Annotated in this window: 37 protein-coding genes and 1 pseudogene; 25 read left to right on the forward strand and 13 right to left on the reverse strand. The window is 61.0% G+C overall.

All coding sequences use genetic code 11. The annotated features are described in order from the left end of the window. The 3 genes from VL547_RS00780 to VL547_RS00790 all read left to right on the forward strand — a co-directional run. On the forward strand, positions 1-201 hold a 201-nt coding region (locus tag VL547_RS00780; RefSeq protein ID WP_325574125.1), incomplete at its 5' end, for a hypothetical protein. Positions 202-291: 90 nt separating this feature from the next. Continuing rightward, positions 292-768, forward strand: coding sequence for a hypothetical protein (locus VL547_RS00785; protein ID WP_325574128.1), 477 nt, complete (start codon positions 292-294; stop codon positions 766-768). 22 nt (positions 769-790) lie between these two features. Beyond that, a complete protein-coding gene (locus VL547_RS00790; RefSeq protein WP_325574130.1) occupies positions 791-3,184 on the forward strand; it encodes an ABC transporter permease in 2,394 nt (797 codons plus the stop codon). A gap of 9 nt (positions 3,185-3,193) precedes the next feature. On the opposite strand, the gene VL547_RS00795 is transcribed toward VL547_RS00790, so the two are convergent. The 4 genes from VL547_RS00795 to VL547_RS00810 form a co-directional block, all read right to left on the reverse strand. After that, a complete protein-coding gene (locus tag VL547_RS00795) occupies positions 3,194-3,898 on the reverse strand; it encodes a DUF92 domain-containing protein (RefSeq protein WP_325574132.1) in 705 nt (234 codons plus the stop codon). 28 nt (positions 3,899-3,926) lie between these two features. Next, on the reverse strand, positions 3,927-6,332 hold the full coding sequence (locus VL547_RS00800) for an ABC transporter permease (protein WP_325574134.1): 2,406 nt from the start codon (positions 6,330-6,332) through the stop codon (positions 3,927-3,929). A 1-nt stretch (position 6,333) separates the two neighbouring features. After that, the gene (locus VL547_RS00805; RefSeq protein ID WP_325574136.1) at positions 6,334-8,739 is read right to left on the reverse strand and encodes an FtsX-like permease family protein; all 2,406 of its coding nucleotides are present in this window, start codon (positions 8,737-8,739) and stop codon (positions 6,334-6,336) included. Between the two features lie 131 nt (positions 8,740-8,870). Continuing rightward, positions 8,871-9,578: a LytTR family DNA-binding domain-containing protein gene (locus VL547_RS00810; protein WP_325574138.1), complete on the reverse strand. Its 708-nt coding sequence runs from the start codon at positions 9,576-9,578 to the stop codon at positions 8,871-8,873. 106 nt (positions 9,579-9,684) lie between these two features. Between VL547_RS00810 and VL547_RS00815 the strand changes: the two genes are divergently transcribed. Continuing rightward, complete coding sequence (locus VL547_RS00815; protein ID WP_325574140.1) at positions 9,685-11,442, forward strand: phospholipase D-like domain-containing protein; 1,758 nt, start codon at positions 9,685-9,687, stop codon at positions 11,440-11,442. Positions 11,443-11,600: 158 nt separating this feature from the next. Continuing rightward, on the forward strand, positions 11,601-12,800 hold the full coding sequence (locus tag VL547_RS00820; protein ID WP_325574142.1) for a PepSY-associated TM helix domain-containing protein: 1,200 nt from the start codon (positions 11,601-11,603) through the stop codon (positions 12,798-12,800). A gap of 320 nt (positions 12,801-13,120) precedes the next feature. Here the strand turns inward: VL547_RS00820 and VL547_RS00825 are convergent, their stop codons facing one another. Together VL547_RS00825 and VL547_RS00830 are read right to left on the reverse strand one after the other, a co-directional pair. Further along, complete coding sequence (locus VL547_RS00825) at positions 13,121-17,029, reverse strand: glycosyl hydrolase 115 family protein (RefSeq protein WP_325574144.1); 3,909 nt, start codon at positions 17,027-17,029, stop codon at positions 13,121-13,123. A 58-nt stretch (positions 17,030-17,087) separates the two neighbouring features. Continuing rightward, positions 17,088-17,816 carry an SDR family oxidoreductase gene (locus VL547_RS00830; RefSeq protein ID WP_325574146.1) on the reverse strand — a complete coding sequence of 243 codons (729 nt, stop codon included), beginning with the start codon at positions 17,814-17,816 and terminating at the stop codon, positions 17,088-17,090. Between the two features lie 294 nt (positions 17,817-18,110). Between VL547_RS00830 and VL547_RS00835 the strand changes: the two genes are divergently transcribed. Both VL547_RS00835 and VL547_RS00840 read left to right on the forward strand, forming a co-directional pair. Next, positions 18,111-21,242, forward strand: coding sequence for a SusC/RagA family TonB-linked outer membrane protein (locus VL547_RS00835; RefSeq protein WP_325574148.1), 3,132 nt, complete (start codon positions 18,111-18,113; stop codon positions 21,240-21,242). 11 nt (positions 21,243-21,253) lie between these two features. After that, on the forward strand, positions 21,254-23,221 hold the full coding sequence (locus VL547_RS00840; RefSeq protein ID WP_325574150.1) for a RagB/SusD family nutrient uptake outer membrane protein: 1,968 nt from the start codon (positions 21,254-21,256) through the stop codon (positions 23,219-23,221). A 61-nt stretch (positions 23,222-23,282) separates the two neighbouring features. On the opposite strand, the gene VL547_RS00845 is transcribed toward VL547_RS00840, so the two are convergent. Together VL547_RS00845 and VL547_RS00850 are read right to left on the reverse strand one after the other, a co-directional pair. After that, positions 23,283-24,320, reverse strand: coding sequence for a LacI family DNA-binding transcriptional regulator (locus tag VL547_RS00845; protein ID WP_325574152.1), 1,038 nt, complete (start codon positions 24,318-24,320; stop codon positions 23,283-23,285). Positions 24,321-24,428: 108 nt separating this feature from the next. Continuing rightward, positions 24,429-25,463 carry a LacI family DNA-binding transcriptional regulator gene (locus tag VL547_RS00850; protein WP_325574154.1) on the reverse strand — a complete coding sequence of 345 codons (1,035 nt, stop codon included), beginning with the start codon at positions 25,461-25,463 and terminating at the stop codon, positions 24,429-24,431. 70 nt (positions 25,464-25,533) lie between these two features. On the opposite strand from VL547_RS00850, the gene VL547_RS00855 reads away from it, so the two are divergent. After that, entirely contained in the window at positions 25,534-27,717 is a 2,184-nt protein-coding gene (locus VL547_RS00855) for a glycoside hydrolase family 3 N-terminal domain-containing protein (RefSeq protein WP_325574157.1), read from the forward strand. Between the two features lie 19 nt (positions 27,718-27,736). Next, entirely contained in the window at positions 27,737-28,939 is a 1,203-nt protein-coding gene (gene uxuA / locus VL547_RS00860; protein ID WP_325574158.1) for a mannonate dehydratase, read from the forward strand. Here the strand turns inward: uxuA and VL547_RS00865 are convergent. Continuing rightward, on the reverse strand, positions 28,920-29,372 hold the full coding sequence (locus VL547_RS00865; RefSeq protein ID WP_325574160.1) for a hypothetical protein: 453 nt from the start codon (positions 29,370-29,372) through the stop codon (positions 28,920-28,922). The genes uxuA and VL547_RS00865 overlap by 20 nt on opposite strands. Before the next feature lie 80 nt (positions 29,373-29,452). Here VL547_RS00865 and VL547_RS00870 point away from each other — a divergent pair, with 80 nt between their 5' ends. From VL547_RS00870 to VL547_RS00905, 8 genes are all read left to right on the forward strand, one after another. Then, complete coding sequence (locus VL547_RS00870; RefSeq protein WP_325574162.1) at positions 29,453-30,259, forward strand: glutaminyl-peptide cyclotransferase; 807 nt, start codon at positions 29,453-29,455, stop codon at positions 30,257-30,259. A 174-nt stretch (positions 30,260-30,433) separates the two neighbouring features. Continuing rightward, on the forward strand, positions 30,434-31,177 hold the full coding sequence (locus VL547_RS00875) for an NUDIX hydrolase (protein WP_325574164.1): 744 nt from the start codon (positions 30,434-30,436) through the stop codon (positions 31,175-31,177). A gap of 104 nt (positions 31,178-31,281) precedes the next feature. Beyond that, a complete protein-coding gene (locus VL547_RS00880; RefSeq protein WP_325574166.1) occupies positions 31,282-31,968 on the forward strand; it encodes a FadR/GntR family transcriptional regulator in 687 nt (228 codons plus the stop codon). 303 nt (positions 31,969-32,271) lie between these two features. Continuing rightward, complete coding sequence (locus tag VL547_RS00885; RefSeq protein ID WP_325574168.1) at positions 32,272-35,619, forward strand: SusC/RagA family TonB-linked outer membrane protein; 3,348 nt, start codon at positions 32,272-32,274, stop codon at positions 35,617-35,619. Positions 35,620-35,630: 11 nt separating this feature from the next. Next, a complete protein-coding gene (locus VL547_RS00890; RefSeq protein ID WP_325574170.1) occupies positions 35,631-37,169 on the forward strand; it encodes a RagB/SusD family nutrient uptake outer membrane protein in 1,539 nt (512 codons plus the stop codon). Positions 37,170-37,184: 15 nt separating this feature from the next. After that, the gene (locus VL547_RS00895; RefSeq protein ID WP_325574172.1) at positions 37,185-38,111 is read left to right on the forward strand and encodes a dihydrodipicolinate synthase family protein; all 927 of its coding nucleotides are present in this window, start codon (positions 37,185-37,187) and stop codon (positions 38,109-38,111) included. Next, a complete protein-coding gene (locus VL547_RS00900) occupies positions 38,108-40,552 on the forward strand; it encodes a sodium:solute symporter family transporter (RefSeq protein ID WP_325574174.1) in 2,445 nt (814 codons plus the stop codon). The genes VL547_RS00895 and VL547_RS00900 overlap by 4 nt, the downstream gene beginning before the upstream one ends. Next, positions 40,549-41,682, forward strand: a complete 1,134-nt coding sequence (locus VL547_RS00905; RefSeq protein ID WP_325574176.1) for a sialidase family protein — start codon at positions 40,549-40,551, stop codon at positions 41,680-41,682. Before VL547_RS00900 ends, VL547_RS00905 begins: the two co-directional genes overlap by 4 nt. A gap of 1 nt (position 41,683) precedes the next feature. On the opposite strand, the gene VL547_RS00910 is transcribed toward VL547_RS00905, so the two are convergent. Further along, positions 41,684-42,124, reverse strand: a complete 441-nt coding sequence (locus VL547_RS00910) for an ester cyclase (protein ID WP_325574180.1) — start codon at positions 42,122-42,124, stop codon at positions 41,684-41,686. A gap of 254 nt (positions 42,125-42,378) precedes the next feature. Here VL547_RS00910 and VL547_RS00915 point away from each other — a divergent pair, with 254 nt between their 5' ends. After that, positions 42,379-43,545 carry a macrolide family glycosyltransferase gene (locus VL547_RS00915; RefSeq protein ID WP_325574182.1) on the forward strand — a complete coding sequence of 389 codons (1,167 nt, stop codon included), beginning with the start codon at positions 42,379-42,381 and terminating at the stop codon, positions 43,543-43,545. Positions 43,546-43,551: 6 nt separating this feature from the next. Here the strand turns inward: VL547_RS00915 and VL547_RS00920 are convergent, their stop codons facing one another. Together VL547_RS00920 and VL547_RS00925 are read right to left on the reverse strand one after the other, a co-directional pair. Then, the gene (locus VL547_RS00920; RefSeq protein WP_325574184.1) at positions 43,552-45,066 is read right to left on the reverse strand and encodes a S10 family peptidase; all 1,515 of its coding nucleotides are present in this window, start codon (positions 45,064-45,066) and stop codon (positions 43,552-43,554) included. A gap of 242 nt (positions 45,067-45,308) precedes the next feature. Then, positions 45,309-46,583, reverse strand: coding sequence for a helix-turn-helix domain-containing protein (locus tag VL547_RS00925; RefSeq protein ID WP_325574186.1), 1,275 nt, complete (start codon positions 46,581-46,583; stop codon positions 45,309-45,311). A gap of 138 nt (positions 46,584-46,721) precedes the next feature. Between VL547_RS00925 and VL547_RS00930 the strand changes: the two genes are divergently transcribed. The 6 genes from VL547_RS00930 to VL547_RS00955 all read left to right on the forward strand — a co-directional run bounded on the left by VL547_RS00930 (position 46,722) and on the right by VL547_RS00955 (position 53,881). Further along, complete coding sequence (locus VL547_RS00930) at positions 46,722-47,291, forward strand: TetR/AcrR family transcriptional regulator (RefSeq protein ID WP_325574188.1); 570 nt, start codon at positions 46,722-46,724, stop codon at positions 47,289-47,291. A 10-nt stretch (positions 47,292-47,301) separates the two neighbouring features. After that, positions 47,302-48,825 carry an MFS transporter gene (locus VL547_RS00935; protein WP_325574190.1) on the forward strand — a complete coding sequence of 508 codons (1,524 nt, stop codon included), beginning with the start codon at positions 47,302-47,304 and terminating at the stop codon, positions 48,823-48,825. Positions 48,826-48,917: 92 nt separating this feature from the next. After that, positions 48,918-49,133: a hypothetical protein gene (locus tag VL547_RS00940; RefSeq protein ID WP_325574192.1), complete on the forward strand. Its 216-nt coding sequence runs from the start codon at positions 48,918-48,920 to the stop codon at positions 49,131-49,133. A gap of 93 nt (positions 49,134-49,226) precedes the next feature. Then, positions 49,227-50,477 carry a hypothetical protein gene (locus VL547_RS00945; RefSeq protein WP_325574194.1) on the forward strand — a complete coding sequence of 417 codons (1,251 nt, stop codon included), beginning with the start codon at positions 49,227-49,229 and terminating at the stop codon, positions 50,475-50,477. 156 nt (positions 50,478-50,633) lie between these two features. Then, positions 50,634-52,100 carry a hypothetical protein gene (locus tag VL547_RS00950; protein WP_325574196.1) on the forward strand — a complete coding sequence of 489 codons (1,467 nt, stop codon included), beginning with the start codon at positions 50,634-50,636 and terminating at the stop codon, positions 52,098-52,100. Further along, positions 52,058-53,881 (forward strand): O-antigen ligase family protein, encoded by a 1,824-nt coding sequence (locus tag VL547_RS00955; protein WP_325574198.1) that lies wholly within the window; start codon positions 52,058-52,060, stop codon positions 53,879-53,881. The genes VL547_RS00950 and VL547_RS00955 overlap by 43 nt, the downstream gene beginning before the upstream one ends. Here VL547_RS00955 and VL547_RS00960 read toward each other — a convergent pair. Beyond that, positions 53,854-54,294 carry a DinB family protein gene (locus tag VL547_RS00960; protein ID WP_325574200.1) on the reverse strand — a complete coding sequence of 147 codons (441 nt, stop codon included), beginning with the start codon at positions 54,292-54,294 and terminating at the stop codon, positions 53,854-53,856. The two genes, VL547_RS00955 and VL547_RS00960, sit on opposite strands and share 28 nt — an antisense overlap. 13 nt (positions 54,295-54,307) lie before the next feature. On the opposite strand from VL547_RS00960, the pseudogene VL547_RS00965 reads away from it, so the two are divergent. Then, positions 54,308-54,618: pseudogene (locus VL547_RS00965) on the forward strand (hypothetical protein); the annotation flags it as partial.

Here is a 54,618-nt window from a genome sequence, read left to right on the forward strand (position 1 = left end):
GCATCCACCATCGGCCAGCACACCCATGGCCTCATCTTTATGATACTCATGAGCATAACCGCCGGTAACTTTGCCGTCGGTCTCTTCGCCTCGCTCATCTTCCCCTTTACCCTCAAGCTCAACCAGACAAAGGAAGAAGTGAAACCGGGGGAATTCAACCCCACTTCGGGCAAGGAAAGCCCCAATCGCACCGGGTCATAAAAATGCGCTTATGCGGCCGATGACGAAATAGTACCGGTTGTTGACGATAATGTGCACAGCCAACGGCGCCCCGTCTTCTACCTTTGGTAGATGAAACCGCTAACCTTATCTATCTCACTATTATTTTTTGTCGCCGCCGCGGGCGCCCAAAAGGTCAATACCGATTCGCTCAACCTCGTCTCCAAGATCAGCGCCGATCAGTTGAAATTGGGTAAACTGCAAAACCAGGTGGAACCTTACACCCGCGACAAAACCGACGCCGCCGCCCAGGCCCAGAAGTCCGCCAGCGACAACGCCGAGATCGCCGCCAAGCTAAGCTCCGATCCCCAGGACAAATCCCTCGCCCGCCGCGCCGACAGGGCCGCCGGTAACGCCCGCTCCGACGCCCACAAGGCCCGCCGCGCCGCCGACCGCCTCAGCGACCTGATGAAGGACATCTCCGACCTCAAGGACAAGATCCTCCGCGAGCAGCAAAAGCTCCAGCAATACGCCCCGTCCGCGACGCAACCCGCGCCGCCGCCAGCGGCGCCGCCCGCCCGGCCCGACACGTCGCACCCCGTGCAATAACGGATTTGCCGTATATTCAGGGATGCTCCGCAACATCCTCCTGGTAACCTGGCGCCACCTTTGGCGCCGTAAAACCTACACCCTCCTCAACGTCCTCGGCCTGGCCCTCGGCATGGCCGCCTTCCTGCTCATCGGCGCCTACGTGCGCTTCGAGCGCAGCTACGACCGGATACACGCGGACAACATCTACCGCGTGGAAAGCCGCTTCTACCGGGGCGATGACCTGACGGACGACTGGCCGACGAGCACCAACGGTTACGCCCACGCGATCTACGACAACCTCCCGGGGATCGAATCCTACGCGCGGATCAACTGGAACAATTCCGAGCGCATCGTCCGCAGCGGCGTCCGCGCCTACCGCGAAGAGCACGTCTGTTTTGCGGACAGTAACTTCTTCCGCTTCTTTTCGTATCCGCTGACCGAGGGCGATCCGGCCACCGTGTTGCGCGACCCCAACACCATCGTCCTTTCCGCATCCGCCGCGCGGAAGATTTTCGGCGCCGCCGACCCCCTGGGCCAATTCCTGGACGTGAGCACCGGCGCCGGCACGCTGCACTGCGCGGTCACCGGCGTTTTCAAGGACCTGCCCGCCAATTCAACCATGCAGTTCAGCGGCCTCATCTCCTGGTCCACCACGCCGGCCTGGGCAAAGGACTTCTGGTACATGCACGAGAGCTATACCTTTCTGAAGCTCCGACCCGGCGCCGACATACGCGCGATCGAATCAGGCTTTCCCGCGCTGGCCGAGCGCTATAAAACCGGCCCCGCGCTCCGCGACCTGCGCTGGGGCATCCACCTCGTCCCGCTCCGCGACATCCACCTCAACCCGGCCAAAGCCTATGAAATCGAAGCGAAGGGCAACCGGATGGCCGTAGACCTGCTGGGGTTTATCGCCTACCTCGTGCTGGTCCTCGCCTGCATCAACTACATCAACCTCGCGACCACCCAGGCCCTCGACCGCGCCCGCGAAGTGGGCATCCGCAAGGTCAACGGGGCCCGCGCTTCGTACCTGGCCGGCCAGTTCCTGCTCGAGTCCCTGCTGCTTTTTGGCGTGGCCCTGGCGCTCGCGGTGGTAGCCGTCCGCCTGTCATCGGGCGGACTGTCGTCGCTCTTCGGCGTGGGCGGCTGGCTTTTCGACGGTCCCCTCGTGGCGCAGGCCGCGCTGGCGATCACCCTCGGCGCCCTGTTGTCGGGTCTTTACCCCGCTTTGGTGCTTGTCCGGATACGGCCCGCCGTCGTATTGAAGGGCCGTTTTACCTTTTCTCCCCGGGGCGCCCGGATGAGGAAGGGCATGGTGGCCTTCCAATTTGTCGCGTCGCTCCTGCTCATCGCGGGCACCATCGCCATATACCGGCAAATACGTTTCATGAATAGTCAGGACAAGGGCGTCAGGATCGAACAGACCCTGGCGGTCAAGGCGCCCGCCGACGCCGCCGACCGCGACCGGAAAATGCAGGCCATCAAGGATGCCTGGCTGGCCCTCCCTGGTGTCGCTTCGGTCACCGCTTCCGGCGCGGTCCCGGGCCGTGAGGTGGGCACCTTTGGCGCCAACCGCCGCTATGGCGCGCCCAAGAGTGAAGAGCGCCTCTTCGAGATGCTCCGCGTCGACCACGACTTTATCCGCACCTTCGGCCTCCAGCTCGTCGCGGGCAGGGCCTTCGACCCGGCTCGCCCCGCCGACTCCACCGGCGTCGTGCTCAACGAAACCGCCGTCCGGCAGTTTGGCTTTTCGTCGCCCGAAGCCGCGGTCGGTCAAAAGGTGTGGCTCGAGTCGGTTGACAAACACCCCGACAACGTCCTCGGCGTCGTCCGGGATTTCCACCAGCAGTCGCTCCAAAAGCCTTTCACCGCCTTGGTGCTTACCATGGACCCCGCGCTGGGCTGGGTACCCGTCAATTATTTTTCGATCCGGCTCACCGCGGACCGGTTGGATGCCGTACAAACGGTTTGGAACCGCTTTTTCCCCGAATCTTCGTTCGACGCCTTCTACCTCGACGACTTCTATAACCGCCAGTACCGCCAGGACGCCCAGTTCAGCCGCATCGTCGGCGTCTTTTCCGCGCTGGCCATCTTCATCGCCTGTCTCGGCCTCTTTGGCCTCACTGCCTACGCTACTCGCCGCCGCACACGCGAGATCGGCATCCGCCGCGTCCTCGGCGCCGGCATCCCGGGCATCCTCGTCCTCCTCACCTGGGACATCGTCCGCCTCATCCTCTTTTGCAGCTTCGTCGCCATCCCCCTGGCCATATGGCTGGTCGCCCGCTGGCTCGACACGTACGCCTTCCGCGCGCCCCTCCGCTGGTGGCAGCTTACGCTCCCCGTCCCCATCCTGATCCTGCTGGCGCTGGCCACCACCGGCTGGCTCAGCCTCCGCGCCGCGCTGGCCAATCCCGTGAAGTCCCTAAAAGAGGAATGACATGCAGCGCTAACCCAGCAATCCCCCCAGCGCCGCCGCCACCACCGTATTGATCAGGTTCACCATGTTGTTCGTCAGCTTCCCCTGCCGCTCCAGCGTCGCCCCCAGCACCGAATCCACCAGGTTCCCGATGGTACCCGCAAAGACGACCGCCAGCACGCCGGGGCCCCAAGAGCTGCCCATGGCGTAGACGATGGCCACGACGCAGGAGCCGATAAATCCGGTCAGGAGTCCTTCCAGGCTGACGACGCCGTCCAGCCCCGCGGTATCGGGACCCCAGGTGATGATGTTGATGAATTTCCGGCCGTAGACGACGCCCAGCTCGGAGGACAGCGTGTCGGCCGTGGCGGAAGAGAGGGAGGAGGCGATCATGAGCAGCCCCAGGGAATGGTGCCGTCCGTGCGAAAGCGCCATCCATAACCCGACGAGAGCGGCAGCCCCCCCGTTGGCGATGACCTGGCCGGCCCGGCGTTTTTCCTGGTGCTTGACACCCGAAAAGGGGTTGTGTTTTTCGTCGCGTCTCCAGGCGGTCGCGCCGGTGGCCAGCAGGAAGAACGTCGTCAGCAGCGCGAGCCCGGCATACCCGGCCCCCGCATAGATCAGTATGGCGACGAGGCCTCCGGTCAGCCCGGCGCCGGGGGTGAGCTTTCGGAAATAGATCGCGGCGGTGACCGCCGCGCTGACAAGGACGATAGCAGGGATATCGAGGGTCATGGCCCCTCAAGAATACTAAAAAAACCGGTCATTCCGTTCGTAAACTCTTTACCGGATTGGCCGTGGCCGCGCGTACCGCGCGAAAACTGATGGTCGCCAGCGCCAGCCCCAGGGCTGCCACGGCCGCCAGCGCGAATATCCACCATCCCAGCCCGGTCCGGTAAGCAAAGCTCTCCAGCCAGCGATGCATCGCCACCCAGGTCACCGGTATGGCGATGACGAGGGCCACCGTCACCAGCGCCAGGAACTCCTGCGACAACAGCAGGACCACCCTGGATGTGCTAGCCCCCAGTACTTTACGGATGCCGATCTCCTTAGTGCGCTGCTCGGTGGTAAAGGCCACCAGCCCGAACAACCCAAGGCTGGCGATCACGATGGCGATCCCGGCAAAAAGGGTGAATATCTGCCCCGTCTTTTGTTCCTGGCTGTAGAGCGCGGCAAAACGGTCGTCCAGGAAGTAATACGAGAAGGGCGTCCGGGGGTTGAGCCCGTCCCAGGCGCGGTGTATGGCGTCGATGACGCTGGCGTTGTTGATGCGCACCAGCACCCCGCCGTTGTTATAGCCCAGCATCATCAGCAGCGGCGCGATCTTTTGCCGCGCCGAGGTATAGTTGAAGTCCTGCACGACCCCCACGATCTGCCATTGGCGCTGGCCCGAGCCGACGATAAACTGGTTCAGCGCGGCCTTGTCGCTTTTAAAGCCCAGGTCCCGGACGGCGGCCTCGTTGATCACGACGGCGGTGGAGTCCCCGCTCGGGAAGTCGCGGGAGAGGTTCCTGCCCTCGACGATGGTCATCCGCATGGTTTTTACATAATCGTAGTCCACGTGGAAAATATTGCCATGGATTTCGCTGGCGTTTTCATTTTCGCGGTTTGTCTTGGCGTAGATCTCCGTCCCGTCCACATGGCTTCCGGACCGGTCCACCGGCGCGTCCGGGGATATCGAGACGTCCGATACCCGGCTGTCGGAGAGCAGGGTTTGCTTGAAGGCATATAGGTTTTGGCCAAGCCCGTAGGCATCCTGTATAAATAAAACGCGCTCCTTATCGTACCCGAGTTTCTTGTGCTGCATATAGTACAGCTGGCGGTACACCACGAGGGTTGCTATGATGAGCGACGTGGAAACGACGAACTGGAACACGACCAGCGTGCTCCGGAGCGGGCTGCGCCGCGAGCGGACGGCAGACCCGCGAAGCACGGTTAAAATACCAAACCCCGACAGGAAGAAAGCCGGGTACACCCCCGCCAGGAGACCGACGGAAACGGTCACCGCCAACCCGAAAAGGATCGACCGGACCCCCAGGAAATATCCTAAACCGATGTGTTTGCCCGAGACCTGGTCGAACCAGGGCAACAGCAAGACCACCAGCCCGAAAGCGAGCAGCATGGCGCAGCACGTCAGCACCATCGATTCCGAAAGGAACTGCGTTACCAGCGTCCGCCGGATGGACCCGAGTACCTTGCGGATGCCGATCTCCCGCGACCGTTTGGCCGCGCTGGCGGTGGACAGGTTGGTGAAATTCACACAGGCCAGCAGCAGGATAAATACCGCCAGACAGGCGAAGATGTAAACGTATTGGATGTCCCCGTTCGCCTCCAGCTCGTACTTCGTATGCCCATGCAGGTGGATATCTGTCAGGGGCATGAGATAAAAGTGCCAGTTCTCCACCGACTTCCTGGCTTCTGCCAGACTCACGCCCATGTCGTGCTGGGTCTCCGGCACGACATGCTCTTCCACGAGGGGTACGAACTGGCGCTCCACCGCCGCGGGGTCCGCGCCCGGACGGAGCAGGACGTATGTATACGAGCCGATATTACTCCAGGTTTGTCCGTGGGCCATGCCCGGGAAGCTCATAACGCTCACGAACCCGTCAAAATGGAAGTGGGAGCGCGCGGGCAGGTCATCGATGACACCGGTTACCTTGAGTTGCCGGAAACCCATGAGCAGCGACTGTCCCAAACCGGAACCGCCCTTAAAATACTTGCGTTCGAGGCTCCGGGTGATAACGAGGCTGTTCGGCTGGGTCAGCGCCGTACGGGCATCGCCTGCGACCAGCGGGATCGAAAAAAAGGAAAGGAAGTTCGAATCGGCGATCGCGAGCCCGGGCTCCTTGTACACCTGGTCCCCCAGTTTCAAAAAGGTAGTCAATGGCGACACCCGCGTCTCCGCCTCCACCTGGGAAATAGCCTCCCGGACGCCCGGCCCGACCGCCACGTCCACGTCGGGATAATCGGCTATGCCGCCGTTTTGCGCCAGCCGCACGCCCATCCGGTAAATACGCCCGGCATTGACCGGGTACCGGTCGTAGCTCAGCTCGTCCGTCAGCCAGGCGGCGATCAGCAGGAAACACGCCAGCCCGACGGCCAGGCCGATGACGTTGATCAGGGAGAAGACCCGGTTCTTGAGCAGGGTCCGTATCGCGATTCGGTACATATTATTCGGATCTTAGACTGTTTATGGGATTGGCGCGCGCCGCGCGGATGGTTTGGAAACTGAGGGTGACCAGCGCCGTTACCAGGATGACCACGCCCCCGGCCGCAAAGACCCACCAGCTCAGCGAAGTGCGGTCTGCGAAGTTGTTCAGCCACTGGTGGACGCCCCACCAGGAAAGGGGAACGGCGATCACGAAGGCTAGCGCCACCAGCTTGATAAAGTCGCTGGACAGCAGCGTCGTGATCTGCATGACCGAGGCGCCGAGGACCTTGCGCACCCCGATCTCCTTGGTCCGGAGCCGCGTGGTATACAGCACCAGCCCCAGCAGCCCCATACACGAGATCAGGATCGACAGACCCGTGGCCCACGCCAGGAGCCTGGCCGTCTTTTGCTCGGTGTCATACATCTGCGCGATGCTTTCGTCGAAAAAGTTGTTCTTGAATTCTTCTCCCGGGTAAAGCGACTTGTACGCCGATTCGATGCCGGCGATCGTGCTCTTCCAGTCGTTCCCCGCCAGCGCGATGTGGAGCGTGTGGGCGTACTTTAAATTGGACTCGATCGCCATCGGTTTGATCGGCGTGCGCAACGACTGCTGGTGGAAGTCGCGCACGACCCCCACGATCGGGTGATCCTGGACATGGTGCCCGAGCGCGTCGTGCGGGTCCTTGAAGCCCAGGATATGCAGGTAGGTTTCATTGATGACGACGGCATTGACGGTGTCGCTGACCGGCAGGTTGGTTCCCGCCAATAACTTCAGCCCATACACCGGGATATAGTTTGCGTCCCCGTCCTTGATCTGTACGTCGGTCTTGATCGGCGTCTTACCCTCTTTGTACTCGATCTCGGTGCTGCTATAGCCGTTGGCCGCCGGCGGTTGCTGCCCGATGCTAACGCGCTCGACGCCGGGTATGGACGAGACCATGTTCAGCATGGTCTTGGGTTTGCTGTCCGCCTTCGCATAGTAGTTGAACGGCAGGTTGATGAAGATGATGGCGTCTTTTTTATAACCCAGGTCCTTGTGGAGGGCGTAGTTGATTTGTTTGGAGACCAGCAGCGTACCCAGCACGAAGGCCTGCGCGATGACGAACTGGAAAACAGTGAGCGTCTTACGCAGCCACGCCCTGCGCGATCCCGCGGAACCCGTTTGGTTCTTGAGCACCTGAACGGGTTTCATCGCCGAGAGTATCCAGGACGGATAGAGACCGGCCAGCAGGCTGACGACGACCGCCAGCCCGAGCAGGAACAAGGGTATCAGCGGATCGGTGAAGGGCCGGTATGCCAGCCCGTCAGGGGTAAAATCCTTGAAGGCCTTTAGCAGCAGCGGCGTGAGCGCCGCGGATACCAGGATAGCCAGGAGCGTTATACAGAAGGTCTCGCCCAGGAACTGGTAGACCAGCGGGCGGCGACCGCTCCCCAGCGTCTTGCGGATGCCGATCTCCTTGGCCCGCTGCGCGGCCTGGGCCGTCGTCAGGTTGATATAGTTGATGCACGCCAGCAGCAGGAGGAAGATACCGGCCGCGAGCAGCCCCCACACCGCCGTCTTGTTGACGGTGCCGTGGGTGCCGAGCCCGTAATAGGTGGCGTTGAAATGTATGTCGTCAAACGGTTGGAGCTTGTGCACGGTAGTTTCCCCGCTCTTGGGGTCGTCCTTGGAGTACTTGACCCTCAGCTGGGCGAGCCCGCGGTCCACCTTTGCCGGCGTGGTCCCCGGGGTCAGCCGGATAAAACACTGCTGCGCGGAGTTGACGCTCCCCCATTCGTTGGACCACGTATTTTTGAGCTGACCCGTGAGGGTGGGGTAGGAGATGAACTCCTTATACGTAAGGTCCGTGGCCCGGTCGAAGTCGGCTACCACCCCGGTGACGGTGGCGTGTACCGTGTCGTCGTACGTGATGGTGTGCCCCAGGACCGCCGTCGGGCTCAACCCCGGAAAATAGGTCGCCGCGCGCGATTGTGTCAGGATTACCTGGTTGGGCGCATCGAACCGCTGAACGCCCGAACCCGCCAGCCACCGGTACCCGAAGAGCCGGAAAAAGGCGGCGTCCGCGAAAATGATGTCTTTCTGGCCTTTGAAGTGCTTCCCTTCCAACGTGACATTGGGTCCGCCAAATTCGTAAAACGCGGTGACCTCCTCGATCCCCGTCATATCCGACTTAACCGCCGGCGGCAGACAGCCGGGCACGCCGGAATTCGGGAAGAGCTCGCCCGAAAAGGTGGAGTTGGTCAGGATCCGGTAGATCCGCTCCCGCCCCGGTTCGAAATGGTCGAAGCTGAAGTCGTAGCGGACGATCAGGAAGATGACGACCGAGGCGCAAAGACCGATCACGAGACCGGACATGTTGATGAGCGTGGATACCTTGTTCCGGCGGAAAGACCGAAGGGCGGTGAGGAGGTATTGTTTCAGCATACCTCAATCTACGAAAAAAAACGTACCAGGCATCAAAAAGCTGTTTTACAGCCCGTTAGCGAATTTTGTGGGTTTTCGCTGTCCGGTTTCGATACGAGCGCTGTCCGGATTCGATACAAATCCCGCGGCGCTCAGTGCCCGAAGTGCTCGAAAAATGCCCGTTCATAGGGCGCTCCGACCGGTATCTCGCGGCCGCCCACCGAGATCACGTTGTCGCGCACTTTTTCGATCCGCGCCAGCGGCACGATAAAAGAACGATGGACCCGGAGGAAACCCTGCGGCGGGAGACGCGACATCATGCGTTTGAGCGTGGCCCGGACAACGAGCGGTTTTTTCGCCGACAGGTGGATGCGCACATAGTCGTCCGACTCCTCGATGAACAGGATCTCGGACAGCGGCACCGGTACCTGGCCGGAGTCCGCGCGAAGGACGAGCGCTTCGGGCGTGGCGTCCTCCCGCGGCACGCAAACCGCCATGTATTCGCGTGCCTTTGCCGTTGCCTGGACAAAACGGTCGAAGGTAAAAGGCTTTTGCAGGTAGTCGACCGCACTGAACGAAAACCCCTCCACCACATAGTCGCTGTAGGTAGTCGTAAAGATCACCAGGGTCCCGGGGGACAAGGCTTTATAGAGGTCTATCCCTGTCCGCGAGGGCATATGCATGTCCATGAAAACCAGGTCCACGGGGTGCTCCCCGATCCATTTCAACGCCTCGGCCGGTTTTTGAAAGGCCCTTTCCAACCGGAGGTAGGGCACCTCCGTGCAAAAGCGCGTGATCGCCCGGAGGGCCGGCGCGTCGTCATCGATCGCCACTGCCCGGATCATGGGAATTTCAGACATAGCAAAACCCGTTCATCCTGTTAAGTTATCATAAAATTAAAAGATTGGGGGAAAATACGGTTGATGACCCGGCCGATAGTGCTTAATATGGTCCTCAAAAAACACCATGTTTGCTACCGGAAATAACAACGGGTTCACCGTAAAAGCTTACCAGGGGGACTACAAGACCTTGCTGGCCTTCGACCTGCCTCAGGACAGGACGCAGGGTCTGGCGGGTTTTACCATCGCGTGCACGCCACCCGGCGGCACGCAGTATTTCATATACAACAACCTGACGCTGGCGGGCGGCGCGGGTAAGGCGGTGGTACAAACCGAACCGGCCCAGTCCACCGCCAACGCGCCCATCCAGAAGTTCCGCTGGACGCACGTACCCGGGAACTTCCACCAGGGCAACTCACCCGCGGTCGGGAATTATGTCTACCAGGTAACGCTGCGGTACTTCGACCCGGCCGGTGGTCTCCAGCCGATCGACCCCACCCAATCGGTCAAGGTGACGCTGGCGGTGCAACCCTTTGTAAAAGGCGGGATTTCGATCGCCTTTACCCGTGGCTTCGTCCAGTCGCAGGCATTCCTGCACCACTTCGGGCTCAAGGCTCCCTTCAAGCCCAAGGGCGGCCCCCTGGTGTACGACACCAGCGCGACGATCGGCACCAACGCCGCCGGCCAGACCTATACCTACGCACAGGAATACGCATGGTGCGGCTCCACCGCCAGGGTCAGGATATTCGAGGTGCTCAACGAGGTGCTCAACGACAACACGCTCGTCCTCGACATGCTGGCCTACGACCTGGACGAGCCGGACGTGATGAAGATACTGCTCCAGCTGGCGGCGCAGGGGCGGATCAGCATCATCCTCGACAACGCCACCCTCCACCACGACGCTTCGCGGGACAAACCCGAGGACGAGTTCGAAGACCAGTTCAACAAGGTCAAGACGGGCGATGCGTTTTGTCTGCGGGGCAAATTCGCGCGCTTCCAGCACAACAAGGTCCTCATCGTAAAAAAGAAGGGCGGCGCCGCGCAAAAGGTCCTGTCGGGCTCGACCAATTTTTCGGTCACCGGGATGTACGTCAACTCCAACCACGTCATCGTGTTTGACGACCCCGCCGCGGCGAAGGTCTACAGCGACATGTTCCTGGAAGCCTGGAACGATCACGTATCCGGTCCGTCCTTTGCCGCCAGCGCGCAAGGCGGCCAGTCCTTTTCCCTGGGCGCGGACGTGAGCGTGACCTTTGCGCCGCATCCCGCCGCAAAAGCCTTGGCCAACCTCCAGGCCATCGTCGACCGGATCAAGGCGGAAACCAGCTCCGTCCTCTTCGCGGTCATGGATACCGGCCCGACCTCTTCCGGCCCGCTGATCCCCGCCCTCGTCGCTCTCCACGCCGGACAGTCTATCTACAACGCGGGAATCACCGATACCACCACCAACATCAGCCTCTACAAACCCAACGACCCCAAGGGCGAAGAAGTCACGGGCAAGCCTTCGCAGGTGCTGCTCCCGCCCCCCTTCAACAAAGAAGCCTCGATCGGGCTGGGCCACCAGGTCCACGACAAATTCGTGGTTTGCGGCTTCAACACGCCCTCGGCCGTGGTCTGGCTGGGGTCATCCAACCTCGCCCTCGGCGGCGAAGAGCAGAACGGCGACAACCTCATCGAGATCCACGACACCGACATCGCCACCGCCTTCGCCATCGAAGCCATCGACCTCGTCGACCATTTCAACTTCCGCGACCTCTATTCCAACGTCGGCGGCCAAACCGACCCAACGCCCACGGCCCTCACCCTGGCCGCCAGCGACGCATGGGCCGCGTCCTACTACGACGGGACCGATTATCACCAGAGAGAGCGTATCTTGTTCCGCTAGCGGGCCCGGAGGGCCGCCCCTCACCTGGCGGCCCCGGCGACCATTCGCTTAAAGAGCGCTTGCTCTACCGCGCTTTTTCCCCATCTCGTAAAACGAATTCCGTATAACGGCGCCATACCCTATGCCTGGGCGATAGCTTTGTACGGTGAAATTTTAGGATGCCCGCGCCTTCGTCAAACATACGCCGCTCCGCCGGCGCCCGCTTTTGGATCGGGCTAGTCCACCTCTGGCTCGGGCTCGCGTCCGGGCTGGTGGTTTTTATCGTGAGCCTGACCGGCTGCCTGTTTTGTTTCCAGCAGGAGATATCCGCCGCGTGGTACCATGACGTATTCTTCGTCCCGGCCGCCGCCGGCGCGCAGCCGCTCAGCGCCCTGCTCAGGACCGCAGGCGACACCTTACACACACCCGTCGACTATATTACGACCTACCGCGATCCCTCCCGCGCCTGGGAATTCATGTCCTACAAGACCAACGACACCGCGCTCACCTATTTCGGGAACGTGGAACGCTTCCGCTCGGTCTTTATCGACCCGCACACCGGCCGCGTAACCGGCTTCAGGGATTATAAGCACGACTTTTTCAACGTCGTCAAGTACATCCACTGGAACCTGTTGCTCAGGGACCCCATCGGTCAGCCCATCGTCGGCTGGAGCACGTTGATATTTGTCGTGCTCCTCGTTACCGGCCTCGTGCTCTGGTGGCCTCGCCGCTGGACCCGCGCCGCCCGCCGCGCCCCCGCCCCCCGTCGCTGGACCCGCGCCGCCCGCCGCCAGGCCTTCACCATCCAATGGCGCGCGCACAAGCGCCGCCTCAATTACGACCTCCACAATGTCCTGGGATTTTATACGTTGCTCGTAGCCCTGGTCCTCGGCCTCACCGGTATGACCTTCGCTTTTCAATGGTTTTACCGCGCCGTTGGCGCGATCGGCGGTGCGCCCGCGGCCGCGCTCGTCGACACCAGTGGCGGCGCGCCCCGTTCGCTCGACGCCGCCTTTGCGCACATCCGCGATACGTACACGGGGGCCAGCCGCATCGGTCTGTCGCCGCCTTCCGGCAGCACGCTCTACCTGTCCGCCTACGATGGCCGTGAAACGTACTACAACCGCGCCGACGTTACCATCGATTTTCGCAACGGCCGTATGTCAACCACGCCGTTCGCCCGCCGCACCCCCGGCGACAAGCTCGTCAACATGAACTATGACATCCACGTCGGCGCGATCGGCGGCCTGCCCGGCAAAATCATCGCCTTCCTCGTCAGCCTCGTCTGCGCCAGCCTTCCCATAACCGGCTTCCTCTATTGGTGGTGGCGCCGCGTCCCGCCCGGTCGCCGCCCACGCAGCTCGCGCCTCCGGCGCTAAGTCTCCCCCGCGTCGCCGCGCGCCCGATCTCCGCCTGCGCCGCGTCCCGCAGGGTCACCGCCTGCATTTCGCCCCGCGTCGCCGCGCGCCCCGCCTTTTCCTCGCTTTGATTTTTAGGCAAGCCCTACCTTGAATAACCCCTTCGTTGAGGTCGATTACTCAAGTTATACCTTGCCCAAAAACCCCGGAGGTCGTCGAGGGGTTTTGGGACAAGCTATACCTTGAAAACCCCTCACTTTTGCGCGGATTACTCAAGTTATACCTTGCCTAAAAATCAAAGCGAGGAAAAGGGGCAGGGGGGCTGCCCGCGATCACCCGTCTCACTCATCGACCACCTCCCAGTAAGCTTCCTTTGGCTCACCCGCCACGTCAAACAATAAAGGATAGTTTTTCCTTCCGGGGACCGGGTAATTATCCAACCACGTATGCGCGTCGGTGATGTTCCAGAACGTGACCCCGTTGATCACGGAGCGATATTCCCGGAAGATATCGAATACCATCTTGTATTGCGCGGCTTGACGGGCGGAAAGAGATGCCGTGAAGGTGTCGACGTCCGAAGATACCCGCGGCCGCCGGTTTTTTTCCCAATGATAGACCGACATGTCGATCTCGGTGAACTGGACCTTCAGCCCCAGGGATGAGAACCGCTCGATGGCCGCGCGGAGGTCCGCGGCGTTCGGCTCCCAAAGCGACCAGTGTGCTTGTAGCCCCACCCCGGTGATGGGGATGCCCGCGATGACCAGGTCCTTGAGCAGGTGGTAGACGCGTTCGCGTTTTTCGGGCCGCTCGGTGTTGTAGTCGTTATAGAACAACTGCGCGTCGGGATCGGCCTGGTGTGCAAAGAGGAATGCCTGTTTTATAAAGTCTTCGCCGCATATCTGGTACCAGGGCGAGTTGCGCAGGAACTGGGTGCTGTCGTCGGCGATCGCCTCGTTGACCACGTCCCAGGCATAGATCTTACCCTTGTACCGGCCGACCACCGCTTGGATATGGTCGTGCAGCCGGCGCAGGAGGACCTCTTTGGAGACGGTGCCACCCGTCGCGCTATCCGTGAACAGCCACCGGGGCACCTGCTCGTGCCAGCACAAATTGTGTCCCCGCACCTTCAACCCATGTGCCTGGGCAAACGCGACGATGGTATCGCCGCCCACAAAATTATAAACGTCCCTATAGGGATGGATGGGGGCCATCTTCATCGCATTCTCCGGCGTCAGGCTATTGAACTGCTGAACCACAAACGGCCCGAGGTCGCGGGGCGTAACCGCCGCCCCCACCGGGAAATCGTCCCGGAAATAATCCTTGAGCCCCGGTTGCATCGGCGTCTCGGGCGGTCCCAGGTAAGAGCGTCGTGCGCCACCCAGGTCAAAAACGATCTTCTGCAGTACGACACCCGGGTCGACCGTGAAGAAACGCAGCGTATGCGCCCCCGCCGATATGCGAAGCCGGGATGACACGATCGAAATATTATCCGCGACCATCTTGTTCCAAACGGGTCCGTCCTGCTCCGCCGGCAACGACAACGTATCCGGCGCGCCGGCGTCCACCGAGACGGCAAACCGCCGCCCGCCGTTGCCATAATAGCTAAGGGTAGGGGAGCACCAGAACTGCATCGACGCGTCGCTGCCGTTGAACAGGTAGAAATCATAGTCCAGGTGACCCGTCGCCGACGAGGCCAACACGCCGCTCCCCGTTTTACCGATCTGCGGTACCGTTGTCCAGGAACCAACCGCCGCCGAATAGTGGGAGGCGCCCATGGCCACATAGCCGTCGTTTTCTACAAATCCGGATGAAGGTACCGACCCGGAAACGCGCCCCTGGACGGAAACGCTGACAGTGACCGTCGAGGGCCCGGTGATCGTTACCGTGCCGGTGGACAACCCCGCGGGCGGCTCACTCACGGTAACCCATAACCGCAACCCGGAAGCAACCTGCCCGCGCAAAAGCGACACCTTTATCCACGGCGCGCTCGTCGTCGCCGTAAAGTCGAATGGCGCTTTGCCCCGGCAAAAAAGATCGATATAATGCCGCTGTGGCAAATAAACGTTGAACGCAGGCAAACGTGCCGGCTCCGGGGAGGGCCCCACCGGCGCGCCAAAAGCGAGCGCATGCGCGCCTTCGAATCCGTTGGGATCTCCCGGGCGCGCAGCAACCCGAAATACCGGCGCTCCCCCCATCGAATCCGCCAGGGGCACTGGCAACCCCGCTCCCCACCAGTCCAAGCTCCCTTCGACAGCAACCCCCATATCAGACGCATCCGGCAAGGATAGCGTCGCCACGCGCGGCATAAAGTTCCGTCGCGGCTCCTGCCAGAACGTATACCCTATATGTGTCTGATCCGCCATGTGCGCCCACTTACCGGAAGCCACCACGTGATTGTACTGCCAGGACAGCAACGAGTCGCGGGCAAACTGGACGGCAACGCTATCCGCCATCGCGTTTGCCGAAGCCCGCCCCTGTGCCGTATACAAATGGTTCCGCGCCGCGCTCGCATAAAGGTCCCCGAGATTGGCGCACGCCTGTATCGGGAAAAGCACCAGCTCAAAAAAAGCATCGCGCTGCGACGACGGCAACGTCGCGTACACCGCCTCCGCCTGGGAGCGCAACAGGTCGTACGCGGCCGTCACGCGCTCGGATTCCCGGTAGTCGGAAAGGCTATAGGTATCCGGCGCCAGTAGCTCCGGTTTACGCCGGCTATTAAAGAAGGCGTACGTGGACAACAGGTGACCGATCGCCACGGCGTGCTCCGGCCCGAACTGCTCCGAGGCCCAGCGTTGCGCATAGGCCGAAACAGACGCCGCGTCCCAATGGACCGGATCCCACGCATAGTCCAGCCAGAAGCTGATCGGGAGCTCCATTGGTTTGAGGTCACCCACGTTCACCACCCAAAGCTGGCGGACATCGTGCGCATAAGCGAGCCGCATTTGCTCCCAAACCCGCGGTATGGCATTTGTGTTGAGCCATTTGTAATTCCGCGGGCCGCCCACGTAGTCGAAGTGATAGTAAATGCCGTAGCCACCGCGGCGGTTCGGCGACCCCACCGGCGGCAACCGCCGGATGTTACCCCAGTTGTCGTCGCACAGCAGGAGCGTCACGTCGTCGGGCACCCGCATCCCCATATCGTAATAGTCCTGGACTTCTTTGTACAGCGCCCACACCTGGGGCACGTCCGCGGGGTTCTTGCCCGTGACCTCGTGGATGATCCGCCGCTGGTCGGCCACGATCCGGTCGAGCAAAGCGGTATCCGCGCCGGCCGACATGGGTTTGTCCCCGTCGCCCCGCATCCCGATCGTGACCACGCTCTCGTGGTCCTTCATGTTTTGGATACCCTTGCGCCAGAAAGCATCTAAAACCGGCCCATTCGCGGCATAGTCCCAGGGCCCCGAGCCGTATCGTTTCCATTCCTGCTGGGCGCGGAGCATGGGCTCATGGTGGGAGGTGCTCATGACGATCCCGTACCGGTCGGCCAGGACGGGGTTGAGCGTATCGTCGTCGTTAAAGGCGTTACCCCACATCGCGGGCCAGAGGAAGTTGCCCTTTAACCGGAGCAGCAGCTCGAACATCTTTTCATATACCTGGTGGTTCACACCACCGAAGGTCGCGCGTGTCCACCCGGAAAAGGCGGGCGCCTCGTCGTTGATAAAGATCCCGCGGTACTTGACGCCGGGCTGACCGGACACATACGGCAGACCAGACACAAAAACCGCCGGATGCGTGGCTACCGGCACGTCCGCCCACCAATACCACGGCGACACCCCCATCTGCCGCGACAGCTCCAGCGCCCCGTAAGCGGCGCCCCGCTTGTTGCTCCCGCAAATCACGAGCGCCGAATCGACTCCCGGGAACGGCCGCCGCACGACGCGTATGATAAATTCGTCCCATTTGCCGCGGAGGGCCGCCACATCAGCAGGCACCAGCCGCCGCATCCACCGCGACTTTTCGGCGGTCCCGATGATGACCAGCCGCCGGCCGGCCGGCAAGCCGCCGCTCGACGTCACCGCCTGTCGCCCCGTGACCTTCCCCACATCCCCCGCCAGCCATCGCCCCGCCTGCCGCACGAGCCATTCATCCCCCGTATCGGTCAGGACCGCCGTACCCGCCAGCGGAAAACCGCCCGGTTGAAAAGAAATGAGGTCGTGCCCGATAGGGAACGCCCCCGTGGCCGCCGCCGGGGCCTGGCCCCGCGCCAACACAGCCGAGAGACCGCAAAAAAGCAACAAAATGCGTTGCATATGGCAAGTTTAAGGGTTATCCAAATGCGACCCGCAAGGGCCACGGCACGCAAAACCTTTAGAATCCCACGGAATTCCCCCCATCCACCGGCAGCACCACACCGGTGATATACTTCGCTGCGGAAGAGCATAAGAACAGCGCCGCCTCCCCCACATCGGCAGGCGCCCCAAACACCCCGAGCGGCGTCCGCGACAGCGCCTTATGCTTCCGCTCCGGGTCATCGTCCATCGCGCGGGACGACATATCCGTGGCGATAAAACCCGGCGCGATGCAATTGACCCGTATCCCCGAGGGTGACAGCTCCACCGCCATCGCGCGCGTCATCCCTTCGATGGCCGCTTTGGAGGCCGTATACGCTATGACCTTGGGTATCCCGTATTGTGACGCCATGGAGCTGATATTAAGGATACACCCGCCGCCAGACGACAACATACCCAAAGCCACCTCCCGCGAGAGCGCAAATATCGACGTTACGTTCGTAAGGAGCACGCTTTGGAATTCGGCGTCCGTCACTTCGGTGAACGCCTTCTTCATATTAATGCCGGCATTGTTGACCAGGATGTCGATCCGGCCCAGACCGGCGACAAACGCGGGAAGGCCGGACAGGCAGTTCAGGTCATAGACCACCGGCACGCACAATGGGCCAAGCTCGGCGGCAGCGGATGATAAACGCGAGGAATTCCGCCCTATGATAATCGTCCTGATCCCCGCCGATGTAAAACTCGAAGCGATCGCGAAACCAATCCCGGAGCCTCCCCCGGTAACTACAGCTATTGTATCACCCATAACAATCGTTTACGTGGCTTTATACTGCATAAAAATAGCTTTTTTGTCCCAAAAAAATGTAAACGGTTACATTTTTCGGAAATTTCACTATTTTAGCCTTGCAATAGGGATTCTGCATACTTGCCATTCTTAAAAAAAACGATTGTTCTATGCTGCCAAAACTACGCCAGGACAGGATTCTGTCTCTTCGGGCGACACAGCCGGTGCTCACCGGTATGCTTTCCCCTCCACTCAAAAACGCCCCGTCCCAAGATTAACCCTATTCCCACGACATATCAATAAACTAAACTTTCTATGCGAAAATTGACTTTGCCAAAGAAAATTATTTCACTCATAATGGTGGTGGCAGCTGGCCTGTTTTCATCTTCCCTGCTACTGGCGCAAAGCAGCAGCAGCGGTAGCGGCCCCGTGCATGGTCAGGTGACCGATTCGACCGGGAGCCCCGTCAGCGGCGTCTCCGTTTCCGTCGTCGGCAGCCGGAACGGCACCACTACCGATAAGTCGGGCAGCTTTACCCTCCGGGCGGCAAAAGGACAGACCCTGGAGGTTTCCAGCGTTGGCTACCGGACGGAAAGGGTCGTTTATTCCGGACAGGCCCTCGTAACCATATCCCTCCACCAGGTCAATGCGAGCCTCAACGACGTGGTCGTGATCGGGTATGGCGTCCAGCGGAAGGAGGCCGTCACCGGGTCGGTTGCTTCGATCAATGGCGATAACCTGCGCGCGGTTCCGACCGTCGACGTTTCCAATGCGCTGCAGGGGCGGTTGCCCGGCGTCGCCATCCAGCAGACGTCCTCCCAGCCCGGGGCGGCAACGCAGATCCGCATCCGCGGCGTGCGGTCCCTGACGGCCAGCAACGACCCATTGGTTGTGTTGGATGGGATCCCGTTTCCGGGGCAGCTCACCGACATCGACATGAACGACGTCAAGAGCATCGACGTCCTCAAGGACGCCTCCGCGACGGCGATCTATGGCTCGCGGGGCTCCAACGGCGTCATATTGATCACGACCAACCGCGGTGCGGGCAACCAGGAACCCCGTGTGGCGATCAATGGCTACTATGGCTGGCAAAAGGCCATCGCTTTTCCGATGATGAACGGCGCCCAGTTCACCGCCCTTCGCACGGCCGCCAAAGGGGTCGTCGTACCCAACCAGCAGAACGGCTCCATCGGCCTGGGCACCGACGAAAAATTAGGCACCAATACCGACTGGCAGAAATTGCTGTACCAGACGGGGAATGTCACCAACGAAGACGTCAGCGTCTCGTCGGGCGGCAAGAGGGGCAGCTATAATTTCGGCGCTTCCTATTACCGGGATCAGGCGGTGATACCCACGTCGAACTACCAGCGCCTGGCCTTTCACGGCTCGGTCGACCAGCACCTCGGGAAATACATCCACGTCGGCTTTACCACCAACAACAACTATAATGTTACGCAAGGGAGTCAGGTAAGCCTCTACAATAACCTGTCCGCTTCGCCGCTCGCCAGCCCATACGATTCCAGCGGGAACACGAAATACTTCATCGCGATGCCCCTGGACCAGATGTGGGTCCAGACCCGGCACGTGCTGGACAGCCTCAGGAATAATTACATGAGCCAGACAAAAGCCTTCGCCTCCTACAACTCAGCCTACGCAGAGGTCAGGATCCCCGGGGTGGATGGATTGGCTTACCGCGTCAACGCCGGTTTCAACATCAATATCGCTAACGGTGGCAGCTATACGGCGCAAGGCGTCAACAGCACCAACCCGACCGCGCCTTCCACCGCGTCCACGAACTATACGACGGGCACCGACTGGACCGTTGAAAACCTGCTGACCTACGACCGCTCGTTCGGAAAGAGCCAGTTGAACGTGCTGGCCTTGTATTCGTCGGAACAGACCCAGGCCCACGGTACGTCTATCGGGGGCATCGGCATCCCTTCGGATGCCTTCCAATACTACAACATCGGGGCCGCCAGCCAGGAAATCGACGTATTGCCGGCCAATCAGTCCTACACCGAGCGGGGGCTGTTGTCCGGAATGGGTCGCATCATGTACGCCTACGACAACCGGTACATGATCTCCGGTACCGTCCGGTCGGATGGCGCCTCGGTACTGGCCCCCGGACACCAGTGGCATACCTATCCGGCCGTCTCCGCGGGCTGGAACCTCGGCAACGAGTCGTTCATGCGCGGCGTCACCGTCATCAATGCCCTGAAGCTCCGGGTGGGCTATGGCCAGACCTCCAACCAGTCCGTCGCCCCCTATTCCACGCTCGGCTTGCTGAGCACCAACCCGTATAACTTCGGGCCCAGCAACTACGCCACCGGGTATTATGTTTCGCAGCTCCCCGACCCGCTGCTGACGTGGGAATTTTCGAAGACCCAGAACTACGGCGTGGACTTCTCCCTGCTGAAAAACCGCCTGACGGGTACGGTCGAATACTACATCACCAAGACCAACGGCCTGCTGCAGAGCGTTGGATTGCCGCCGACGTCGGGTGTTACGAGCTACACCGCCAACGTTGGCAATACCCAGAACAAGGGCGTGGAGCTGGCGTTGGACGGCATCGTCCTCCAGACCAGGAGCGGCCTGACGTGGGAAGTCGGGGTCAACGTCGCCGTCAACCGCAACAAGATCACGCACCTGGCCTCCGGCGTACAGAACGATGTGGGCGACTCGTGGTTCGTGGGGCACCCGGTCAACGTGGTCTACGACTACAAAAAGATCGGGTTATGGCGTACCGCCCAGGACAGCACGTCCGGTTACGAGGGGACCCTCCAGCCCGGCAGCAAGGTGGGGGATATCAAGGTGCAGTACACCGGCGGATACAAATCCGATGGCACCCCCAACCGGGCCGTCGACGCCGACGACCGGCAGATCATGCAGGTCGATCCCAACTTCACGGGCGGCTTCAACACCACCCTTCGGTACAAAGGTTTCGACCTGACGGCGGTAGGCATCTTCCAGGGTGGCGGTATCCTGATCTCTTCCCTGTATGGACCGTCCAGCTACCTCAACCTCATGAGCGGACGCAGGAACAATATCAATGTTGACTACTGGACGCCCACCAATACCGGTGCCAAGTATCCCAACCCCGCCGGCTTCAAGAGCGGCGACAACCCCCAATACGGTTCCACGCTGGCCTATTTCAAGGGCGGATATATGAAACTGAGCACCGCGACACTGGGTTATAGCCTTGACCGGCAGCCGTGGTTCAGGAAGCTGGGTATCCCCCAGCTGAGGGTCTATTTTACGGCGCAGAACCCGCTGGTGATGTTCTCCCCCTATCACAAGGAAACCAAGCTCGACCCCGAAACCAACTCGCCGGGCAACCAGTTTCAGGCGGTTACAACCAGTCTGCCCTATCCCACCCGCACGCTGATCCAGGGGTACAACACGCCGTCGACGCGTAATTATATACTGGGTCTCAATCTGACATTCTAAAACCGACAGTGATGAAACGAATCTATATAACATTGACCGGCGCCCTGTTCCTGAGCGGCTGCTCTAAGATCCTGCAGGAGACGCCCCGTACTACCTTTACGCCGTCCTTTTTCGCCACCCAGGCCGGGGTGGTGGGCGGTCTTACCGAAATGTACGACCACCTGCGGTATATCTATGGCCAGGGCTATTACTACAACACCTGCGAGACCGGTACGGACGAGGCCACCTACGGCCAGAGCGCCGATGCGAACTTCCTGGTCATGGACATGACGGGCCAGGGCGTGATCGATGCCAACTCCAGCCGTTCGGACGTGATTTGGAATACGTGCTTCACCAACATCAACACGGCGAGCGGCGTCATCCAGTACGGCACCCAGGCGGGCGTCGACAGCTCGGTGACCACCGAGGCGAATTTTTTCCGGGCGTTCGATTATTTCCTGCTGGTGCAGACCTTTGGCGGCGTACCCCTGGACCTCGGCGCGGGTGTACTCCAGTTCAACACCAATCCCGTGGCGTCCTCCACGCGCAACACAGTGCCGGACGTGTATACCAAGTGTATCTTTCCCGACCTCCAGGCGGCCATCCGGCACCTGCCGATGACCGCGCGGTTGACCGGGACCGTCACCAGGCCGGTGGCCCAGCTGTACCTCGCAAAGGCTTACCTGACCTATGCCTGGTGGCTCTCGAACCCGGGCAACATACCCACTTATCCGCAGGTGGGCCGGACCGACCCCAACGGACAGAGCGCTTCGTATTACTTCCAGCAGGCGTATAACCTGGCGGCGACGGTCATCGAAAACCCGGGCCCGTACGGGCTGCAGCCCACGTATTACGACGTCAACGTGGGGTCGAACGACCGGAACAACGAGATCATGCTGTATGCCGACCGCACCCAGAACAGCCAGCAATACAACGCGGCCAGCCTGACCTACAGCAACGGCGGCGCGCCCGATAACTTCTCGGTCTGGATGATGACCTGGAACTACCCGGTCATGACCAGCAGCAGGACGAACGGGTCATGGACCAATGTGAACTCCGTGCAGCGTACCTCGCAGCAGTGGGGAGGCCGTCCGTATATCCGCATGTGTCCGACGATCGACGCGATCGAAAAGACCTTTGCCGACAAGACCAACGACTCCCGCTATGACGGAACGTTCGCGACGGTGTACCGGGGGGACTGGAACCTGGCCGGCATCACCGGTTCGCTGTACAACGCCAACTTCCTGACCGTGAACCCGGGCGACTCCATCCTGAGCTTCCTGACCGATGAGCCGCCCGGTGGGCCTTCGGCTATCGACTACTCCAATTCGGTCTACAAAAGCAGCATCGGCGCGGGCGTGCTCCCCGGCAGGGCCGACTTTGTCATCGACCCCGAGGGCATCAGCCGGATCGTCTACCCGGGACTTTGGAAACTGGGCGTATACCGTACCGACAACAACGGTGGACTCGGCAACCCGAACGCCGCCAGCACCCGTCCCTTTAACATCACCAAATTCTCGGAAGCCTTCCTGATCGCCGCCGAGGCCGCGGTGGAAGGGGCGTCCACGTCGGCCGTAACCGGTACCTACGCCAATGACGGCACCGCGTATGGATTGGTCAACGTTCTCCGCGCGCGGGCGGGCAAATGGCGCTTCAACAACGCCCACAACACGACGTGGGTGGTTGACAACAGCGCCGCCATGATCGCCGCGACCCCCGCTACCATCGACATCAACTACATCCTGGCGGAACGGTCCCGCGAATACTACGGCGAGGGCTACCGCTGGTATGACCTGATCCGGACCCAGCAATGGGCCAATTTGTCGACTACCTACCGGATTTGCGATAAAACCTACGGGGCCCACACCCCGCTGACGATCACCCGTACGATCCAGCCCTACCTGTGGCTGCGTCCCATCCCGCAGGGGCAGCTGGACGCCATGCAGGTCAGCACCGACGTAAAGAACGCGTATCAGAATCCTGGATACGTGGGACAGTAAAACAGTTGGAAAAATCAAACATAGGGCGGTGGCTTCGGCTGCCGCCTTTTTTTGTGGCGGCTTAGCGCGCCGCGGTCATCCGTAACGACGACCCCCGCACGATCAAATCGGCCTTCAGCAGGATCGTATTCGTGGCATCGATACTCGACTGCCCCGCCAGGTGATGCACCAGGTTCCGCGCCGCTACCATCCCCATCTCATACCCGGGATAGTTGATGGTGGTCAGGTTGGGCTCCACCACGGTGGACACGGGGTCGTTGTTGAACCCCACGATCGCGATGTCCTCCGGCACGCGGACGCCGCTCCGTTTCAGCGCCAGCAAACACCCGACGGCCGCGTTGTCGTTGGCGACAAAGACCCCGTCCGGCAGGGGACGCATCCGCAGAACGGCGGAGGCCGCCTCCGAGCCCGCGTCCTGGCTGAGCGAATTCCGGATCACATCCTCCTCCCGGAAGGGCAACGCATGATCCAGCAACGCCTCGCGATACCCGCGTATGCGGTCCTTATACACATTGCTTCCGGAGTCCGCCGTCACATGCACGATCCTCCGGCAACCCTGCGCCACGAGGTGCGCCGTGGCCTCGTACCCCGCTTTGCGGTTATCGATCAGGACGTTTGTCCAGTGGTTGTCGTCCGCCACGCGGTCGAAAAAAAGAAAGGGGATGCGTTTGCGCTGGAAAATGTCGAAGTGCGTGGTATCGGTGGTGTCGTAAGCGAGGGATACCAGCAGCCCGTCCACCCGGTTGTTAAACATCGCCCGGACGCTTTGGGCTTCGCGCGCCGCCGATTCCGAGGATTGACTGATAATGAGATTATACCCCGCTTCGTTGGTCACTTTTTCAATCCCCGCGATCACCGTCGACATAAAGTAGCTGTTCACCCGGGGAATAATCACCCCGATCATATGGGTCCTGCGGTTGCGGAGGTTGCGGGCGAAGTGGTTGGACCGGTAGCCCAGCTCCTCGGCCAGGTCGATGATCCGTTTTTTGGTTTTTTTGCTGACCACCGGATCATCCTTCAATGCACGGCTTATCGTCGCTACGGAGATATTCAGGGCCTTGGCCAGGTCGTATATGGTAACGTCTTTGTCCTGATCCATTCCACTAAAGTACAAGGAAAAATGTAATCGGTTACATTTTTTTATCTATTTTAGAGGGGCCGGTGGTCACTGGCATCGGTTGTTATGGCCGCCCAAAGTGTTTACTTCTTAACGATGCTTCAAAGAGGACGCGCGCACGATCAGTTCCGACCGCAGGAGAATGGTATTGGTGGCTTCTATGGAAGAAAGCCCGCCCAGGTGCTGGATCAGGTTCCGCGCCGCGATCACGCCCATTTCATACCCGGGGTAGTTGATCGTGCTCAGGTTGGGTTCCACCACCATGGAAACGGGGTCGTTGTTGAACCCCACGAAGGCGACGTCCTCCGGGATGCGCACCCCCGCCTGTTTGAGGGTCAGCAGGCAATGCACGGCGGAGTTGTCGTTGGCGACAAAAACGCCATCCGGACGCGGTTTCATGGCCAATATCCGGCCCGCGGCCTCGACGCCGGCTTCCGGCGTGAGGTTGTTTTGGATGACGTATTCCTTGCGAAAAGGGATGTCGTGCTCCTCGAGCGCCTGCCGGTAACCCGCCAGCCGGTCGCGGTAGACCTTTTGGGTGGACGCGGCGGTCAGGTGGACGATACGCCGGCAACCCTGGGCGATCAGGTGGGCGGTGGCCTCGTAACCGGCTTTGTGGTTGTCGATCAGGATGCTCGTCCAGCGGTTGTCGTCGATGACCCGGTCAAAGAACAGGAAGGGTATCCGTTTGCGGTCGAAAATGTCGAAGTGTGTGGCGTCGGTCGTATCGTACGCCAGGGACACCAGGAGCCCGTCGACCCGGTTGTTGAACATGGTTTTGACCGCCTCCTTTTCCCGGTCGACGGACTCGGAGGACTGGCTGATGATCAGGTTGTAGCCGGCTTCGCTGGTGACCTTTTCGATACCCGCGATGACCGTGGACATAAAATAGCTGTTGACGCGGGGGATGATCACCCCGATCATATGTGTGCGCTGGCTGCGGAGGTTGCGGGCAAAATGGTTCGACCGGTAGCCCAGCTGCTCGGCCAGGTCGGTGATCTTTTTCTTCGTCTTTTTGCTCACGACGGGATCGTCCTTGAGCGCCCGGCTGATCGTGGCGACCGATATGTTCAACTCCCGCGCGAGGTCATAAATAGTAATTTCTTTTTCAGGATCCATCGGCATGGTCACGTGTCTTGGATGTAAACTTACAATAACTTATCTTGCTCACCGTCAAATTCAACCCATATCAACGATGAACGGAATTGTACGGACCGCCGCATGGGCGGTCCTTTCCCTGCTTGCAGGTACCGCCCCCGCCGCCGCGCAGCGCTATCTCGACCCCTCCCTTCCCACGCAGACACGCGTCTGGGACCTCATCAGCCATATGACTCTGGAAGAAAAGGTCTCCGAGATGATCAGCAGCGCCCCAGCCGTCCCGCGTTTACACATCCCCGCCTATGACTGGTGGAGCGAGGCCCTCCACGGCGTCGCCCGTTCCGGTACCGCCACCATCTTCCCCGAGCCCATCGGTATGGCCGCGACCTTTGACGACAGCCTGCTCCACCAGGTCGGCAACGCCGTCTCCGACGAGGCGCGCGCCATGTTCAACGCCGCCATTAAGGAGGACTACCATCAGCGTTTTGGCGGCCTCACCTTCTGGACGCCTAACATAAACATCTTCCGCGACCCGCGATGGGGCAGGGGACAGGAGACCTATGGCGAGGACCCCTTCCTCACCGCCCACATGGCTACGGCCCTGGTCACCGGTCTCCAGGGGAACGACCCGCACTACCTCAAGGTCGCGGCCTGCGCCAAACACTACGCCGTCCACAGCGGCCCCGAGGCGCTTCGCCACACCTTCAACGCCGAGGCGTCCCCGCACGACCTGTGGGACACGTACCTCCCCGCTTTCCAGGCGTTGGTAAAGGACGCCCACGTCGAAGCCGTAATGTGCGCCTATAACCGCACCAACGACGAAGCCTGCTGCGGCAACACCTTCCTGCTCCAGGACGTCCTCCGCGGCCAATGGGGCTTTAAGGGGCACATCGTCACCGACTGCGACGCGCTCGAGGACATCTACCGCGGCCACAAGCTCGAAGCCGACCGCGCCCACGCCGCCGCGCTGGCCCTCAAGCGCGGCGTCAACCTCAACTGCGGCGACACCTACCTGGCCCTCGTCGACGCCGTCAGGCAAGGCCTGGTCACCGAGCACGAGATCGACAGCTCCCTGGCGATCCTGCTCACCACCCGGTTCAAGCTCGGTCTGTTCGACCCCGCCGGCCGCAACCCCTACGACCGCATCCCCGTCAGCGTCGTCAACAGCCCCGCCCACCGGGCCCTGGCGCGGGCCATGGCCGAGAAGTCTATCGTTTTGCTCAAGAACAACGGCGCGCTGCCGTTAAAAGACAACCTCAGCACTTACTACTGCGCCGGTCCCAACGCCGCCGCCACCAACGTCCTGATGGGGAACTACTACGGCGTCAACCCGGGCCTCGTGACCATCCTGGAAGGCCTCGCGGGCCACATCCGCCCCGGCAGCCAGATGCAATACGCCCAGGGCGTCCTGCTGGACCGTCCCAACATCAACCCCATCGACTGGGTCACCGGCGACGTCCATAGCTCCGACGCCTCCATCATCGTCCTCGGCATCTCCGGCCTCCTCGAAGGCGAAGAGGGTGAATCGCTGGCCTCCCCCTCCAAGGGCGACCGCCTCGACTACAACATCCCCCAGGCCCAGATCGACTTCCTCCGCAAGTGCAAGAACGGGAACAAGCACCCCGTCATCGCCGTCATCACCGGCGGCAGCCCCATGAACCTCGCCGAGGTCCAGGACATCGCCGACGCCGTGCTGCTCGTCTGGTACCCCGGCGAAGAAGGCGGGAACGCGGTCGCCGATGTGATATTCGGAAAGGTTTCCCCCTCCGGAAAACTGCCGGTTTCTTTCCCGAAATCCTTCGATCAGCTTCCCGCCTATACCGATTATTCGATGAAGGGCCGCACCTACCGCTACATGGACGCGGACCCGATGTACCCGTTCGGTTTCGGTCTCAGCTATACGACATTTTCGTTCCACGACCTGTCGTTGCCCACCACCCTCCACAAAGGCCAGCCCCTCCAGGTCGCGGTAACGGTCACGAATACCGGCCACCGGCGCAGCGACGAGGTCGCCGAGCTCTACGTGACGCACACGGGCGCCGGCATGGACGCCCCCCGCTACGCCCTCAAAGGTTTCCACCGCATCAACCTCGCCCCCGGCGAAAGCCGCCGCGTCCGTTTCACCCTGACCCCCACCGACCTCTCGCTGGTGAACAGCGAAGGCCGTCAGGTCCAACCCACCGATGACATCACCATCGCCGTCGGCGGGTCGCTCCCCGACGCCCGCAGCCAGGCGCTTGGCGCGGACCCCACGGTGTCAAAAACCATCCATGTGGAATAGGTCCCTTATTTTTGACGATATGAAACTCATGGAACAAACAATGCGCTGGTTCGGCCCGAACGACCCCGTATCCCTCTCCGACATCCGCCAGGCCGGCTGCACCGGTGTCGTAACCGCCCTCCACCACATCCCCGTCGGCGAGGTATGGAGCGTCGACGAGATCCGCAAACGCAAGGACGCCGTCGAAGCCGCCGGTCTCACCTGGACCGTCATCGAGAGCCTCCCCGTGCACGAGGACATAAAAAAACAAAGCGGCCTCTACCGCCTCTACATCGAAAACTACAAGGAAAGCCTCCGCAACATCGCCGCCTGCGGCCTCAAGGTCGTCACCTATAACTTCATGCCCATCCTCGACTGGATGCGCACCGACATCAACTACGTCGTCGCCGACGGCAGCAAGGCCCTGCGTTTTGAAAAGTCCGCCTTTGTCGCCTTCGACCTCTTCCTGCTCCGCCGCCCCGGCGCCGACGAGGACTATACCGCCGAAGAGATCGCACAGGCCGAGGCCCGCTTCGCCACCATGACCGGGGCCGAAAAGGAAACCCTTTACCGGAACGCCCTGCTCGGTCTCCCCGGCAGCGAAGAACGCTTTACCGAAGAACAGATCCTCGCCGCCCTCAAGACCTACTCGCTCATCGACGCGGCCAGGCTCAAAAGTCACCTCTTCCACTTCCTGAAGGCCGTCGTGCCCGTCGCCGAAGAGCTGGGTCTCCAAATGGCCATCCACCCCGACGACCCACCCTTCCCGATCCTGGGCCTGCCCCGCATCGTCTCTACCGAAGCCGACGCCCGCGAGCTCCTCGACGCCGCGCCTTCCCCCGCCAACGGCCTGTGTTTTTGCACCGGCTCCTACGGCGTCCGCCCCGACAACGACCTCCCCGGCATGGTCCGCCGCCTCGGCGACTCGATCCACTTCATCCACCTCCGCAGCACCCAGCGCGACGCCCCCGGCAACTTCTTCGAAGCCGACCATCTTACCGGCAACGTCGACATGTACGCCGTCGTCCGCGAAATCGTCACCCTCCAGCGCCGCCGTAACGTCTCCATCCCCATGCGCCCCGACCACGGCCACCAGATGCTCGACGACCTTACGAAAAAGACATACCCCGGTTACTCCGCCATCGGCCGCTTACGCGGCCTCGCCGAACTTCGAGGCTTAGAGCTTGGGATATCGCGGAGCATGGAGGAGCAAAACAACCAGCTCACATCGCCGACTGTATAAACTTCTCCTGGGAAAGCGTCAGGTTGATGACGATCGTATCCGGCATATTCGCCGTCGAGAACCGGCAGGGATGCTTTAGCAAAAACGACAGGTTCGCCAGCTCCAGGCTGTCGCACCCCTTATAGGAAACTTTCGCAAATCCGTTCTGATCCGTTGTAAAGAACGCGGTGTTCGCAAGGATCCGGTAGGGTTGCCTGAGCGACTTTATGGTAAACTGGGGTAGGGGAGCGCCGGTGGAGTCAAAGACCCAGATCACGACGCTGTGGCCGGAATGGCCGATGGGGCTGCAATAGGCGCTCTGGACATAAGGGAACTGGTTCCGCACCAGCGGTGGCCTGGCGGGATCATAGCTGTTCGACCCTACTGAAACATCGCTGCCTGTACTATTCGAACAGGAAACGAGACAGAGCCCAAGAACGATAGTTAGCATCATGTATTTCACGGGCGAGGCGGATATTTACCCGCACAGTTTACGCATATTTTAGCAATCCGCCGCATATCTTTGGGCTAAAAATGCCCCGTATTCCCTCGGCCCTCGTTTTAACCCTCCTGGCAATGGCTGCCTGTAACAACCACAAAGAAGCCGAAGAGCCCCAGCCCGCGTCCACACCCACGGTCCCGGCTATCGCCTACCAGGTGATCAACGTCCTGCCGCACGACGCCAGCTCCTTTACCGAAGGCCTCGAAATCCACGACTCGACCTTATACGAAAGCGAAGGTAACTATGGGGAGTCCTCCCTGTCCGCGTACCGGCTATCGGATGGGAAGCTGCTGACCCAAAAGAAACTGGGCTCCGACTTCTTCGGGGAGGGCATAACGGTCCTGGGTGACCGTCTCTACCAGCTGACCTACCGGGAGCACAAGGTTTTTGTCTATCATTTCCCCGACCTGAAGCCCGAAAAAGACATGACCTGGGAACACGAAGGGTGGGGCATGACCAACGACGGCACGCACCTGATCGCCGACGACGGCAGTTCGTACATCTACTTTATCGATCCCGCCACTTTCAAGGAGACCAACCGCGTCCAGGTCACCGACGAGCACGGCCCCGTCGACAACATCAACGAGCTCGAATACGTCAACGGCCAGCTGTACGCCAACCGCTGGCACACCAACACCCTCTACCGGATCGACCCGGCCAGCGGCAAGGTCACCGGCCGCGCCGACCTGGGCGACCTTTTCGCCCAAACCGGCCAGCCCTTCCATCCCCAGGAACCCGGCGAAGACGTCCTCAACGGTCTCGCCTGGTCCCCCCAGACCCAAACCCTCATCGTCACCGGCAAGCACTGGCCCAAGGCTTTCCAGCTCAAGATTTTCTAGCGGCCGCACCGCCGCCGCCCGCCTTCGTCCCGTCCGCTGGCGCCCGCCGCCGCCCCGCCCGTTGCGGGGCCTCACCCCCCTGGGGCATATTTTTTCCCCGTGAGGCAACGCAGGCCTCCCCGCTTCCGTATGTACGTGTGTCCAATCGACACTACTATGGTTATACTTGCGCATATGAACGAAACCGACCACCGGCCCGACCTGGCCGACCTCGTCCATGACGGCGCCCGGCAGTACCTGCGCCACCTGTCGGTCGACTCCGTGATTTTCAGCTTCCACGAGGATAAACTAAAGGTATTGCTCCTTCGCATGAAGGACCTGCCCCTCTATGCCCTGCCGGGCGGATATGTCCACAAAGAAGAAAGCCTCGAGGACGCCGCCCACCGCATCCTCGCCGAAAGGACCGGCCTGGGGGAAGTATTTCTCGAACAGTGCGGGGCCTTTGGGGACCGCGACCGCACCGGCAACGACCGGGCCGAAGGCCTCTACAGCGCCCTGGGCGAAGACCTGCCGCCGGGAAACTGGCTCCGGGAGCGGTTTGTTTCGATCGCGTACTACGCCCTCGTGAACTTTAACCTGGCCCGTCCCCAACCCGGTTTTTTCGACACCGAATGCGTTTGGTGCCCCATCGGCGAGCTCCCCGACCTGGTATTCGACCACCGGGAGATCGTCCGCAAAGCCCGGGAGACCCTCCGGATGCACCTGGACCACAAGCTCGTCGGTTCCAACCTCCTCCCCGAAACCTTCACCATGAACGAGCTCCAGCGCCTCTACGAGGCCATCCTCGGAAGGCCCCTCCTCCGCGCCAATTTCCAGCGGAAGATGCTGGGCCTGGAGATACTCGATCGCCTCGACAAGAAGTTCGGCGGCGGCGCGCACAAGGCGCCCTACCTCTATAAATTCAAACCGACCGCATAACCGCGCGAAACGTCCCCCGCGCGAAATCGCCCCGCGCGAAAACCCCCGCGCGGCGGTTTGATCCTTTTGTCCTACATTTGGGCATAAACTTGCCCACCGGTACTATGGACAATAACCTGGATGCCGACCTCGGTCGCATACCCCACCAAACCATGGCCGACATCGTGGAAACGCGGTTGTTGGAATATCTGAAGAAAAAATCGTTCAAACCAGGCGACGCTCTCCCCACCGAGCTTGACCTGGCGGAGGCCCTGGGCGTCAGCCGCAACGTCCTCCGCGAAGCCCTCAGCCGTCTCCGGATGCTGGGCATGGTCGAAACCCGCAAAAAACGCGGCATGGTGCTCGCCCGCCCCGACATCCTCGGCCCGCTGGAACGCGTCCTCGACCCCCTCATCATCGACCAGCGCACCCTCCGGGACATCTTCGAGCTCCGTCTCACCCTCGAAGTGGGTCTGGCCGACCTCCTCTATCTCCGTAAAACCGACAAGGACGTCGAAGAGCTCGAAGCCATCGCCAAGGACCAGAAAAACCTCGGCGGCGTCACCTTCCGTATCAACAACGAGATCGCCTTCCACGGCAAAATCTACCAGATGACCGGAAACGACACCCTCAAGCGTTTCCAAACCATGCTCCTCCCCATCTTTGGCTACCTCGTAGCCCTCGAAAAAGTCCCCCGCATGGGCCAGGTCTCCCACCTCGACCTCGTCGAGCTCCTCAAGCACGGCACCAAAGAAGAGTTCCGTCAGGGTATGCTCAACCACCTCCAACACCACTTCGACAAACTCGCCTAACCGGCCCTCCGCACAACGCCCTACTGGCCTACTCCCCTGCCGGCCCCCGCCGCTCGTGGCGAAGCATGCGAACTGTCAGGGCGGGGCGTGCGATCAGTTTTTCTGCCGTTTTGCGGGCGTCCGCAAAGCGGCAGAAAAACTGATCGCACGCCCCGCCCGGCCCCCAAGGCGCGCCCAGGACCAAGCAAGGCGGATGTAAGACCGAAGCAACAGAAGGAAAAAAATTTTGCCAAGCAAAATAATCCTCCCATCTTTGATATGTAGGACATAACTACAAGACATCAAAACCCGAAACGATTGCTTATGAAATGGCTCATGCTACTGCTGGCGATAACCCTGGCAACCGCCGCAAGCGCACAAACCGCAAGCGCCCAAACCACCCTCCAGGGAACCGTCACCAACGACAAAGGAGAGCCCCTCGATGGCGCCACCGTCCATATCAAAGGCTCGAAGCTCACCGCCACTACGGGCGCCGACGGCCGGTTCACCCTTAAAACAACAAAGGCGCACCCCACCCTGGAGGTGAGCTACATCGGTTACACCACCCTGGAAATCGAGGCGGAAAAAGGCGACATGCGGATTCCCCTCACGACGAGGGATTCCAAAATGGAAGAGGTCGTCGTCGTCGGCTACGGCAAACAAAGCCGCCAGACCCTGACAGGCAGCGTCTCCTCCCTGGACAAAGAGGTCCTCCAATCGAGACCCAACACGAACGTCGGTACCGTCCTCCAGGGTATGGTGACCGGATTAAGGGTCCAGCAAACCACCGGCAACCCCGGCACCTCCCCGAGCATCAGCTTCCGCGGCGGATCGAACTATGACGGGAGCGGCACGCCGCTGTTCGTTATGGACGGCATGATCATCCCGAACCTGTATGGCGTCAACATGGACGACATCGAAACCATCGACGTCCTCAAGGACGCGGGCGCGGCGGCCATTTATGGAGCCCGGGCGGCCAACGGCGTGGTGCTCCTCACCACCAAGAAGGGGCGCAAGGGTCACACGAACCTGTCCTACAGCACCAAGATGTCGGTCAACTTCATCCGCCGCAACCCCATCACCTATATGGATGGCGCCGATTATATCAACGAAAACCGGCTCGCGCTTGCCAATAAATACCAGGCCGACGAAGCCGACAACAACGCCTCCAACGTCGCCGCCGACATCACCCAGAACACCGGGACCTATGGCTGGGCGGTCAATCCCGCGGACGCGGCGCCCAACTCCATCTATACGACACAGTTACTCACCAACGCCAACCGCGGGCTCCTGGGCAACCCGCTGTGGCACGAGACCGCATCGGCCAACCCGTTCAACCCGGGCCAGATGGACACCATCATCTACCAGGAGCTCTCGCAAAAACGGCTGGAGGGTCTATTGCTCCAGCAGCACGCCCAGCAGGAGAACTACGTGAACTTCTCCGGGGCGAGTGACGCGGGGGCCTTCAGCCTGGGGCTGGGCGCCGTCAACGACCCGGGTATGGTGCTCGGCTCGACCTACCGCCGGATCAACGGCAACTTCAACGGCAGCCTCAACATCGGGAAGCGCATCAAGGTAAACGTAAACATGTCCGCCTACAGCGTACACAGCACCCCGACGTACCAGGGGACCGGCAGCGCCAACTCGACCCCCGGCGGCACGGGCGGCATTCTCCAGCGCGTCATCGGGATCGGGCCGACCATCCGCTTCTTTAACGACTCGACGGGGACCGCCATGGTCGGCGCCAACAACACCAGCCTCGGGAACCCCGCCTACCTGAACAACATATATATCAGCAACACGCTCCAGGAGCGCTACTCCGGTATCCTCAACCTCGAATACGACATCCTCCCCGGTCTCAAGGCCCTTGGCTCCGTATCCGGGTACACGCTCCCCGCCACGACCAACAACTTTACCAAGGCCAATTTTGCCAACAATACGTCGACCACGCTGACGACCACGCGACCCGCTTCGTTTTCGATTACGGATGACCGTCAGTATTCGTACAACGCCTTCCTGCAATACGACAAGCACTTCGGCCAAAGCAGCCTGACCGTCCTCGGCGGCGGCGAGTTCTACGACTTCCGCGAATACAACTACTCCGGTTCCGCCAGCGGCGCCGCGACCGACGCCATCCCCTGGCTAACGGCCTCGACTACCGCGGTGGGCGTGCCGTCCTCCGACTTCAGCGAATGGGACCGCCTGGCCTCCGCCATCGGGCGTGTGAACTACAGTTTCGCGGGCAAATACCTGGTGACCGCGAACCTCCGCTACGACGGCACCTCGCGGCTCGCGGCCAACCGCTATGGCGTTTTCCCCGGGGTATCCGCGGGCTGGAACATGCAGCACGAAGACTTCTTCCAGAAGAGCAAGGTCAGCCAGTACGTCAGTACTTTGAAGCCGCGTATCTCCTACGGAGAAAACGGCAACCTTTCCTCCCTCAACAGCTTCGGCGGATCGAACAACGACCTGGTCTATTACCCGACCTCCCAAATCTACGGCACGGGCGGCACCTATGCGTCCGCCGCCGGCTACAGCGCAGCCACGCTCGCCAACACCGCCCTGAAATGGGAGACGTCCTCCACCTTCAACCTCGGTCTCGACCTCGGGTTGTTCAAGGACCGGATCGTCCTGATCGGCGACCGCTTCGTCCGCAACATCTACAACAAGCTCACCAACCTTTCCATACCGGGGAACACCGGTTTCTCGAGCTACTATACCAACGACGGCCAGCTACAGAACCGCGGTTGGGAGCTCGAGCTCAAGGCCCGGATCCTCGAGCCGCACGAAACGGGGGGCCTCGGCTGGGATTTCGGAGCGCAGTTTTCCACCTATAAGAACTACGTCATCCACCTCCCGTACAACGGTCTGCCCGCCAACCGCCAGGGGACGAGCCCGGTTTGGGATCCGAACCACCCCGGTCAGCTGATGCAAACGGGCGGTCTCCAGGAAGGCCACCGCGTCGGCACCGACGAGGTATGGGCGCCGTCGATGGATGGCATCTACCGCAACCAGGCGGACCTGACCAAGGACGCCGGTCTCTACAACAGCTACCTACCCTTCAACAACAAAAAGCTCCACTTCCTGGGCGACGCGGTCTACCACCAGGTCAACCCCAACGACACCATCGACTCCCGTCAGTTCGTCTTTGTGGGACACACCACCCCGACGATCCAGGGCGGTTTCTCCTCCAACCTGCGGTACAAGGGCTTTACGCTCTACGGGCAGTTCGACTACGCCCTCGGGTTCGTGATCCTCAACGAAAACAAGATCCGCGGCTGGGGCCAGGTCCAGGGTTCGCAAAACGGACCGACGAGCATCCTGGATATGTGGACGCCCCAGAACCCCAACGCCTCGCTGCCCCGGTACGTGATGTATAACTCCGACGACAACTACGGTACCGACGCCGGCGGCTCCAACCCCTTCAAACAGTTCTGGGAAAAGGGGAACTACCTCTGCGTCCGGGAAATAACGCTCAGCTACGACCTCCCCAACAGCCTCCTGAAGGGCCGCGTCGGCACGGTCGTAAAAGGTTTCCGGTTATACGTAACCGGTACCAATCTGGCCTACATCACCAAGTACGACGGCAACACCCCCGAAATAGGCGGTTGGGACAACGGCAGCTACGCCGTTCCCCGGACGATGACGATAGGCGCGAACGTAACCTTCTAAACCCCGCAACAATGAAAAAAACGTTAATAACCATACTCACCGCGGCCATCGCCGCGACCGGCTGCAAAAAGCAGCTCATGCAGGTCGCCCCCCAGGACGCGATCACCAACCAGGCCGCGCTGACCGACACCAGCGCCGCGACCAGCCTGTACATCGGCGTATACAACCGTTTCCGCGGGGAGGTCAGCAACCTCTTTTTCTTCGGGGAAATGCGCTCCGACATCTGGTGCGACGGGATCACCCAGGAGGCCCCCGGCGCGACCTACGTACAGTACTCCGACCAGCAGATCAGCGCCCTCCAGGTACCCTCCAATACCACGAACTGGGGCGGCTTTTACAACGTCCTCTACCAGGTCAACAACGTCATCCAGCTGTTCCCGCAGACAAAGCTCTCCGACTTCACCCGCACCAAATACCTGGCGGACATGTACGGCCTGCGCGCCTATATCTATTACGTCATGCTCCGCACGTGGGGCGACGTGCCGCTGGTCACGCAGCCCATCAACTCCATCGGGAGCCTGTCCTCGCTCTATATGCCGCGCACCTCCTCCGACTCGGTGATGCTCCAGATCAAAAGTGACATCGAGCAATCCCTGACGCTCTACAACGGCAATAACGCGCTCCCCGCCAACCGCGTTTTCTGGAGCCGCCTGGCGACGCTCACGCTCAAAGGAGACGCCTACATCTGGTCCGCCACCAACATGAACGGCGGCACCGGCGACCTGACCACCGCCCAGGCCGCGCTCCAGGAGGTCGAGGCGCTCCAGGGCGCCAAGCTCGGTCTCCAGCCCAACTACGCCGACATCTTCGACCCGACCAAAAAGGCATCAGAGATTGAAAATATCTTCGCCGTCGACTATGAGCTGAGCCAGGCGCAAAACACCAGCTTCACCGACTTCACCGTCAACAATACCCAGGCCACTTCCCTGGTCATCAACCCGTACACCACCCCGACCATCGTTTCCGTGGCCTACCCGTATGTAGCGGGCGCCAGCCGCGCGGGGCTCACCCAGACGCTCATCAACCAGCTCTTCGCCGCCCCCGCCGACCAGCGGATAACGGGGACGCTCACCCTCATGTATGGCAACACGCCCCCCAACTACACCGTGAAGGGCTGTATGCTGACCAAGTGGATCGGCCGCGTCAACGCCGGCGCCCAGCTCTACGACAACAACTTCCCCATCTATCGCTACGCCGACGTGCTCCTGCTGATGGCCGAGGCCAAGGCCAAGCTAGGCCAGGACCCGTCCCCCGAGATCAACCTTATCCGCGCCCGCGCCTACGGCTCGTCCTACCCCGTCTATACCAACGGTACGCCCGACGCCAACCTGCAGGCCATCCTCGGCGAATACCTCCGCGAATTCATCGGGGAGGGCAAACGCTGGTGGGCGCTGCGTCGCGCCGGCGACGCATACGTCTACGACTTTATCAACCCCAAATATCTGTCCGCCGCCACCGCCTCCTCCGGGAAGGGCCCGACGCTGCTGATGCCGCTGTCCCTCGGCGACCTTAACAGTAACCCTTTGCTCAAGCAGACACCAGGATATTAAAAACCCCTTTAGATCGTGAAAATAGACCACCTGACAGGATTGATCGCCGCGCCCTTCACCCCCATGACGGCAGACGGCAGCTTAAAATTGGACCGCATCCCCCTGTACTACCGCACCCTGAAAACCAACCGTATCCGCGGCGCCTTTATCAACGGCACCACCGGCGAGGGCGCCGCCCTCAGCCTGGCCGAAAAAAAGGCCGTCGTCGAGGCCTGGGCCGCGTGCGTGCGCAACGACCCCGACTTTACGCTCATCACGCTGGTCGGGGGCACCTGTCTCCAGGAGTGTATCGAGCTGGCGCAGCACGCGCGCGCGCAACGGCTGAGCGGCGTCGCCTTCCTGGCGCCTTACTATTATAAGCCCGCCAGCGTACACCACCTGGCCGAGGCATGTATACAAGTCGCCGGCGCGGTCCCCGACATGCCCTTTTACTATTACCATATCCCGTCCTTCACGGGTTGCTATTTCCCTATGATCGACCTGCTGCACGCCCTTGACGGCAAGCTCGACAACCTGGCGGGGATCAAATACACGCACGAGGATTTTATGGATTATCTTTCCTGTCTCCGTTTCCGGGACGGGAAGTATGACCTGCTGGCCGGCCGGGACGAGTGTCTGCTCGCGGCCCTGGCCCTTGGCGCCCGGGCCGCGGTGGGCAGCACCTACAACTATGCCGCCCCGTTATACAACCGGCTGATGGACGCCTACGCAGCGGGCGACCTGGAACGGGCCCGCGCCCTCCAGGACCGTTCCATCGCGATGATCCGGTTGCTGGGCAAGTATGGCGGCATAGCCGTGGGCAAAACCTTTATGCGGTTTATCGGCCTCGACTGCGGCGACTTCCGCCTGCCCGTGGCCAACCCGGCGCCGGAGGCCTATGCGGCCTTTACAGCCGACGCGGAATCGCTGGGATTTGGAGACCTTTGGTCGGTTGTAGGATGAGATACCTGGCACTGATAAATTTGTTGGTCGCGCTGTCGGCTCGGGCGCAGCCGCCGGCCGCAGGAGGGTTTCCCGCGCTGCGCCCGATCGGCTGGTCGCACGCGCTCACCCTCCCCGGCCCAGGCTTTGCCGGCTCCGTCTCCGGCGTGAGCGACGGGCGCCTCGTCATGGCCGGCGGCTCCAACTTCCCGGACACGGTCAAGCGCTACTACGACTCCGTCTTCGTCTTCGACGGCCCCTCGCCCATGCGCCTGCTGGCGACCGCGCGGCTACCCGCTGCCGTTGCCTACGCCGCCAGCGTCACCACGCCCCGCGGTATCGTATACGCCGGCGGTGAGAGTAGTGCCGGCATCACCGACAAGGTATACTTGCTGAACTATACCGATGGGCACGTGGAGACCACGCCGCTCGCGCCGCTGCCAGCGGGCCTCACCCACGCCGCCGCGGCCTGTTGGAATGGCGCGGTGTATATTGCCGGCGGCGCAAGCCCGCAAGGCCCCACACGGACCTTTCTCCGGCTGAACGCCGACGGCGTCTGGGCCCGCCTCACCGACCTGCCGCACCCGATGACCGACGCCGTACTTACCGCCGAAGGCGACGCCCTCTACCTGATCGGCGGCCGGAACACGCCGGCCCATCCCTACAACCAAACTTGGGCGTTCGACGGTGACCGCTGGACGGAAAAGGCGCCGCTTCCCTATACCCTGTCTGCCGCGACCGGGGTGGGGCGGGGGGCGAATTACGTCCTCGTTTTCAGCGGAGACAAAGGGACGCCGCCCTTTAGCAGGGACGTCCTCCTATACAACACCGTCACGGATACCTGGACGCGCCTCGACACCCTGCCTTTCGACGGCCAGGTCACGACCAACGCGCTCTATTGGGACAACGTCATCATCATTCCCGGCGGGGAAATAAGACCGCGCATAAGAACCCCGGTCGTCACCCAGGGGACGGTCGCCAGACGCGCCTACTTCTCCTGGCTCGACTACGTCATCCTCGCCCTCTATTTCGGCCTGATGGTCTTTATCGGCTGGTGGACCTCGCGTCACCAATCCACGACCGACGATTATTTCAAGGCCGGTCACAAGATCCCCGCCTGGGCATCGGGGCTGAGCATCTTTGGCGCCAAGCTGAGTGCCATCACATTCATCAGTATTCCTGCCAAAACATTCGCCACTGACTGGACCAACCTCTTTTTCCTGATGACCATCGTTATGGTCATGCCCGTGGTACAGCGGTTCTTCATCCCTTTTTACCGGGACCTCAACGTCACTACCGCCTACGAGTACCTCGAAAAGCGGTTCAACTACGCCGCCCGTTTCCTCGCCTCGCTGTTGTTCGTGCTGTTACAGATCGGGCGGATGGGGATTGTCCTGTTGCTGCCCAGCCTGGCGCTCACCGTCGTCACGGGTATCGGCGTCGTCCCCGGTATCCTCGTCATGGGGATCGTCAGCGTGGTATACACCGTTCTCGGCGGCATCGAGGCCGTCATCTGGACCGAGGTGGTACAGGTGCTCATCCTGCTCGGCGGCGCCCTCCTCACGCTGGTCATCATCCCCTTTATGATCCCCGACTGGCACGCCGCGTGGACCGACCTGATCGCCCGGCACAAGCTCCGGACCTTTGACTTCCGCTTCAATTTTTCGACCACGACCTTCTGGGTCGTCGTGCTGGGCGGGCTCGCCACACACATCAACATCTATGGCTGCGACCAGACCGTCGTCCAGCGCTACCTCACGACCAAGGACAAAAAGGCCGCCGAACGCAGCCTCCGGCTGGGCGCCTGGCTGACCGTGCCGTCGTCGCTGCTCTTTTTCTCGATCGGTACGCTGTTGTATTTATTTTATAAGACGCATCCGGGCCAGGTCAATATCGCCCTCGACAACCAGGATACCATCTTCCCCTGGTTCATGGTCAGCCAGCTCCCCCGCGGCGTCGCCGGTCTCGTTATCACCGCGATCTTCGCCGCCTCCATGGGCAGCCTCAACAGCAGCGTCAACGCCGTCGCCACCGTCGTGGTCAACGACTGGGCCCGCCACTTCCGCCCGTCGCTGCCCGAGCGCGCCTATCTCCGGATGGCCCGCTGGACCACGCTGGGCATCGGCGTCTTCGCCACCGGCATTGCCCTGCTCATGGCCGCGTGGAACATCCCCTCGCTCTGGGACCAGTTCAACATGCTCGTCGGTCTCTTCACCGGCGGCACCGCCGGCGTCTTCCTGCTGGGGATGTTCAGCCGCCGCACCAACGGCCCCGGCGTCGTCTGCGGCCTCGTCGCCAGCGGCCTCGTGCAATATTTTATGTTGACCTATAGCCACCTCCAGCTACTGATGTATGCCGTCACCGGCCTGGGCTCCAGCCTGCTGCTGGGCTACGCCTTCAGCTGGTTGTTCAAGCCCGACGCGCATTCGCTGGAGGGGTTATTATATAAGAAAAACGCATGAAAAAGCTTCTCTTCTTCCTCACGCTTTCCTCGGCGCTTACGACAAGCGCACAGGTTTCCGTCTTCGTCTCCGGCCAGGACGGCTACAAAGCCTATCGCATCCCCGCCCTCCTCCAGCTCCCCGGCGGCGACCTGCTGGCCTTTGCCGAAGGCCGCGTCAACGGCCCGAGTGACTGGGGCAACATCGACATGGTCATGAAGCGCTCCACCGACGGTGGCCGCACCTGGTCCCCCTCACAGGTCATCGTCGACTTCGACACCCTGCAGGTCTCCAACCCCGGCCCCGTCTACGACAAGGACACCAAGAGGTTGTTCCTGTTCTACAACAGCGGCACCGTCCCCGAGCACCAGATTCGTATGGGCCAGGGCGTCAAACGCTGCTGGTATGTTACTTCCGACGACCAGGGCCGCACGTGGTCCAAACCCATCGACATCACCAGCCAGGTCGACCTGTTGAACAAGCCCGACATCGATCCGTCCTGGACCCATACCGAAGACTGGCGCTACTACGCCAACACCCCCGGTCACGCTTTCCAGATCGGGGACGGCCCCCACGCCGGCCGCATCTTCGTCGCTTGTAACCATACCGCCGGCCCGCCCCGCGGCCGCACCATGGACGGCGACGCTCACGGCTATTACACCGACGACCACGGCAAAACCTTCCACCTCGGTAACTCCATACAGGTCCCCGGCGCCAACGAAGCCACCGCCCTGGCCCTCCCCGGCGGCACGGTCATGATCAACACCCGCAACAGCGGCGTCGACCGCTGCCGTATCGTCGCCCTCAGCGCCGACGGCGGCCAGACCTGGGACACGACCTGGTACGACCACCAGCTCCCCGACCCCGGCTGCGAAGGCAGCATCGTCGCCGCCGGCTCCCGCAAAGGCAAACCCGTCATCGCCTTTTGCAACGAGGCCGCCCACAAGCGCGACAGCCTCACCCTGCGCATCAGCTTCGACGAGGGCCGCACCTGGCCCATCAGCCATCTCCTGGATCACTCCGACAACCCGGCCCTCAGCAAAAACTACTCCGCCTATTCCGACATCGCCTGGCTCGGCGGCCACCGCATCGGCGTCCTCTACGAAAAGAACAACTACGGCGAGATCGTCTTCACCGTGGCGAAGTGGTAGGCTAGCGCTCCGCTGGCTTCGCCGGCGGCGCCTGCGCTCCTCCGAACGGCAGGTTCGCCGGCACCACCCCCAGCTGCTGCAAAAACCCCAGGCGGTCGCTCTCCATCCACGCCCGCACGATCTTCCCGTGCCCGACGTGGTACCACGCCATTGCGTGCGTCGTCATCCTTTTCCCCGTCGGCGGTATCCCGCGGAACGCGTTTTTATTCGTCCCGACCCATGACCACCGCACCACGACCGCGTCGTCCTCCGCCACGATGTCATCCACCGACCACCGCACATCCGGAAAAGCCCCGATCACCGGGCTCACCGAGGCCATCAGCCCATCCACTCCCTTTTCCCCCGTCGGCCCCATATAGGCCGGGTCCACGATCTCGCTCAACCGATCCAGCTTCCGCTCGTTCAGGAGCTCATACAATCTTTTGACTACTTGCTTGTTCATAGAACTTTCCTCCTTAAAGGACACCATTACAAAAAGAGCAACCGCCCCCATGACTACAGTGCGCATCATTTTTTATACAAAACTCGCGCGCACCCCGCCGGGGAAATTGTAAAAAATCACTGAATTCCGGAATGCGGCCGATAGCCGGCGCCGCGCCCCCGCTCACCGCCCCAAGCCCCCCTTTCGCCGCCATAATCCCCCCACTGACCGACCGGTCCTTCCCCGCGGCCCCGCCGGAAACTAGTTTTGCCCCCATGAGCAACGTCCTTTTCCTGGGTCTCCCCTCACACGGTCATATCAACCCCACGCTGGGGTTGGTCAGTGAATTGGTCCGCCGCGGCGAGCGGGTCGTCTATTTTGCGTCGCCGGCATTCAAAAACGACCTCGAGCGTGCCGGCGCCGAAGTGCGGTTCTATGGCGCCGACCTCGACCTCTTCACCCAGAAAGGTAAAATCCTGGACTTCCTCTCCGAAGCAGACCACCTCATCGGCGACATGCTGGAGCAGATCGAAGACGAAACCTTCGAGTACATCGTCCATTCCGCCGCCTTCCCGTTTGCCGGGGCCGTGCAGCAAATCCTCCAGGTCCCGAACATTTCCTCGCTGGCGGTCTTCGCCGGTTTGAACGCCTTTTTGGAGAAACCGCTGGACGACCTCACGCGGGAAGCCTATGCGAATTTGAAAAGGCACCTGAACAAAAAATACGCCGTTACCCTCCCCGACAACCCTTACGCCCTCCTCTTCAACACCGGCGTCGTCAACCTCGTCTATACCTCGAAGTATTTCGCCGCCCCGTTGACCGACTTTGACGACACTTTTAAGTTCGTCGGCCCTCCGGTATACGACCGCGGCGACCACACCGGCTTCCCGTTCGAAAGGTTACAGGGCAAAAAGGTCCTCTATATCTCCCTGGGCACCGTCTTTAGCCAACACAACCCCGGACTGTATGACGTGTTCACCGACGCCTTTGCCGGCTGGGATGGTATTGTCGTGATGGCCGCCTACAACGTAGGGAACGTAAAAGCCCCGGACAATTTCATCGTCCGTCCTTACGTCCCCCAAAACCAGGTATTACAACGCGCGACCGCCGCCATCACCCACGCCGGGATGAATTCGCTCAACGACCTTATCCACTACGAGGTTCCCTTTGTCTCCCTCCCCATGGGTGCCGACCAGCCGTTGCTGGCCAAAAGGGCCGCGGAACTCGGCGCGACGATCGTGCTCGACGCGCGCACCGTGACCGCCGAAGCGTTAAAAACCGCCACCCAACGCGTCGTCACCGACCCGGACATAAAAGAAAGCCTCGCCCGCATCCACGGCAGCTTCGAAGAAGCCGGCGGCTACCCCTGGGCGGTAGCTGAGATCTTCGCCGCCGTAAAAGAAAGGGCGCCGCAACCGCGGCGCCCTCAACAAGTTCAGTAAAAAAACTTAGTACTTCGACGGTTCCCCCGGCTTCGGCGTCGACTCCGCGATAAACTTCCGCAGGTTCTCCGTAGCCTCGACGAGGTCCGATTTCCGCAGGTAGAGCATGTGTCCGCTGCGGTACCCCTCCCAGTGGAGGCGATCCTTCAGCCGTCCGGAAGGATCGATCTGCCAGAGGCTGTACTTCGCGTTGAAGTAGTCGCAGGCGCCGTCGAAGTAGCCGGACTGGATCAACAGGTGGAGGGACGGGTTTTCGGCTATGGCTTGCCGTAAGTTCTCCCCGGTGTGGTCGTTTTTGTTGTCCCACGGCCATACGTTCCCGAACATATTATACTTAAGGTCGGTCTTGTAGCCGAGGTCGTTCCGCAGGTAAATCTGCATCGCGGGGGTAAAGGAGTGGAGCCAGGAGGTCAGCTCGGCGTTGTAGTCCGGGCCTTCGCCGGCTTTTTCGCGGTCGATACCCCTGTAGCGGGAATCCAGCCGGCCGACGGTAAAGCCCTTGTCGCGGAGCAGCTCCTTCCAATAGAAGTCGAAGGGGATGGACAGGTTGTGCGCGAGGATCGCGTCCACCGACAGACCGGAATAGCGCGACATCTTTTCGGCGATGGCGCGTTTACCCGCCTCGTCCAGGTTACCCCCCATGCTCAGCGCGGGGATCAGCTCCTTGATCGTAAAATCTTCGACCTCGGGCAGGAAAGCCGTCAGGTCCTTTTGCTGGAGGTCCGCGGGCAGCGCCTTATGGTACCAGGCGGTGGCGGCCATATAGGGAAGACGCAGCGCGTCGCTGACCGGACCGCTCCGTTCGATGCCGAGTTCGGTAGGGGAGACGAGGACCACGCCGTTGAGGTACATCCATTGAGCGTCCTGGAGCTCCAGCGCCAGCCCGGAGACGCGCGTGGTCCCATAGCTTTCGCCGATCAGGAACTTGGGGGAGGCCCAGCGGTTCTTCCGGGTGACAAAGGTGCTGATCCAACCGGCCAGGTACCGGATGTCTTCGTTCACCCCAAAGAATTCCGTCCCCGGGACGTCCTTGGATACCGGTCGCGAGTAACCGGTGTTGACCGGGTCGACATACACGATGTCCGCCACGTCCAGGATCGAATTAGGGTTGTCCTGTACGCCGTAGGGCTGGACGGGGTTGCCTTCGTCGTCGATGTTGAGCCGGCGGGGTCCGGTATACCCGATCTCCATCCACACCGAGGGCGTGCCGGGACCGCCGTTAAAAGAAATGACCAGCGGCCGGTTCGCGCGGTCCGTCACGTCCGAACGTTCGTAATAGGTAAAGAAAACGCCCGCTATAGGTTTACCGTCCTTATCCCAGACTGGCATCGTCCCCGCCGTAGCGGTATAGGGCACCTTTTGCCCCTTGATGGTCACTTCATGGTGGGTCGTGATCGCGGAATCGATATTGAGTTCCAGGCTGCCCGGCGGCATTTTCCCTGAACCGCCTTCCTTTTGCGCCTTCACCCCCAGGGCGATCCCCCCCAGGAGGACCAGCGATAGTAGTCGTTTGTTGCTCATGTCAAGTATTATATAATAAATATAGGAGCCCGCCGCCCAACACCGAAAGCCCTTTGGATGGGCGGTAAACGCCCCCGCAAAACAAAACGCCCGCTGCGAGAGCGGGCGATGGTTATGATAGCAACACCAATCAGAGGTAAGCAAAACCGGACGAGTGTTGTCCATTTACGGGAACTAAAGTAGTAAAGTCTGTCCCTAAAGACCACATTTTCAAGCGTTGGACGGATAAATCCTAAGAGGATTTATCCATTATCCTCCGATTTGATAGCATTCAGGTATTCTGAAGGGCTTTGACCCGTGATCTTTTTAAAGACGAGGAAAAAGTTGGTGCGGTTGGAGAAGCCGCACTTCTTACCAAGTCCCTCCATCGACAGCTCCCTCCACACGCCCTGGGCAAACAGGTGTTTGGCGTGGTCGACCCGGTATTGGTTCATCAGGTCGGTGTACCGGATCCCATAATGCTGGTTGATGACATAAGACAACTGGTGGAGGGGTATCCGGGTGGCGACCGCCATGTCCTGGATGGACAGTTTGGCCTGGAGGTAGGGTTGCTCGTCGGTCAGATAGCTTTCGATGACCGGCAGGTACTGGGCAATCAGCCGTGCGTTGACCGGCCGCGCCTCGGGAGCAGCCGACTCCAGGGTGCCCTCCGAATCCGGCACCGCGGTCAGCACCGGCGTAACCACCGGAATGACCACCGGCGTAACCGCCGCCGCCGGCCTGTCGGGGATCGATTCCGGTTTGGGCAGCCCCGGCGACCGCGGCTCGCGCCCGCGCAGGCCATAGAGGGCGTCCGGTACCGACAGCAAGGCGACCGACGCCACGAAAAAGCCGCCAAATAATATATACACGATCACCCGGTAGTCGTGGGCTACGTACATCCCTTGCCCCGTGGATAACCCCTGGGCGGTCATTATGGCCACGACCGGGGCGAAAGCGGTCTGGAGTATGGTCAGCGTCAACAGCCAACGCTGGATACGCCGGGTCACGGCACGGTGACGGATCACCAGCCGCCATTGGAAATAAAGATATATGATCGCCTGCGCCGGCCGGAGGATAAAGTGCAGCCGCAGCGGTATGACCGAAATATGCTGTTGATAGAACTGGTTGTAGTTCTCCATCGCGTTACCGATGTATTCCGATTTGGAGATGGAGGTGAGCCCGAGGTTGAAGGGCAACAGGTCCATAAACAAGATAAAGAAGGGAAGGAAATGCCACCAGTCCTTTTTTGTCAACCGTTCATGTTGGAGCACCATCATCCGGACATACAGGTAGGCGCACGGCGCGATAAGGAAAGACAGGGCGGGGCCCCAGCCGGCCAACCAATAGACCTGCGGGTAAGCCTTGGTGAGCGTCAGCAGGTAAACCATGTTGTACCAGGCCATGCTGAAGAAAGCGATCCCCAGCAATCGGTTGGCGACCTTGTGTTCTGCGGTGGAACGGATCAGCAGGAAGGAAACGATGAACGCAAGCGACACACCCAGGAAGTAAAATGCATTCTGGTAAGCAAAGCCCATGCGTCAAAGATAGCGATCCTCCCCGACGACCTTTCCGTATTAACGGATCATTAAACCCGTTATATATAAAGGTACTGCGATCATCCGCGGTCGATTGAAAAAAATGGACAGACTTGTCTGTTTATCCCCTATCTTTGTATGGTGAAAGCAAAAAGCACACCCCGGGAACGGGTCATCGCCACCGCCAACCGGCTCTTCTACGAGCAGGGCTACCAGGCCACGGGGATCAACCAGATCATCGACGAGGCTTCGGTTGCCAAGGCCAGCCTGTACCAGCTGTTCCGGTCGAAGGATGACCTGCTCGTCGAATACCTCGTGCGGCGCGAGCACGATTGGTGGGCGGACTTCGATGCCTTCAGGGAGGGTACGCCCGAGGGCAAAAAGATGATCCTATCGCTGTTCGACTACCGCATCCACCTGATCCAGGAGGACCGCTACCGCGGGTGCTGTTTCAAAAGGATTGCCTACGAGTTGCCCGACCTGGAAGGCCCCGCCGCGGACATCATCCGCGAGCATTCCCTGGCGATCAAGGCGCTGGTCGCCAACCACCTGAAAATACACAACCCGGGCCTGACCCGGTTGGAAGCCAGCGACCTCTGTGAGCTGATCGTGAATCTATACGAAGGATCGGGGATCCAGGCCTTCCTTTTCCATCACGTAAAACCCGCGGAGGACGCCCGCCGAACCGTACAAAGACTACTCGCTTAATTTTTTTCATATGCTTGAAACAGACCAGTCTGTCCAGATCGCACCGGCGCCGCACGATGCCACGCCGCACGCGGCCGCCCCGCACGCGCCGGCGCCGCATGCGCCCACGCCCCCGGCATCTCCCAAGGCCCCCTGGCTCGCCCTTTGGATCATCCTCTTCGGCCCCGCAATGACCGTCCTCGACGTCTTCGTCGTAAACGTCGGACTGCCGACGATACAATCCTATTACCACACGACCAACGCCAACGTCCAGCTCGTCGTGGCGTCCTACCTCGTGGGCTACACCGTTTTCCTCGTCATGGGCAGCCGGCTGGGCGACCACTTCGGGCGCAAGCGGCTGTTCTGGACCGGCCTCGTCCTGTTTACGCTGACCTCGGCGGGTTGCGGTTTTGCGTGGTCCATCGACGCGCTCGTGACGTTCCGTTTGCTACAGGGGCTGAGCGCCGCTTTGGCGGTACCCCAGGCCGTTACCCTCATCCATTTGTATTTCCCCGACCCGCGCGACAAGAACAAGGCGTTCGGATACTATGGCCTGTCGCTCGGCGTGGCCACCATCCTCGGCCAGTTCCTCGGTGGCTACCTGGTTTCCGTCCATTGGATAACGGACAGCTGGCGGCTTATCTTCCTGGTCAACCTGCCCATCGGTGCCGTGGCGACGATCCTCGCGGTATGGAAGCTCCGGGAGTCCAAACCCGCGCACCCCGGCGCCTTTGACATACCGGGTCTGGTCCTGCTCACCGCTTTCCTGGGCGCGCTCATCTACCCCCTGATCCAGGGACGCGAAAAAGGCTGGCCCGCCTGGTCCATCGCCCTGCTGGCGGTCTCGGCGCTCCTCGGGGCCCTCTTTGTCGTCGATCAGCTCCGCAAAACCAGATCCCACCGCAATCCCATCGTTCACTTCGAGCTTTTCCGCTACCGGAGCTTTTCGATTGGCGTTTTGTCGTTGCTGTTTTTCTTTGGCGTACACAACGCTTTCATGTTGCTCGGCTCGCTGTATTTCCAGGAGGCGCTGCACTTCCCGCCCCTCAAGGCCGCCGGCTACTTCGTCATGCTCGCCGTCTCCTTCATGGGCGGCTCCTTTACCGCGAGCCGCGTCATCGGCCGCTGGGGCGCGCGCGTACCGCAATGGGGCGCCGTGCTGATGCTGCTCACCTTGTTGTTGCAGGCGTGGTTCTTTGCGGTCGGCCGCGTGTCGCCCGCCGCGATCCTCATCCTGTTCACGATATATGGCTGGGGTTTTGGCTTTGTCCTCCCCACCATGGTGAACGTCACGCTCCGGGACATCCCCGAGTCGCTCGCCGGTATCGCCAGCGGCGTCTACTCCACGCTCCAGCAGTTCAGCTCCGCCATGGGCGTCACCCTGATCGGCGGCGTGTACTTCGGTCTCCTCCAGGGACTCGGCACCTGGGGCGCCTACCAGATTGCCCTTTTGTGTATGGCCGCCTACGAAATCGCGGGTCTTGTGTTACTCGAACGATTCCGCCGCCGCGCCGGCAACGCCGCCGCCGCGGGGCACCACGACGGAGGGCACTGACGAACGCTCACCTATTGACGCATTTTTAACATTTTGGGTACCGGGGCATGGCCCAGTCTTTGCAACCCTATCCAGAATAAAAACGATAGATCATGAAAACTCCATTTATTGAGCTCACGCACGAAAAGGAAGGAACCGCCGTATTTGTCAACCCGAACAACATCACGTACGTTACCTCCAACGATGACGACCGGGGAAAGTTCACCTTTGTCTATTTCAACTCCGAAAAAGACCACGTCATACCCGTCAAGGAATCATACGAAGAAGTTGTCTCGCGCTTGCACGCCGCTTTCGAAGAGCTCGCGTAATACGCGCATCCATAAAAAAAGGTCCGGCATCCGCCGGACCTTTTTTTATTCGTTCTTGTCAATTTCGTTTAAATTACCGCGAAATTTCAGGGAATGACCACAGGAAACCGGATCGCAGGGGTATTATTGTTGTTGTTAACTGTTGCCGTGGGCCGGGTCCACGCGCAGGACGAAGACCTCATCGGCTTCAAGGGAGGTTATAAGGCGTTGAGCCGTTTGTGCGAGCAAAACCTCGACGGCGCCGCCCGCCTGTTGGCCAACGACTACTCCCGCGGGTATTTCGTATCCCTGTCCATTCCCGCGGGGACGGATACCGTCGCCGATATTTCCTTCCTTACCGCCACCCCGCCCGAAATGGCGCGCCAGATCGCCTGGGCCATGCGCGGCACCAACGGCCAGTGGATGCGTCGCCCCGCTGCGCGAAAACTGCTGATCCCGATCTTCTTTTGTCAGAACGCGCCACCCAACGACTCGCTGTTCTCGCAGCTCCTGGTCACCAACAACGTGGGCTTTAGCGTGCCACGCTTCCCCGACCAATGGCCCGAGGCCGCCGAAGGGGTGTGGATACACCCGATATGCCCGCTGGTCCCGAACGGCACCCCGCGCCAGGCCCCCGCACCGGTAGCAAGCGCTCCCGCGCCAGCCCCAACCACCACCGCGCCGACAACGACCACCGCGCCGGCCCCGACATACACGACACCGCCGACGCCCGCGAAGACCGCTCCCGCCTACACCCCGCAACCCACGCCCCCGCCCGTCGCCGCCGCCCCCGCGGCCCCGACATACGACACGACCTCCGCCTCCGGTATCTTCAAGGCGAAAGTCGACTTCGACGGCGGCGTCGTGATCTACGGCAACAACTTCCCCATCGAAGAAAAGGGCCTGTTGTCCTGGTATCCCATCGACTACGCCGCCTACGGCACCGTCCGCGCGCGTACGTCCCCCACGGCGAAAGACTACCAGGAGTTCCCGCTGGGCGACATCTATGGTTTCAAAAGCAACAATATTTCCTTCGCCTACATCAAGTCCAATAAAGAATACCTCGCCGTCATCGCCAAGGGCGGCCCCTTCTACCTGCTGCTCGACGAGCGCAAGCAGACCGGGTACAACGGCTCCAACACCATCGACGGCATCTTTATGTACGCCCGCAGCCTCGACGGCCAGCTCAAGGAATTCACCCGCAAGAACATCGACGCCGAATTCGGATCGAACCCCCAGATGGCCGCCGACATGCAAAGCCTGCGCAAGGAATTGAACAAGCACTGCGTCTCGATGACCCGTGGCGACTTCGAGGCCTGCCGCGAGCTCGCCAAGGACTACCTCGCGAAGTGGCCCGGCCACTAGGCGACCCGCCCAACACGCTCCCCCAAAGTGCGCCCCGCCCACGGAGCACACTCTCCGAAATTTTTTTTCGGGAAAGCTTGCATTTCCCCGGAATTTCTTTTAGTATCGTTGGATAATCAGCATAGCTAACGACCTCTTAACCTTAAACACCATCGTATGAAACCGATTCGCCTTGCCGCGGTGTCCCTGGTGGGCATCGCCCTTATCCTCTTTGTCATCAACGCCTGCCAGAAACCGGTCAAAAGTACCGCCCCCCTGTCGCAAACATCGCCCGACCCGGCGTCGACGCGCTCCTGGTTCGAGAACACCGCGATCCCCAACGAAAATGCCGCCGTCGCCTCCGGCAAAAAATTACTGGTTCACGACGCACCGCTGATCCAATACCCGCGGTTGGCCGGCATCGGCAAGCTTATTGACTGGGACAACGCCCGCATGTACCATGCCGGCAGCGCCGAAAACCTCGTCGTGCCTTTCAAGGAGTCGCTACATCCCTTTTCGGACCGGGATTTTGAAGCCGCGCGGGCCATCGTTTTCTCCGCCGGACCCAAGGGCGTTCCGCAGTTCAGGATCGTGGAAGTCATCAGCAACAAGGGCGGTCACCTGAATCCGGACATACGCGACGTGGCCGCAGCCGTGACGGGTAAAACGGCGCAACCCGTCAGCGGAGTCGATGCCCATGTGATCGTCTACAATCGCTATTATGCCCGGGAAGCGATGTACACCTATAGCAACGGCTCCCCCTCCCCCGGGACCATGAGTATCGCCAACGTCCCGCACGGTTACCGATTCGGCGACACCCGGACGGCCCTGTCCACCAAGGTCGCGCTGGGCTGTAGCGGTAGCGGCGGTTACACCGAGGACGACATCTATTTCATCTACTACAGCCCCGCCACCGGGTTGGATTATGTATACGAAGGTCCGGACATCAACTTTTCAACCAGCAGCGGTTACGGGAATCCTCAGAACGGGTACACCCTCCCGCCGCCCGGGCCCATTCCGTACAACCCCTGCGACCTGGCCACGAGCCTGGAACAGAATACGAGCTTCAACGCGGGTCTGACCAGCCTCCAGAACGAGCTGAACAATGGTTATGAGTCGGCCTTCCTGATAAATGCCCAGGGCGTTCCGCAGGCGCAGATAAACGGCGGCCCGTACGGGCAGAATATCGCGTGGAGTACGGCCATGTTCAACAATACGACCGGGTTCGTGTTCAACCACGAATATGAAAGCGCCGGCTACTCGTCGATGTTCAACTTCCTGGACATGACGAACCTCGCGATGATCTTTACCCTGTGTACCCCCGCCGGCTCTCCCAACGACTACATCTTCTCCGTGACCACGCCGGCCGGGTCGTATTTGCTCGTCATCACCGATAAGGCCGCGTGGGTGAACTTCGCATGGGCTTTTATGGGTAATAGCTCCACCGTGAATGGCGATCTGTTCACCGTCTACAACTACTACATCAACATTTATAATTCGGATGCCACCAACGAGGTCAACTTCTGCGCCTTTTTGAACCAGGTCAGCGGCGGTTCGGGGCTCACGTTGATGAAGCTGATCTGGGGCGCCTGGCAGACCGTATGGTACGACGACAGCGGCAACCCAACCTACACGCCTTGCTGAAGCCGGGGCGGCTTGCCGCCTGGGCCGCATCGTCGTGCGTCTTCGTCGCCCTTCCCTATCTCTACCAACGGCGCTTCGACACCGCGATCATCCACTACGACGTATATGCCGTGTGGGCGCTCGGCGCAGCCGGTCTGTGCTACCTGGCGGCTACACGGATGGCGCGTGCATGGCTGCTGCTGGCGGTATATATACTTATCGCAGGCATTCCGTATCTGCCCCGGGACTCCACCTTGTCCGCGATCGCGACGTTCATGGCCTGCACGGGCATCTTTTGGCTGTGCAGGCGCGTAATCGCCACCGATCCCGTCGCGCTTTACGCCGGATTGCTGTCCGCCTTTGCGGTCCAGGTGACGTTGGGAGGGTGGCAGGCGTGGCAAAGCGGCGGCCATGACTATGATATTCGGGGATGGCTGTACAATTCGGGGTATTACGCGAACTATATCCTTTCCATACTACCCCTGCCCGTGGCCTGGCTCGTTTTCCCGCCGGAAGACCATGGCCGCCGGCGGTATGTATGGCTCCTGCTGGCGGCAGCGACCGCCGCGGGCTCCGCGTTACTGTTCATGACGCTGGCGCGATCGGCCATCGCCGGATATGGCGCGGCCCTTGCCTTTCTCTTTTTGAAGCGGTACAAAACGCGATGGTTATTCCTGATGGCCCTGGTTCCTTGCATCCTGGCGGCAGGGTATGTTTTGTGGCAGGCGAAGGCGCCCTCGGCCCGCGGACGGCTTCTCATCTGGAAGGTTACGTCCACCATGATCGCGCGGCATCCGTTGTCAGGTATCGGCGCCGGCAATTTCGCCGGGGACTATGGTCGATACCAGGCCGGCTATTTTCAAACCCACGACGCGTCGCTGGATGAACAAATGCTGTCGGGGGACGTACTGGAGGCCTTCGATTGTCCGCTCCAGATCCTGGCGGAATACGGATGTATCGGCTTTTTGTGCTGGACGCTGTTGATCGTGTCGGTCTTGCGGCCACGGCCGCCGTTCCGTCCGGAAAACCTTATCGGTCACACCGCCTGCCTCCTCGCCCTCGGCATCAGCAGCCTGGGCTCCAACCCCTTTCATTGTCTGCCCGTCCTGGTGATCGCCGTGTGCCACGCGGCCGCGTACCTGGGCAAAGCGCCCGCACCCCGCGTCGCGGTGAAGCCATGGGCGGCCGCCCTCGGCGCCCTATTACTTTTATTCACCGCGTATACCGCCCTTACCGATGTGACATGGTCTGCCGCCGCCGACAGCGCCGCTACCGCGGGCTTTTCAAAGGCGGCGCCGGCATACCGGGCATTGTATCCGTTGAAACGATGGGACTGGCGCTACCTGTTCAATTACGGCGCCGAGGCGGCCCTGGGAGGACAAACGGGATTATCCGCCGCCCTCCTGGAGCGGGCAAAGATCTTTGGGTCGACCGCCGACCTGTACCTGTTCCTCGGCGACGACTATATGGCGATGGGCGATTACGAATTGGCACGGCTGAATTATACGACGGCCATGTATATGATCCCTTCACGCCTGCTTCCCCGTTACAAGCTGGTCCAGCTCTACGACAAATGGGGCAGGGGAGACGAGGCCCGCCGGCTGATCGACGAATCCCTCCAAAGACCGGTCAAAGTCCCTTCCGTATTCACCAACCAGGTATTTTCCGAATGGCGGGCACGCCTCCGCGCACCCGCGCCGCAGCCGCCACCCGCGCCGCCTCCGCGCACCCGCGCCGCAGCCGCGCGACACTCCGCAGCCGCGCAACGCGCCCGTCAAACGTCCAGCAACCTCCGGTGGTAATTAATCTGCCCCAGGTGATACCCCAGGTGTATCGCCAGGTGCGTGAGGAAATACCCAACGCTCACGCGCCCGTCGCTCACCTCCTCGGGATACTCCGCGTCCCGGTCGCCCAGCCCCGCCAGCGTGGCGTCCACGACGGCGGCGACCTCGCGCACCTGCGCCAGCAGCGTCGCACGCGGTATCCCTTTACCGGCGAACTCGAAGGGTCGGTCGCGGACATAGCCGCTGCCGCCAAGCCGGGCGCCGATATACGTGTTGAGGTTCCCGACCAGGTGCATGCACAGATTCCCGGCGGAATTCGCGATATTGCCGGAGACGCGCCAGAGCGCTTCCTCGGAGCGATAGGATTCGATCTCGGCGTATAACCTGTCGAGGTCGCGTTTGTAAAAAGTACGAAGGGCAGATATATTCATAAAGAGATATAAGATGCGAACTGTTTTCTTGCGAGCCACGCTCATGATCGCCACGCTCATAACCGCCACGGTCATACCCCCCGCCGCCGCCACCCCCCCGGGCGCCACCACCCCCCTCGACACCACCGGTCTCTACCGCATCGTCGCCACCCGGAACGGCCGCGTAATATATGCCCATTCCTTCAATGGCCACCCCGACACCGCGCTGTGCAACAACCAATCGCTCACCAAGAGCGTCGTCTCCCTGCTCATCGGCATCGCCATCGGCAAGAAATACATCCCTTCGATCGACGAACCCATAACCACCTACTTCCCGGAGCTGAA

It is taken from the genome of Dinghuibacter sp., assembly GCF_035492835.1.
GTDB lineage: Bacteria > Bacteroidota > Bacteroidia > Chitinophagales > Chitinophagaceae > Dinghuibacter.

Excerpts from the sequence above, each read along its gene's own strand:
- VL547_RS00785 (WP_325574128.1), top strand. The coding sequence starts at position 292 with ATGAAACCGCTAACCTTATCTATCTCACTATTATTTTTTGTCGCCGCC.
- VL547_RS00790 (WP_325574130.1), top strand. The coding sequence starts at position 791 with ATGCTCCGCAACATCCTCCTGGTAACCTGGCGCCACCTTTGGCGCCGT.
- VL547_RS00795 (WP_325574132.1), bottom strand. The coding sequence starts at position 3,898 with ATGACCCTCGATATCCCTGCTATCGTCCTTGTCAGCGCGGCGGTCACC.
- VL547_RS00800 (WP_325574134.1), bottom strand. The coding sequence starts at position 6,332 with ATGTACCGAATCGCGATACGGACCCTGCTCAAGAACCGGGTCTTCTCC.
- VL547_RS00805 (WP_325574136.1), bottom strand. The coding sequence starts at position 8,739 with ATGCTGAAACAATACCTCCTCACCGCCCTTCGGTCTTTCCGCCGGAAC.
- VL547_RS00810 (WP_325574138.1), bottom strand. The coding sequence starts at position 9,578 with ATGTCTGAAATTCCCATGATCCGGGCAGTGGCGATCGATGACGACGCG.
- VL547_RS00815 (WP_325574140.1), top strand. The coding sequence starts at position 9,685 with ATGTTTGCTACCGGAAATAACAACGGGTTCACCGTAAAAGCTTACCAG.
- VL547_RS00820 (WP_325574142.1), top strand. The coding sequence starts at position 11,601 with ATGCCCGCGCCTTCGTCAAACATACGCCGCTCCGCCGGCGCCCGCTTT.
- VL547_RS00825 (WP_325574144.1), bottom strand. The coding sequence starts at position 17,029 with ATGCAACGCATTTTGTTGCTTTTTTGCGGTCTCTCGGCTGTGTTGGCG.
- VL547_RS00830 (WP_325574146.1), bottom strand. The coding sequence starts at position 17,816 with ATGGGTGATACAATAGCTGTAGTTACCGGGGGAGGCTCCGGGATTGGT.
- VL547_RS00835 (WP_325574148.1), top strand. The coding sequence starts at position 18,111 with ATGCGAAAATTGACTTTGCCAAAGAAAATTATTTCACTCATAATGGTG.
- VL547_RS00840 (WP_325574150.1), top strand. The coding sequence starts at position 21,254 with ATGAAACGAATCTATATAACATTGACCGGCGCCCTGTTCCTGAGCGGC.
- VL547_RS00845 (WP_325574152.1), bottom strand. The coding sequence starts at position 24,320 with ATGGATCAGGACAAAGACGTTACCATATACGACCTGGCCAAGGCCCTG.
- VL547_RS00850 (WP_325574154.1), bottom strand. The coding sequence starts at position 25,463 with ATGCCGATGGATCCTGAAAAAGAAATTACTATTTATGACCTCGCGCGG.
- VL547_RS00855 (WP_325574157.1), top strand. The coding sequence starts at position 25,534 with ATGAACGGAATTGTACGGACCGCCGCATGGGCGGTCCTTTCCCTGCTT.
- uxuA (WP_325574158.1), top strand. The coding sequence starts at position 27,737 with ATGAAACTCATGGAACAAACAATGCGCTGGTTCGGCCCGAACGACCCC.
- VL547_RS00865 (WP_325574160.1), bottom strand. The coding sequence starts at position 29,372 with ATGATGCTAACTATCGTTCTTGGGCTCTGTCTCGTTTCCTGTTCGAAT.
- VL547_RS00870 (WP_325574162.1), top strand. The coding sequence starts at position 29,453 with ATGCCCCGTATTCCCTCGGCCCTCGTTTTAACCCTCCTGGCAATGGCT.
- VL547_RS00875 (WP_325574164.1), top strand. The coding sequence starts at position 30,434 with ATGAACGAAACCGACCACCGGCCCGACCTGGCCGACCTCGTCCATGAC.
- VL547_RS00880 (WP_325574166.1), top strand. The coding sequence starts at position 31,282 with ATGGACAATAACCTGGATGCCGACCTCGGTCGCATACCCCACCAAACC.
- VL547_RS00885 (WP_325574168.1), top strand. The coding sequence starts at position 32,272 with ATGAAATGGCTCATGCTACTGCTGGCGATAACCCTGGCAACCGCCGCA.
- VL547_RS00890 (WP_325574170.1), top strand. The coding sequence starts at position 35,631 with ATGAAAAAAACGTTAATAACCATACTCACCGCGGCCATCGCCGCGACC.
- VL547_RS00900 (WP_325574174.1), top strand. The coding sequence starts at position 38,108 with ATGAGATACCTGGCACTGATAAATTTGTTGGTCGCGCTGTCGGCTCGG.
- VL547_RS00905 (WP_325574176.1), top strand. The coding sequence starts at position 40,549 with ATGAAAAAGCTTCTCTTCTTCCTCACGCTTTCCTCGGCGCTTACGACA.
- VL547_RS00910 (WP_325574180.1), bottom strand. The coding sequence starts at position 42,124 with ATGAACAAGCAAGTAGTCAAAAGATTGTATGAGCTCCTGAACGAGCGG.
- VL547_RS00915 (WP_325574182.1), top strand. The coding sequence starts at position 42,379 with ATGAGCAACGTCCTTTTCCTGGGTCTCCCCTCACACGGTCATATCAAC.
- VL547_RS00920 (WP_325574184.1), bottom strand. The coding sequence starts at position 45,066 with ATGAGCAACAAACGACTACTATCGCTGGTCCTCCTGGGGGGGATCGCC.
- VL547_RS00925 (WP_325574186.1), bottom strand. The coding sequence starts at position 46,583 with ATGGGCTTTGCTTACCAGAATGCATTTTACTTCCTGGGTGTGTCGCTT.
- VL547_RS00930 (WP_325574188.1), top strand. The coding sequence starts at position 46,722 with ATGGTGAAAGCAAAAAGCACACCCCGGGAACGGGTCATCGCCACCGCC.
- VL547_RS00935 (WP_325574190.1), top strand. The coding sequence starts at position 47,302 with ATGCTTGAAACAGACCAGTCTGTCCAGATCGCACCGGCGCCGCACGAT.
- VL547_RS00940 (WP_325574192.1), top strand. The coding sequence starts at position 48,918 with ATGAAAACTCCATTTATTGAGCTCACGCACGAAAAGGAAGGAACCGCC.
- VL547_RS00945 (WP_325574194.1), top strand. The coding sequence starts at position 49,227 with ATGACCACAGGAAACCGGATCGCAGGGGTATTATTGTTGTTGTTAACT.
- VL547_RS00950 (WP_325574196.1), top strand. The coding sequence starts at position 50,634 with ATGAAACCGATTCGCCTTGCCGCGGTGTCCCTGGTGGGCATCGCCCTT.
- VL547_RS00955 (WP_325574198.1), top strand. The coding sequence starts at position 52,058 with ATGGTACGACGACAGCGGCAACCCAACCTACACGCCTTGCTGAAGCCG.
- VL547_RS00960 (WP_325574200.1), bottom strand. The coding sequence starts at position 54,294 with ATGAATATATCTGCCCTTCGTACTTTTTACAAACGCGACCTCGACAGG.